Origin of the sequence: Moraxella sp. CTOTU49803 (assembly GCF_032097965.1) — a bacterium.
GTDB lineage: Bacteria > Pseudomonadota > Gammaproteobacteria > Pseudomonadales > Moraxellaceae > Faucicola > Faucicola tetraodonis.
Map to the genome: position 1 here is coordinate 115344 of NZ_DAMCJP010000004.1, position 45162 is coordinate 160505.

Here is a 45162-nt window from a genome sequence, read left to right on the forward strand (position 1 = left end):
GTCACTGACAGATTGGTCAACAGCTTTCCGCATTTGATGGATTATACTTTTACCGCAGGGCTGGAAGAAAACCTAGATGAAGTCGCTGAAGGTCAGCAAAACTGGAAAAAAGTGCTGGATGATTTTTATGGCGATTTTAAAGGCAAGTTAGAGCGTGCCAAAGACGAAGACGGCATGAAGCCCAATGACCCAACCGATGTCCCAGATATTCATTGTGACTTATGTCAGCGCCCAATGCAGATCCGTACAGGCTCTACAGGGGTGTTTTTGAGTTGTACCGGCTATAATTTACCCCCCAAAGAGCGTTGTAAAGGCACCAAAAATTTGATGCCTGTGGAAGCCTTTCATAGCCAAACCAGTAAAGAGAGCCAAAATCTCGGTGAGGACGACGCGGACAACAACGACGAGATACAAGCGCTACTTGAGAAAAAACGCTGCCCGAAATGCCATACCGCGATGGATGGGTATATCGTCGATGGTGGGTTAAAACTCCATGTCTGTGGTAACAATCCTGACTGTGATGGCTATCTATTAGAAAAAGGCGTCTTTGAAACCGCAGGCAATGACGATGTGCCTACCATACCTTGTGATAAATGCGATGGGCAAATGGTGCTTAAAACTGGGCGTTTTGGTGCCTATTTTGCCTGTCAGCAGTGCGATAACACCCGTAAAGTGCTCAAAAATGGCGATGCAGCGCCACCACGCATGACCGCAATCCCTATGCCAGAACTCAAGTCACAAAAATTTGATGACCATTACATTTTGCGTGAAGGGGCAGCAGGGTTATTCTTGGCAGCGTCAAAATTTCCTAAAGTGCGAGAGACGCGCCCACCAAAACTGTCAGAATTACGCGCGATAAAAGATCAGTTGGAAGATAAATTCCAGTATCTATTTACCGCGCCAGATACCGACAATGAGGGCAATCCAACGATTTTGCGTTGGAGTCGTAGAAATGCTGAGCAATATATCGGCTCAGAAAAAGACGGCAAAGCGACTAAGTTTGCCTTAGTTTATCGAAAAGGCAAATGGATTGAAGAATAATGGAAGCCAACAAAAAACCCTAGCCTATGCTAGGGTTTTTATGGATAAATAAAATCTTTATTTTAAATCAGTGCTGTCATTTTCAATTACAAAGCTGACAATCATCATCACGTTATAGCTAGTGATATTACCATCGCTAATGCGTACTTTTTGCTCTTTAATCCAAGCACCTTCCACGTTATTAACCGTTTTGTTGACTTGTGCAATGCCTTTTTTGATGGCATCTTCAAAACTTACCGTTGAGCTGCTGCTAATTTCGATATTTTTTGCCACTGACATAACTATATCCTTATTTTCTATTATATTATTTTCCTAATTAATTTTTAATCTAAAACTTATCAAGTTTAACTTAAGTTATCGCAAACTTGATGCTTATAACTTATCAAATATGCAAAAAAATACCAAAGTTAACTTGTAACTTTGGTATTAGTTTTGGCTATCACATCAACTAGAAGCGTAATCAATATTGCGCAATTTTAAATGATGTAAAGTTAGCTATGCAATCCATTAAATTAAGCAAAAATCATTTCAATATCTTTGTGATCAAAACGGTAAACATGTCCGCAGAAACCACAATCCAACGCCAATTCACCACTATGCTCATTAGCAATTTCTAAGGCAGCTGGTTTGCCCAACTGAAAAATTGCCGATTCACTTTTCTGCTGTGAGCAGGTACAAGCAAAGGTCAACGGCATAGGCTCAGCCGTTACCACGTCTTCTTCATGATACAAGCGATATAAAATCTCATCGGCTGGCAAGGTGGTTAATTCTTCAGCTTTTAACGTCTTGGTTAAGATTTTTAAGCGGGGGAACAAGTCATTGTCCACCGTCTCATGCTCTTCTTCTGTGGTACGTGGTAGCAACTGTAGCACGATACCGCCCCCTTGCTCACCATCACAAGCCAAGTTGATTAGGGTAGGAATCTGTACAGATTGCTGTTGATAGTGTGCCAAACAATCCGCTAAGTTATCTGCCACACGCTCAACAATACCTTGATACCCTTCTGCTTGTGTGCCATATGTGGCATCAGGTTGGATATTAATAAATAACACCCCTTCACCGACTTTACCAAGTTTGGCAAAGGCATCATTTGCCGTTTGTGCGGATTGCCACGCGCCTGTCCACTCTGCAAGACCGCGTATGTGACCTTGGTGGTCGCACTCTGCCATCGCCCAAGTTAAGCTGTCTTGTTCAGGGTCAGTGGCTGCGCCTGAATTTTGTAATTGAATGGATAGACGACCTTCGATTTTTAATGTACCAATCAGCAAGCTTGCCGCAACCAACATTTCCCCAAGTAGTTTTTGCAGGGCAACTGGGTAATCTTTTTGCTGCAATATCGTCTGCAGGCTGTCATTGATGCGTACCACGTCACCGCGTACGGGGCTTTTCTCAAAATAAAAACGTTGGCGCATATCAAAATCGTGAAGTGCTGGAGTCGCTGTTGTCATAAATAACCTATCTTAAGTGAATTTTAATCAATTTATTGAGCTATAAATGGGGATAAAATAGAAAATAGCAAAAAAATGGTAAAAAAATTGTCGATGACGAAAAAAATATTTTTTGTAAATCTATTGTCACAACACAGAAAAGTAAATTACTATAAACACACATTTTAAATCTTTTGAGTATCCTAAACTATTTTTTATCAGTCATTGTGCAAGGTTTTGCCAGATTTCAATGGTTGCGATGACGGATGATGAAGGACAAGGAAGGATAAACACAAAGAGATGGGGGGTCTTTTTACTCGATTTGGCATTGACAGCCACACAGCGAAAAGATTAACTAAGAACGTATCATACGACAAGGATCATAGGATGATTTTAATCTCTAAAAAGCCAATCGCCTTAGCAACCGCTGCTATTATGGCATTAGGTCTTGCAGGTTGTAACAAAGCCAGCGACAACAAAGCTGCAGGGACTGAAGGTAGCCAACCAGCGGCAGCGGCTACTGGTGAAAAAACGCTCGATAAAATTAAAAAATCAGGGGAAATCGTACTGGGTTACCGTGATTCCTCAATTCCATTTTCTTATATCGCAGGTACGCCAAACCAACCTGTAGGTTATGCCCATGACCTACAATTAAAAATTGTTGACGCAGTCAAAAAACAATTGAATATGCCAGACCTTAAAGTGCGTTACAACCTAGTAACCTCACAAACCCGTATCCCATTGGTACAAAATGGTACAGTTGACTTAGAGTGTGGTTCGACCACCAACAATGAAGAGCGCCAAAAACAAGTGGCTTTCTCAAACGGCTTCTTTGAGATTGGTACTCGCTTATTAACCGCTAAAGATTCAGGCATCAAAGATTTTGCGGATTTAAAAGGCAAAACCTTAGTGACTACCGCAGGCACCACCTCTGAGCGTTTTATCAAAAAACTCAACGATGACAAAAAAATGGGCATTAACATCGTTTCTGCCAAAGACCACGGCGAATCTTTCTTGATGTTAGAAAGCGGTCGTGCGGCAGCCTTCATGATGGATGACGTACTGCTTGCGGGTGAAAAAGCCAAAGCCAAAGATCCAAACAAATGGGTCATTGTTGGTACCCCACAATCGTATGAAATTTACGGCTGTATGATGCGTAAAGACGATAGTGAATTCAAAAAAGTAGTCGATGATGCATTGGTTGCGACTTATTCATCAGGTGAAATCAACGACATCTACAAAAAATGGTTCATGTCACCGATTCCACCAAAAAACATCAATATGAACTTCCAAATGTCTGACAACTTAAAAGCCTTGTTAGCAAACCCACATGACGGCGCGCAACCAAAAGACGTCGCTAATGCAGCCGCATCTGCTACCGTCAATGCCGTAGCAACGGGCGCTAGTAATGTGGCAACCGCTGTGGCATCTGCAAGCAATGCAATTGCAAGTGCAACAAAACCTTAGTTGATGGAATAACAACAAACTAGGTTAGGAAGGTTACTATCCAACATAAAACTGACGTCATCACCTATCAATTGTGGTTACGTCAGTTTTAGTTTTTGGGTAAATCAATTTGCTAGACAGGATTTTGGGGGTGGCAATGAATTATAGTTGGAATTGGGGCGTGTTGCTGCAACCAACAGGCGTAGGCAACGAAGTCTACTGGCAGTGGCTATTGACAGGCTTTAAATGGCTGTTGGTCATTGGTGGGAGTGGCTGGCTGATTGCTTTAATTATTGGTACGATTTTAGGTATTATGCGTACTTTACCAAATAAAACTGCTAGAGCGATTGGTACGGCTTATGTGAGTTTTTTTCGTAACATTCCGCTATTAATACAGTTATTCTTCTGGTTTTATGTGGCACCTACTTGGCTGACACCTGCCTTACAAAAATGGTGGTTTCAAGAGTTAGACCCAAATACCTCGGCGGTGATTTCGGCAAGTATAGGTCTTGGGTTATTTACTGCGGCGCGTATTGTAGAGCAAGTGCGTACGGGCATTGAATCATTGCCAAAAGGGCAAACCAATGCTGCCTATGCGCTCGGGTTCACCTTACCCCAGACGTATCGCCATATCGTATTGCCACAGGCATTTCGGGTGATTTTACCACCGATGAGCTCTGAGCTTACCAACTGTTTTAAGAATGCCTCGGTCGCTTCATTGGTCGGGGTTACTGAGCTGATTAGCCAAACCAAAACTATCAGTGAATATACCCAAAACAATATCGAAGTGTATACCTTTACCACGATTATTTATCTATTGTTTAATTTGGTGTTGATTTATTTTATGACTTGGCTTGAGAAAAAATTACGCATCAAAGGTCAAATCGATGGGGGTGGCGCATGAATATGATGGAATTACAAGCCGCAATGCCAGGGTTAATGGGTGGCTTATGGATCACCTTCAAAGTGTTGTTTTTAGCTATCATTGGCGGTTTGGCGCTGGGTACGATTTTAGCCTTGATGCGGTTGTCGGGCATTCGAATTTTAGCCGTGCCTGCCAAGCTGTATGTCAACTTTTTCCGTTCAGTGCCGCTGCTACTGGTATTGCTTTGGTTTTATTTTGCTGTGCCGATGGTGTATAACTTGGTGACGGGCACGTATTTGACGTTGGATACGGCGTTTACTTCGTGCGTGGTGGCATTTATGGTGTTTGAAGCCGCGTATTTTTCTGAGATTGTACGTGCGGGTATCCAATCAATTGGCAAAGGACAGGTCAATGCCGCTAAAGCCTTGGGTATGACTTATGGTCAGACCATGCGCTTTATTATTTTGCCACAAGCGTTTCGCAAGATGTTTCCGCTACTTCTACAACAGTCGATTATTTTGTTCCAAGATACCACCTTGGTGTTTGCGATTGGCTTGGTGGATTTCTTCCGAGCCTCATACGTGCGCGGTGACTTGATGGGGCTACTCACCCCCTATATCTTGCTGGCAGGGGCGTTTTATTTTGTGGTCAGTCTAACCGCATCGACCGCTGTCAACCACCTACGCAAACTCGCATGGCTTAATCAATATTGAATAAAGGAAAATAACATGTCAGTAGTTACTAAAATTGATGAAACCACCTGGCTCAACGAATTTGGTGGCTTGGTATCAAACAGTGGACACGCCAGTCCCGATATCATGATTAATGTCAACAAAATCAGTAAATGGTATGGCGACTTTCAAGTATTGACCGACTGTACCGCGCATGTGCATAAAGGCGATGTGACCGTCATCTGTGGTCCATCAGGTAGTGGTAAATCAACTTTAATCAAAACCGTCAATGGGCTTGAAGCCTTTCAACAAGGTGAAATCTTGATTGATGGCATGTCGGTCGGCGCCAAAGCAACCGACTTGCCAAAACTACGTAGCCGTGTAGGGATGGTATTTCAGCATTTTGAACTGTTTCCGCATTTATCCATCTTAGAAAACTTGACCTTGGCACAAATCAAAGTATTGGGTCGTAGTCAGTCTGAAGCGCAGAAAAAAGGCTTGGGTTATCTCGACCGCGTGGGCTTGTCAGCACATGCCAAAAAATACCCTGCCGAATTGTCAGGCGGTCAGCAGCAACGGGTAGCAATTGCGCGTGCGCTCAGTATGGACCCGATTGCAATGCTGTTTGATGAGCCAACTTCTGCGCTTGACCCTGAGATGATTCAAGAGGTGCTTGAAGTGATGATTGAGCTTGCCAATGAGGGCATGACCATGATGTGTGTGACCCACGAAATGGGCTTTGCGCGCCAAGTCGCCAACCGTATTATTTTTATGGATCAAGGTCATATTGTTGAAAACTGTAGCCGTGAAGAATTCTTTGCCGGTGCGCGTAGCGAGCGTGCGAAAGACTTCTTGTCAAAAATCTTAAATCACTAAAGATAAGATAAAGTTTATTTCATTAAAAAACGGCAGTCACTGCCGTTTTTTATTGTCAAAGTTTGCATTAGCCTAATTGCTCATGAGCGATTCAAATTGCTTGAGTTCCTCTTCCATATAGGTGAGTAATCGTTGGCTATGGGGCAGTATTTGGCTACAGGTGACGATACAAAACTCGATTTTATCCACATAAGTACACAAGGTAATATTCATCGCTTGGTCATTGAGCACAATCGAGGCAGGATACAGCGCCTGCAGTTTTGCCCCTTGCCAATACAATGGCTGATGCGAGCCTGGTACATTTGAGATAATCAAGTTAAAACCGCGATAATCGGGAAACAGACCCGTAAGTACCTGTAACCCTGAACGGCTATAAGCAACCCCACTATAAATAATCGACGAGGCTTGCTTCATCCGTGAAAAGCGTTTTTTACTATTTTTGGTGCTGCCATTAATCGTCTTTAACCGTGCAACAGGGTCGGCAAGGTGAGTAGCAAGATTGGCTAAAATAAAGGTAATTTGATTGCCAACGTGTTGGCTTGCGCTATCGTTGTCATCGCGCAGGGATAAGGGTACAAAAGCAATCAAAGGTTTTTTGGGTAAGCCATTGATATCGAGCAAATAACGACGTAACGCGCCCGAACAAATCGCCAAAATCACATCATTGACGGTCACAGCGTAATGTTTGGCGATGGTTTGAAAACGAATAAGCTCATAAGATTGGGCAGAGATACGCCGTGAGCTTGATACCGGTTGGTTGAGGGGGCTATCTGGCGCTTGGGTGGTGGTAATGTAGTCTTTGTGAAATCGCTCTACCACATTTTTACCTAAGGCTTTGATGGCAGGTGGGATAGCGAGCGCTTGCTCTTTGACGACACGCAGAATGGATTTATCTTCTGGTATCAAAGCATCGAGTTGGTGACGATGACGGGTCATTAGCGACCAAATTGGCAAGCTAATACGCTCGGTTGGCGATTCTGATAGCGATTTTTTCACTAAACGAATCGCCGCTATCCCATCGACCATAGAATGGTGAATCTTAAAATACAACGCAAAACGATTGCCTTCAATTCCCTCGATGATGTGACATTCCCACATCGGTTTGGCACGATTGAGTAATTTGCTGTGCTCTTGGGACACATAAGTCAATAGCTCACGGATGCGTGCTGGTTTGGGCAGGGCGATATGGCGAAAATGATGGTCGACTTCAAAGTTTTCATCGGTTTTCCACCATGCTAGATGATATAACACTTGGTTAAACGGAAAACTCGGCGGCGTCTTTTGCGTGACCATCTGCTGCACCAAATCACTGACAAAGATATCGCTTGCGCCATCGGGAATCTCAAACAAGAACAGCCCCCCAATGTGCATCGGCTGATTGCGATTTTCAAGTAAGATAAATAACTGGTCAATGGCGGTGAGCAGACGCATGCGATGTCCTTAAGTATTAAATAATAAATTAGCGGAAAAAATAGCCAGTCTGTGGCGAGCTAGCTTGTGCCATATAGCGTGCTGGCATACGACCCGCCAAGAAAGCCTCACGTCCAGCTATCACCGCGTGTTTCATGGCAGACGCCATCAACACAGGGTTTTGCGCATGGGCAATCGCGGTGTTCATCAGCACACCATCACAGCCTAATTCCAAGGCAATCGCCGCATCACTGGCGGTACCTACGCCTGCATCCACCAAAACAGGCACTTGGGTCTGCTCAATGATGAGACTTAAAGTATGGCGGTTGAGCAATCCTAGACCTGAGCCAATCAAACTGCCCAAAGGCATAATCGCCACACAGCCCATACTCTCTAGTTCTTTGGCAACAATTGGGTCATCTGAGGTGTACACCATCACATCAAAGCCATCATCAATCAAGGTCTTAGCGGCTTTCACGGTTTCGATGACATTGGGATACAAGTTTTTTTCATCGCCCAATACTTCAAGTTTGACAAGGTTGTGCCCATCCAACAATTCACGCGCTAATTGACAGGTACGAACGGCGCTAGCCGCGTCAAAACAGCCAGCGGTGTTAGGCAGAATGGTGTATTTTTCGGGAGAAATCACATCGAGTAGATTGGGTTCATCTTTCTTCTGCCCGATATTAACGCGCCGAATGGCGACAGTGACGATTTGCGCGCCACTGGTAGCGATGGCTTCGCCTGTTTGTGCCAAATCTGTATATTTGCCAGTACCGACAAGCAAACGAGAGGTAAACGTGCGCGAACCAATGTGTAGGGCGTCGTTTGCGGTTATCAGCGTATTTTGGCTTGAAGAATTTTGGGTTTCAGGATTTTGAGTTGAAGTGGTTTGGGTCATTGTCATCCCTTTTTAGATTTTGATTGTCATGGTTATCAATCAGTAAAAAATGCTTTAGTATAACAAAATATAGCTTGTCTCAGGGTCTTTTTGTGCGCCTTGGTAGGATTTGTCCTGTTGATAAGCTACAATGGAACGCATCTTTTCTTGGCTTATTTTATTTGATAATACCTATGCTAAATCCGATTGCCTTGCCCTATAGTTTTGCCAAACGTCATCAACTGCTGTTGCAATACTCGCAAGATTTGACTGACCCACCAACGTTGTTGATGACGGCTGATACCCCTATGGAAGCCATCAACGAAGCCAACCGTTTTGCCAGTCAAGCAGGAGTGCCGCTGCCATTGAATTTTGCCATGGCGCAAAGTGATGATTTTGAAAAGCAGTTAGCCGCTGTCTATGCAGGCAACACAGGGGAATCTCAGCATATTGCCGCTGGACTTGAAGACCATCCCGATTTGATGAGTCTAGCTGACAGTGTCCCTGAGACGGAAGACTTGATGGACCAAGAAGATGACGCGCCCATCATTCGCCTAATCAACGCGCTGCTGTCTGAAGCCATCCGCCTAAACGCCTCAGATATTCACATTGAAACCTTTGAAAAACGCCTATCGGTGCGCTTTCGGGTGGACGGGGTGCTCAAAGAAATCGTCAGTCCAAAACGGGAACTGTCACCACTACTGGTGTCGCGTATTAAAGTGATGGCAAAACTCGATATCGCTGAAAAACGGGTACCGCAAGATGGACGCATCTCATTACGTCTGGCTGGGCGAGAAGTGGATGTGCGGGTGTCGACCTTGCCATCAAATTTTGGTGAGCGTGTAGTGATGCGGCTTTTGGATAAACAAGCGGGTCGGTTAAATATGACCTATTTGGGTTTGTCAGACAATGATTATAGCGAGCTTAAACGCTTAATCCATCGCCCCCATGGCATTATTCTTGTCACAGGTCCGACAGGTTCGGGCAAAACCACGACGCTGTACGCGGCTTTAACGGATTTGAACGATAACACCCGTAATATTTTGACCGCTGAAGACCCGATTGAATTTCAGCTAGATGGTATCGGGCAAACCCAAGTCAATAATAAAGTGGACATGACCTTTGCCCGTAGTTTGCGAGCCATGCTACGCCAAGACCCTGATGTGGTGATGGTGGGGGAGATTCGCGATTTAGAGACTGCGGAAATTGCGGTGCAAGCGTCACTCACAGGTCACTTGGTACTCTCGACCCTGCATACCAACACCGCGATTGGTGCGGTGACGCGGCTACAAGATATGGGGGTTGAACCGTTTTTGTTGTCATCAAGCCTCATTGGCGTGGTGGCACAGCGACTAGTGCGTACCTTGTGTCCGCATTGCCACACGTGGACAGCCGCCGATGAATTTCAAAGTCAAATTTTTACTGAAATAGGCGAAGTCGGAGAGATTAAACTGCCAAAACCTGTGGGCTGCGAGAAGTGCAATCAATCAGGGTTTCGGGGACGTACTGCGATTTATGAAGTGGTGCCTGTCGATGACAAACTGCGACAACTGATTCATAGCCAAACAGCCGAGTTTGAGTTAGAAGCCTATGCGCGCAGCAAAACACCGTCAATTCGTGCCGATGGACTCAAAAAAGTATTGGCAGGGAAAACCACGCTGGAAGAAGTGTTAAGGGTGACGAAAGAAAAAGAGATGTGATATATTTTTCTAGTGTTAATGAAAAAATGAATATAGGTCGCTAAATTGATACAAATAACTTTTGACCAAAATAAAGCTGAGAGTAATAAAATCAAACATGGTGTAAGTTTTGATGAAGCAAAAATTGCATTACTTGACCCGAATGCGCTAGTACGTGAAGATTTTGACCAAGATGAACCAAGATTTGTATTATTAGGAATGGCAAATCGCTTATTAGTTGTTGTCTATTGCTATGTGGATAATGATGATATGATTCGGTTAATATCTGCACGAAAAGCAACCAAAAACGAGGAAAAACAATATGCAAACTGAATACGATTTCTCAAATGCTCAAAGAGCGACACAAATTTCTCATCTTAATCGGTTGCGAGAACAACAGCATTTGCTGGATAAAGATGTGAGTGATTGGCTTGCAACCCAAGATGATGATACTAAAAAACATATCAGTGAAATGATTCGCCAAGTAATGGCGATGAAAATTCACACACAATCTACTGTTTAAATTATGTGTTTTAGTCACTGATGCAATGAATAACTTGCATTTTTTCAATTGACAAACGGATAAAGTTTTCGATTTTCTGACAGTGAGTGATATATTGCTTACGGTTATTTTTCGCAAAATAGTCTGCCAAATTATTTAATTCAACGACCAGTGATTTAGCAACATTCGGATAAATCACTGGGTCATTATAAAAGTTATCCAATAGCCAAGTAAGCGTTGAAAGTTAGTGTTACCTTCGGCTAAACGTAAAATACGTTCGTTCTCATGCGAAATTTGACAATTGATTTTCTCATTGTCACAATCAAACCACATGTCAAATGCCATTATATTAACCTAACACTTCAACCAACTCACCTTCCACCAAATGCGGACTCATGGCTCGCGTGACTTTTACCATCACCAGTTTACCAATCAACGCGTCATCGCCTTTAAACAATACCGTTCGCGTATTATCCGCCGTTCCCATCAAAAATTCAGGATTGCGGTCGCCATGTTGCTCCACCAACACACGCACGGTTTGACCCACCATGCCTTGGGTTTTTGCCCAAGTCGAATCAATAATCACTTGCTGAAACGCCGCCAAACGGGCTTTTTTGGTTGCCATATCGATATTGTCGGGCAAGTCTGACGCAGGGGTGCCTGGGCGCTTGGAGTAAATAAAGCTATACGAATGGTCAAAATCTAAGTCTTTGGCAAGATTGAGCGTATCTTGAAAATCTTGGTCGGTTTCATTGGGAAACCCGATAATAAAATCGCTTGATAGGTACATATCAGGGCGCACCGCGCGTAGCTTGCGGATTTGCTCAATGTAAATATCAATGGTGTGGTTACGTTTCATGGCGGCTAGGATAGCGTTGGAACCACTTTGCACAGGTAGGTGCAGGTGGGATACCAGTTTTGGTATTTTGGCATACGCTTCGATGATATCATCGCTAAATTCCAGTGGGTGGCTGGTGGTATAGCGAATGCGCTCAATGCCGTCAACGTGCGCCACATAATGCAATAACTCACTAAAACGGCAAATTGTGCCATCGTGTTTTTCGCCGCGATAACCATTGACGTTTTGCCCCAATAGCGTTACTTCACGTACCCCTTGGCTGGCAAGGCTGTCAATCTCGGCAAGTACGTCATCGAGGGGGCGCGAGATTTCTTCCCCGCGGGTGTAAGGTACCACGCAAAATGAGCAGTATTTTGAGCAGCCTTCCATGATGGATACAAATGCCTTAAACCCTTCCACTTTGGGCTCGGGTAAAAAGTCAAATTTTTCGATACTTGGGAAAGACACATCGACGACGCCGATACGGTTTTTGGGTTTGACATCCAGCTGTTTGGTGGATTGGTCATACAGTTCTGGCAGGCGATGTAGAGTTTGCGGTCCAAACACCATATCGACATGCGGGGCACGGCTTTGGATTTTATCGCCTTCTTGTGATGCCACGCAGCCGCCCACACCGATGACCAAATTCGGGTTTTTCTCTTTAAGTTTTTTCCAGCGTCCGAGTTCAGAAAATACTTTTTCTTGCGCTTTTTCACGAATCGAGCAGGTATTCATGAGCAGGACATCGGCTTCTTCAGGATTGTCCGTCAGCACCATGCCATGGGAGTCGCCTAGCACATCTGCCATTTTTTCAGAGTCATACACATTCATCTGACAGCCTTGTGTCTCGATAAACACGCGTTTGACACGAGTATCCGCTGGTGGCATGGTGGGTTCAACACTCGCCGCTAGCGTTGGCGTTACCAAATTTTGGGTTTTGGAAATCTGTGCTTTTGGGTCAAAAGTAGCAACTGTCATGACTACACCTAAATGTTTCGCCTAAAATAAACCCTTAATTATAACAGATTTTTTTGGCAAGATGCGGTAGTGATTATTTTGACAGCACTAAATAAATGACATCGGTGCTAAAATTGCCAGCCTCATCTATAGCAAAATATTGTCTAACAGACGCGTCACAATTTTTTTGTAAGGCTCGAATCACTTGTATGCTGGTATCAGCTGTATGCATACGGGCGACCCAACTGTCAAAATTTAACGCCAGTTTTTGCATCTCGACAGTCGTCACGCTAAAGCCGGTGATCTCTGCAAAATACAACCACTCGGCAAGACTATAATCTTTGACATGACTGGGATCGCGGATGGTTTCAATGGTCTGTAAAAAATTATTGAGCACGGGGTTGCTATTGCCCAACACATCGACAATCACCACTTTGCCATCGTCAGCTAGGGCGCGATGCATTTCAAACAGCGCTTGTGGTACATTTTGCCAATGGTGCGCAGAATAGCGCGTGATAATGGCATCAAATTGGTGGTCGGCAAAGGGTAATTTTTCTGCCGTACCGATTTGCGTGGTAATATTGGTTAAGCCGCGTGCTTTGGCTTGGCTGGCGACAACTTCGGTCATCGTAGGGGTAATGTCGTAGGCAATCACTGATTTGGCAACAGGCGCTACCTGATAACTGACGTGCCCACCGCCACAGCCCAAATCCAATATATGCCTAAGCTTGTGCGCCTCTATCAACTGCTTTATTTTGTCGAACTCAGCGCCTTGTGCATGAACAGGGCTATTGAGGTAGTTATGGGATTTGTCTTGGTATTGTTGAATATTTAGGGCGTGTTGGGTATGGGTCATGGCTTATCGCATCTAGTTTGCTAATAATAGACTTATCATAATCCAAATAATTGATAATTTATAGTTAATTAAATTTAAAAATAAATAACTATTAGTTATATAAAATACGCTGCAACATTTTTATACAATTAGTTGATATTTGGGTAAATTTTTTTTAGTCGACAATCGTTATAATCGCTTCAGCAAGGTTAACCATTTATACATTACTTTTGTCATTTTTTGCCTATTTATCCTATTTATTTATCCTAGTTAAAGGTCTTACCAATTATTATGAAAAATCTTAAGCTTTCGATGATTTCATGCGGTGTGATTGCTGTTGTTGCAGAATCTGCTTGCGCAAGTAGCTATTCTGTAGGGACGCCTAGCACCGCAGATAGTTATTTTAACCAAGCCGAACGTGAAGCTAGCCGCGGCAACTTATCGCAAATGGGCAACTATCAGCAAATGATGGCAGGTGGTAGTCTAGCCATGTATCCAGAATATTGGCAGCTTAATAAAGACTTAGACGCGCAGCCTGCATCAGCGATTGTAAGTTTTGCTAATCGTTATCCACAAACTGCGATGGCAGAAAAATTGGCGGCGGATTATGCGGAAACCAAAGCGCGGATGGGTGATTATGATGCAGTTAGACAAGTGGCGAGCTATGTAACCAATCCTGATGCCAGTGAAGCTTGTGCCATTGCGTTAGGCTTCAATCACGGTGGCGATAGCATGCGTGCTTATACCGAAAAAGGTAATGTTTGGCTCAGCACGGATAAAAAACTGCCGCAGCTTTGCCAACAGTTGGCGACAGAGCTCAATGGCAATCACATGGTTAGCAATGATGACCGTGAGCAGCGACTGTACCGTATGCTACGCACGGGCAACAATGGTGATATCGTGCAGCTTGCCAGCCGATTGGGCGTGCAGCTGAGCTACAATCAGCTCATGAGCATCAGTAGCAGTCCCAATGCGTTTTTTTCACAACTCGGAAGTATGCCAGCAACCGCCAGCAATCGGTATTTATATTTATATGGCTTAGGGCAACTTGCCAAAAAATCTGTCAGTGAAGCGGCGATGCAGCTCAACTATGATGTGGGGCGAAACCCGCAGTTTTTTGATGCCAAAACCCGTCAATATGCTTACCGTACCTTGGGTGTGGCAAGGATGGGCGTCAATACCGATCAAGGGTTTAGTAGTGACGCGGTTGATTGGATGCAAAAAAGTCTGGGCGTACCATTTAACAATGAAGAAGCCGAAAACTATGCCCAAGCAGCGATACGCTATAGCCGATGGTCAGATTTGGCACAAGCCATTGGCGCAATGGACTATAAAAATCAGCAGCAACCGATATGGCAATATTGGCTTGCCAAAGCCTACAAATTGGGCGGCACTAGCCAGCAGCGTCAACAAGCCAATCAGCTATTTAATCAATTGGCGCAAACCAATGACTATTATGGACTACTCGCCAAAGACCAACTGGGGCAGCGTTTTGACCGATTGCCGACTAATCCACCGGTGAGCAATAGTGATTACTCACGCCTCGCAAGCGATAGTTTCTTTAATCGCGCATTTACCCTCTATAAACTTGCCGCCAATCCTGCCTATACCAACCGTGAATGGAACTGGGCGGTAAAAAAAGCACGTGACCGTGGTGATGAGACAATGATTTTGGCAGCGGCGCAAACCGCATCGGACATGGGATGGTACGACCGTGCTATCTATGCGTTGGAGTCTACCAAAACGATTCCAAATTCGGCACTGGCATTCCCGATGCCCCATCAGTCTAGTGTCGTGCAATACAGCCGCCAAGCAGGAATCGATCCTGCGTGGGCGTATGGCATCATGCGTCAAGAAAGCCGTTTTAATATCGGCGCGCGTTCGGGTGTTGGGGCAGGGGGGTTGATGCAAATCATGCCAGACACCGCGCGCTATATCGCACGTAAATTGGGCGAACCGTATGAGCCATCTCGCGTCGCAGGGGGCGATACTAATATTCGCTACGGTACGTATTATATGGGCGATATTTTAAATAAATTGGGCGGTCAACCTGTATTAGCCACCGCGGGCTACAATGCAGGGCCAGGTAAGGCCAAAACTTGGCAACCTGAGAACGGTAGCCTAGCGGCAGATCAGTATGTTGAGACCATTCCTTATTCAGAAACGCGCAATTATGTCAAAGCCGTGATGGAAAATGCGACCAATTATGATGTGCTCCTTGGCGGTAGCAACCAACCGATTAGTCAGCGTATGGGTACTATTGCTGCTAAATATTAAATTAATTTGAATTAAATAAACCTGCTAAATCCGCTAAAACAACAGCTAATTGATTGATAATAGTCAATAAATTACTGTTGTTTTTTAGTATATACAGGGTTTACAAAATCTGACCCAGTTAGTATGATTTCAAAAAATTGGTAGGACTGATAAACATTAGTTTCGTTTGATAAAAATTTAGTTATTTTAAGCAAAAAATTGATAAGTCAACGACCATTTTTATTACTTTTATTTTAAAAGCTCACTGTAAACGTTAAAACAACCTGCTTGTTTTTAATCACCAACTATTTGGTTTAATTGTTATGCTGTCATCTTGTCTAAAAACGTTACTCGATTTTACCAACTTGCACGCGGCATCACACGCCGTGAAATGGGCATCGTTACAGTTTCCATTACAGTTTAAAGATGATAAGGCGGCGGCAAATTTAGCTAGTTTAGTTATCAACTCAAGTCATCAAAAAAGGGCAAAGTTTAGCGGCTATTTGTCACTTGGCTACTTACTACTTGGCTGCTTGGCGGTGATGGGTACTATAGCAACCCCAGCTGCCCATGCCGACAGTGTTTTAGGGGTGGAATTATCCCCTGCTGTCTGCAAGCTCAACCCATACATGGGTAATCTTCGCCAATGTATCGAAGGCAACCCGATGACGGTGAATTTTTATCGGGTGGCGAACCAGTCTTGTAGTAATAGCCGTTACAGCATGTCGCCACTGCAAGAAAAGATCACCTCAAAAGTCATTCCAGATGGTAATATTCGCAAAAATATCTGGCAGCAGTATGGCCGCTGTAGTGGCCTAAGTACCCCTAATTATTTTCGTACCATTAACTCGCTTGCCAGTCAATTAAAACTCCCAAAAGAACTCAGTAGCGGTCGCAGTTATCGATTCGCGTCCAGTGGTTTTAGCCGCCAATTGTTATCTTTAAACCCCGGCATGAAGCCAAACTCGTTTAATTTTTTCTGTCAAAAAAATAGTGCAGGTCAATCCGTACTGACCTATCTTAACGTGTGCTACGACAACAACGGACGTTTTGCCCAATGTGCCACACGCTCTTATACCTGTCCCAGTCAATTTTTGATTGATGGTAATTATTGAGGGATGGCGGTATCAATTTTTGCTTAGGTTTAAGCATTTTGTATCTTGGTGTTTGATGGTCTTGAACCCATAATTGTCAAGCTCACCCGACAATTGACCCCATAAATTTATGGTCTTTGATGGTGACAAGTGATAAACTAGGCAGGCTTTTTTAGACAATTTTTTCTGCTTTTTTCACTGCCTTGCTTTTGCAAAGGATCTTGTACTTATCATAATAGGAGCTTTCAATGAAACAGCCTGTTCGTGTTGCGGTGACTGGTGCTGCTGGTCAAATCAGTTATTCATTATTATTTCGTATCGCATCGGGTGATATGTTAGGTAAAGACCAACCTGTCATTTTACAATTATTAGAAATCACGCCGGCCTTAGAAGCTTTAAAAGGTGTGGTAATGGAACTTGAAGATTGTGCATTCCCATTGCTAGCGGGCGTCGTACAAACTGACGACGCTAATGTTGCGTTCAAAGATGCGGACTATGCACTACTTGTGGGTGCCCGTCCTCGTGGTCCTGGCATGGAGCGTAAAGATTTGCTCGAAGCTAACGCCGCCATCTTCTCTGCACAAGGTAAAGCGTTAAATGACAACGCTAGCCGTAATGTCAAAGTATTGGTTGTGGGCAATCCAGCTAACACCAATGCCTTAATCGCACAGCGCAATGCCCCAGACCTAGACCCACGTAACTTTACAGCGATGACACGTCTTGACCACAACCGTGGTATGGCGCAACTGGCTGAAGAAACTGAAACCACCGTGAATGACATCAAAAAAATGATCATTTGGGGTAACCACTCTTCAACCCAGTACCCAGATTTGACTTTCACTACGGTAAAAGGTCAACCTGCCCTAGAGCAAGTACAACGTGATTGGTACGAAGGTACTTATATCCCTAACGTACAACAGCGTGGTGCTGCCATCATTAAAGCACGTGGTGCCTCATCAGCGGCATCTGCTGCAAATGCTGCGATTGCGCACATTCGTTCATGGGCACTAGGCACTGACGAGAATGATTGGGTATCTATGGGTGTTTACTCAAATGGTGAATACGGTATCCAAAAAGGTCTTATCTATTCATTCCCATGTACTTGCCAAAATGGCGATTGGAAAATTGTTGAAGGGCTAGATGTTTCATCGGCTTTCTCACAAGAAAAAATGAAAGCCACCGAAACTGAATTGGCTGAAGAGCGTGATGCAGTAAGCCACTTACTTCCTAACTAATTAGGTTACAATCTTTTAACTTGATAAAAAAACCAGTCTCATTAGGCTGGTTTTTTTACATGAAATAACCACACTATACAATCAAATCACATTTTTTTTACCCAATTTTGGCTACACTGAAGTGACTATTTAGATAGTATTAGACTAATATATTATTAGAATGGTCTGACGATATAAATAACCTGTGGCACTTTTTGATAATTTTTCAATAAAATGAGTGCTACAAAATAATGACATTAAAATAAATATTGATACTTTTAAACGTTGATACTAAACGTTGATACTTTTAACAGTACTAGGAGAACCACAATGATGACAGATGGCGAAAGAAACATTAATATGTTGTTTGAACAAATGGGTATGGATGGCGATGATGCTGCGGTTGAACAATTTATTCAAGAAAATCAACTGGCGCAATCAGTCCAGCTGAGCGATGCACCTTTTTGGAGCGACAACCAACGTAAATTTTTAAAAGACGAATACCGTGCAGATGCAGGTTGGATTGAAATCATCGATGAGCTCAACACCCGTCTACACAAAGATGCCATGGATGCACAAAAACTGGCTAAATAAGTCATTTTAATACTGTCAAAGGTATTTTCTAAATGTATTACAAACTAACTAAAAAACCCAATCACTGATTGGGTTTTTTACCTTGTTAAAACAAGTGGTCAAAATAATTAGGGAGCCAATTTTTGTAAATGGGCAATACGGTCATCAAGGGAGGGGTGGCTGGCAAATAACTGGGCAAAACTAAATCCCCCTTTACCTTCATTAATCGCAAAGGCTTTCATGCCTTGTGGCATATAGTCAGGATGCTGGCTGGCAGGCTTTAACGCTTCTAAGGCAGCAATCATGTTGTATTTACCCGCCAAACGTGCGCCTGCTTCATCCGCACGGTATTCACGGTAACGAGAGAACCACATGACAACCGCTTGTGCAGCAATACCAAACACAATATCTAACACCATACTGGTAATGTAATAACCCATGCCAGGTGAATTGCTGTCATTTTTAAATACTGCCTGATCTACAAATAGCCCCACAATGCGCGCAAAGAACATCACAAAGCTGTTAACCACCCCTTGAACAAGCGCTAAGGTCACCATATCACCATTGGCAACGTGACCAATTTCATGGGCAAGTACTGCTTCGACTTCTTCTTGGTTCATCGATTGTAGTAGCCCAGTCGATACCGCAACCAAAGCTTTGTTTTTATTCCAACCTGTGGCAAAGGCATTGGGTGATGGATTATCAAAGATACCCACTTCTGGCATATCAATATTGACGTTTTGCGCCAAACGGCGAACCGTTTCGACCAGCCAAACTTCCAACTGGGTAGCAGGCTGTTCAATAACTTGCGTACCTGTAGAGCGTTTGGCGAGCCATTTTGACATCAACAGCGATACAAAAGACCCTATCATACCGTAGATGAAACACATCACCAGCAGGCTAGTGGTGCCTGTGCCACCCAAATTGAACCCTAGCATTGGCGCGATGACGTTCATGACGATACCAAACACCACCATCACCGCTAGGTTAGTTAAAAGAAATAAGCCAATTCGTAACATGACGGTTTCCTAAAGACAATCAAACGATTAAATATACTTATCAACAATAAGTTGACGATGATATTTAGTATAATAGCGTTTAATGCAACAAATTAAAGGGAAAAGTGGCATAAATTTGTAACATAAAAAAGCCAGTATCACACTAGCTTTGGGGATCTGGTTTTCAGCTTATAGACATGGTTGTTAGCGGACAATCGTATAAGAGTTTGATGAATTATAGCTAACATTTTGAAAGCCATTGCTGCTAGTACTAGAGCGCAGATTGGGGTCATTACGATATAGATTGTTGTAACGGCTTAACACACGTTGTACATAGTCACGAGTTTCACGAAAGGGGGGAATACCGCCATACTTTATGACGTTGCCTTCACCCGCATTGTAGCTCGCTATCACATGCTGGATATTACCAAAACGGCTTTGTAAAAATTTCAAATATTTGGCTGCGCCCTCGATGTTCTCCGCAGGGTTCCAAGCATTATACACACCAAACCGCCTAGCCGTCGCGGGCATTAATTGCATTAACCCCTGTGCCCCAACAGGTGAGCGCGCATTGGGATTAAAACCTGATTCAGTATGCATCATGGCTTTCATCAATGCAGGGTCGACCCCATGACGCAGCGCCGAAGCCAAAATCATGCTATCGTAGCTATTTTTGTTGCCACGCGCACTGGCAGGTACTGCAGCTTCATTGGCGCCCCAATTGCTATAACTATGCACATTGGTATCCGCGTAATAAGTCACTTTGACTTTTTTGGTAAAATTTTGGAAGTTATTCCCTGCAGGGCGGTTGTTGCTGACTACATTGGTCAACAGCACCTGACCATTGCTGTCTTTAAACACATACATATTGCCAGCGTTCGCTGCATGCATATTTGCCAAACTGCCCAATGACAATAGAGAAGCCGCTAGCCAATAAGGTAGGCGAGGTTTCTTTACAAACAATACCATAAATATACCTATGTTAGATTTTTTGACAATATTTCAAACTTAGAGGTCAGCGTAACGTTTCACAACGACATAAAAAGATAAAAGTCGTTATGTTTCAATGACATTTGATAACATTATTATAAAAGAATTGGCAGGAAATATACCATAAATCTATCAAAAACTGGTTAAAGTTTACAAAAAATCAGATAAGGGGGAAAAAGAGGAAAAATGGCCAAAAAACTTGTCAACCTGTTGGGTTTCATGCCATGGACTCAACAATATATGAGTTGGAATTTTTAGCCAAATTAACTGTCAAATTTGCAAGGCCAAAATCTAAAAAAAAAGTAAAATTTTTTGCTTGCACTTTGCAAAAAACCATAAATATTTGATTTATATGAAGAAAATAATTGGTTAAAAAATAACCAATTTAGAGATAGCCTATAGTGATATGCGGTTTATTGTTGTCAAGTCATAAGTTATCCACATGGTTATCCACATAAATTGGGGAAAATGACCTAAATAATTGATATTTATAACAAATAAAACAAAATAAACACCAATAAAACCGAAAAAAATCTCACAGCCCATTTGCTACATGACAAAAAAATGACAAAGTGTTGAATATATTTTTAAGATTTAATTAACGCATAGCCCATCAGCTTATTTTATCGAGTCGTAAGGTCGTTTATTAAACCAAAAAAACCTGCACCGACTTAAGATTGATGCAGGTCTACTATTGTTATATTGTTAAATAGCTACCAAGTTATGTCTCGTCGGCGGTATCCAATGGCTGCTGTAGCAATTGTTCAAATGGCTCAAGCACTGGCGTAAGCAGTTTGGCTTGTGCTTGCGACAATACTTCCTCAGGTGCGATACCAAATTCACCCAACAACTGCTTAAGCTTGTCCACCGACATCGTGGCAGTCAGTTTGGTTTGACCCGTTTCATCATAGCTGAGGTCTTCAATCACTTCTAACTTATGCAGTTCGTGTTGCAATTGTCCAAAATTGGCGGGTAAGGTTAATTCAAACCGCTGTAATTGACCCACCAATAGTTGCTGCACGGCAAGGGTGAGTTGCTCGATACCTAACCCCTCATGGGCAGAGACATACACCCGATTGGGCTTGGCTTTATCACTATAACCGATATGCGGCGGCTCACCTGTGAGATCAATTTTATTAAACACATTTAGCACAGGCACTTGATTGTCAATTTCCGCTAACACGGATTGTACCGCCGCGATTTGCTCATGCATGTCTTCACGGTGACTATCAATGACATGCAGCAACAAATCTGCCTCTAAGGTTTCTTCTAGCGTGGCATGGAAGGCTTCCACTAGCTCATGCGGCAAATGACGAACAAAACCGACCGTGTCGACAAGTACCACCTTACCCACACCCGACCACGACACACTCCGTAGCGTTGGGTCAAGCGTCGCAAATAGCTGATTGGCGGCATAGATGTTTTCATTGGTGAGGGTATTAAACAAGGTGGATTTACCCGCATTGGTATAACCAACCAATGAAATTGTCGGCACCGAGGATTTTTGGCGTTTGGCACGACCCTGTGCGCGGGTTTGTTTGACCTTATCAAGCTTGGTTTTGAGCTGCCCGACACGCACCTGTAACAAGCGTCTATCGGTTTCAAGCTGGGTTTCACCTGGGCCGCGCAGACCAATACCGCCTTTTTGGCGCTCCAAGTGCGTCCAGCCGCGTACCAAGCGAGTCGCTAAGTGATTGAGCTGAGCAAGCTCAACTTGCAGTTTACCTTCGTAGGTTCGAGCACGCTGGGCAAAAATATCCAAGATAAGACCCGTTCTATCAAGCACACGGCACTGCACCAAGCGCTCAATATTACGTTCCTGCGATGGGGTCAAACTATGGTTAAAAATAACAATATCTGCCTCGTATTGTTTAACAAGTTCCCTGATTTCTTCAGCTTTACCCGTACCCACAAAGTATTTGGCGTCAGGCTTAGACCGCGTACCTGTGACCAAGGCTTGTTTTTGCGCCCCTGCCGAATCCACCAGCAATTCAAATTCTTCCAAGTCGTCTGGGTCATTGAGATGGGTAATGTTTAAATGGACTAAGATGGCTTTTTCACCACCTTCATAACGCTCAAAATACTCCAATGATTTATCCTTTCGTTGTGAGTGTAAAAATGTGTCTATTTATAAGTGTACTATTTAAGTCTATTAAGTTAAACATTCGCTTAAATAATCGACAGCCGCGTTAGAAAAGCGCTAAACACGATAGAGGGATTATGTCTATCAATATAAGGTTTTTTTGCAGAACTTTTAGTCAAATTTACAATTAGTAACTTAAAACGGGGGTAAAGGCGAAGGTTTGGTCATGGTTTTGCCATGAAAACGTCATTGAAACGACACGGGTGTCACGCATACTGAATTCATCCAGACTGACTAACCATCCAATTAGATGATGGGGGCTTTGTAGCTTTGACAATGAGTCAATGACAAGCTAAGGCATTTTTCGCTCAGCAGCTGGCCAATGCCATAGCAAAAACCACCCTAGGTAACCGTAAGATGACTGATTTTGTAGAACAAGCTAATTTTCTAGAAAAAAATAACGGCGCCAAATTATACGAAGATATCGCCACTTATCCTGTTGATAGTCTTTTTAATACCCAGTTTGTTGCGCAGTTACTGGCACATAATTTTGCTGATATAGCAGTGGTAGAGACGCTAGCCCCGCTGGTCAAGCCAACGATTAGCCGCCCAAGCGCGCGTCATCGCCCGTTATTTAAGTCAGTGATTATTAACGTGAGCGAGGATAAGTTTTCGCTACAAACCGAGCAGCATTTGCTCAATGCCCAGCGCCTACGCACTTTGACCTTTACCCAAGCGTTTTCAGTAAGTTTTGCGGGATTTCATCCAAGCTCAGAGCAGCCGCTAGATCGGGATGATTTTGATAATTATTGCACCCATGTGGTGGTGTATGACGAAACCAAGCAAGATAGCTTTGGGCAGCCACTCGCGGTGGCAACCACCCGATTATTGGATAAAAACGGCGCGATAAAAGCTGGGCAGTTTTATAGCGAGCATGAGTTTAGACTGGGTCGCTTGCTCGATGATTACCCGTATAATGTGCTAGAAATCGGTCGCACTTGTGTGCACCCAGATTACCGAGGTATTACCACAATTAATCATTTGTGGGAATCCATCGCGGCAGTCGCCAAAGCTTACAATGTCAATGCGTTTATGGGCTGTGCCTCAGTTCCGATGGAAGAGGGCAATGTGCAAAACTGGTTAGATCATCAGCTTGATAGTACCAAGTTAGATGTCAAAGTGACCCGTAAATTGCCAGAAGACAAATTATCCGCTATCGACTTGGCGCAAGTGGCTGATGTGGACTTGGCGAATCCGCAAAATTTCGCTTTGCCAGCGCTGTTAAAAATGTATGTCAAAATGGGCTGTAGTCTTGGCGCAGCGGCTTGTTATGATCCTGAGTTTGATTGTGCCGATGTGTTTGTTTGGTTGCCGTTTGAACAAGTCAAACCGCGCTATCAGCACTATTTGCACTAACTTGTTTATTGATAAAGGCAAAGGTGATAATCTTAACCAAGATAAACCGGGTTTGGTTACTGTTATTGAGTGATTGATACTTAATAATTGTTACTTAGGGATTGCTATTGGGTTATTGCTAAAACTCAAACAGACCTAGTAAGCCGTGTGCCTAATAATTTGCTATACTACATCCACAATTTTTCACTCACATACTTACCTTATGCAAAAATCTGACTCTAACCTCGCCCCATCTGTGCTGACGATTAACAACCTACTAAGCGAAACGGCAAAACAACTGCGACAACCTGCTACCTATAGTAAAAAGAATTTGGCGACCCAGTGGCAACGCAGCAAGCGCGTTGTGAGCTTAATGGCTGCGATTCAAACAGGTATCGGCTATGCTTGGCAAATTAGCCGCACACCAAATCCCGATAATCAGCAAATCATCCAATTGATTCAAAAATTCTGTAAAAAATCGCTCAAATCGTTAGGCATTGAGGTGACTGCACTTGAGCCAATACCGACACATCACGCGCTATGGGCAAGCAACCATATCTCTTGGCTCGATATCCCTGTGGTGGGTAGTATTGTACCGACTTTCTTTTTGTCTAAAGCTGAAATCGCGCATTGGCCGGTGATTGGATGGATGGCGTCCACCGCCAATACCTTATTTATCAAGCGCGGTTCGGGCGATACCAGCAAAATCAGTGAGCAAATGAGTGAGTTTTTATCACAAGGCTCACCTGTGGTTTTCTTCCCAGAAGCGACGACCACAGACGGCACAGCGATTAAACGTATTTATGGCAACTTGTTGCAGTCTGCGATGGACAGCCAAGTGCTCATCCAACCGATTGTGATTTGCTATGTCAACCAAGATGGCGAACTTGACCAAAACATTCCGTATTATGGCGATATTGGCTTGATAGATAGCGTCAAACGTGTCCTTGATAACCGCCCTGCCAAAGCGTATGTGTTGCCGTTACCAGCCATTGACCCTGCGGGTAAAACCCGAAATGAAATTACCGCTATCTTGCAGCAGCGCATGGTTGATGGACTGGCGCGTTTGCACCAACAAGTGCTTCACGCTAAAAAGCCTTAATCGTTACGGTCATTGTTAACTGTAAAAGCCAAGCTGTCATCGCCTTGGCTTTTTTTTATTATATGAATATCACATACGCTCACTAAAATTTTTCAGTCTCTTTGTATTGTAATAAAATGTAAAAATTTTATTAAATTATGTTATCATACTACCCAACAAAACGTTATTTGATACTCAATAGTTTGGATACAGGGGTTGAACCGTTAACCTCCATAAACCACCGATGAGCGCCGCTTAATCAGCCCCTCACTTAACAACATTTCCCTCTTATTTTTGCCCTATTATTTTTGCACGATGCCAGCCATAATTAAGAATGATTTTAATACGGATTGCATAGGTGCAAGTTTATTTTTATTTTGCCCACTAAATTTGCCCACTAACCCCTAATTTTGTTTACTAAAAAGGTTCTTGATATGCGTACCGATATGTTTCAACAAATCTTAAACGACCTAAACAGCTCTTCAGCTGATGTAGAAGCCTCGGCGTTGATTTCGACCGATGGTTTGATGATTGCGTCAGCATTGCCAGCGGGCATTGATGAAGACCGTGTCGGTGCGATGTCAGCGGCGCTACTATCACTCGGTGACCGTGCAGGTCGAGAACTCGCGCGTGGCAGTATCGAGCGCGTCATGGTACAAGGCGAAAAAGGCTATGTGATTATGTCGGCATCGGGTACAGAAGCAGTATTGACCATTTTGACCAAACCAAATGCCAAATTGGGTCTAGTGTTCTTGGATATGAAGCGTGCGGCTGAAGCCTTATCAAAACTTATCTAAAACTTACAAATAGTTTAACTTTGTCAGCCTTTCACTAATATTCGCAACCGTGACTCAATCAAAAATTTATCCATCAAAAATTTATAAGGAGAGGTAATGAAATCTGTACAATTACCCGATATGGACAAACCTGCTGGCGATGCCACAGCGCATTGTCTGACTTACTCAGATGGCTTAAGTCGTGTCGTTTATACCACCGAAAACGAGCTACCTTACCCCGATGGCAAACTTATCGTTTCACGCGTGGATTTAGATGGCATTATTACCCACGCCAATGATGCCTTTGTGGATATCAGTGGCTATAGCCGTGATGAATTAATTGGCGCGCCGCATCATATTTTGCGACACCCACAAATGCCAAAAGCTGCCTTTAAAGACTTGTGGCAAACAGTCGAGGCAGGCAAAAAATGGCATGGCTATGTCAAAAACTTGTGCAAAGATGGTAGTTACTACTGGGTGTATGCGACAGCTGTGCCCAATATCCGCCATGGTGAAACGGTTGGCTATACCTCGGTACGACGCAAACCATCACGCAGCAAAATCGCGCAAGCTGAAGCACTGTATCGCAAAATGCTAGAGGAGCAAGCCTAATGACAATTAATCTACTCATTGCGCCTGACTTCGCGCCTGAGCGTTTTGCCGGGTGGCATATGCTCAATACACTGCTACAAAAAGAATCCGGCATTCACATTCACTTACTGACACCCGCGTCTGCGCATGAACAAAACGACTTAATCCAAGCGCAAAACGTGGATATTATCTATGCCAATCCCTTCGATGCAGCGGCAATGATTCGGGAGCAGGGTTATCGCGCCGTGGCTCGTCCACTGGGCAAATCTGATGAAATGGTGATTGCTGCAAAAGCCGATAGCAGCATTGTAGCACTTGATGATTTAAAAGCAGGCTGCACCATTGCCATGGCAGACAACCGTGATGTCAAATTGATTGGGCTTCGTCTGCTAGAAGCCGTGGATTTGTTAGAAGCTGACATTACTTGGAAAGTTACCGAGACTTACCAAGCCGCTGCGCGTAATTTGATTAAAGGCGAAGCCGATGCGGCATTCTTTTTATCAGAAGTTTATCATAGCTTGTCACGCTTGACTTTATCGCAGATGCAGGTATTGGTTGAAAGTGATTTGAGCGATATCAGCCATGTGGTACTGGTTAAAGAGAGTTTTGCCGACAGTGAGCCATTTATCGATGCCTTATTAAGCTTAAAAGACACAGCCGAAGGCAAACAAGTCTTACAAGAACTGGGGATGAGCGACGGTTTTGAGCCGATGACCCAAGAAGACGGCGAGTTTATGATTGATTTAATGGATACCTTATTGGATTAATCGGTCAAGCTTGTCATCTTGCCCAATAGCGCAATTCATGTTTAGATGAAGTTGCGCTTTTTTTATGCTGAAGCGTTTTGATTGCAATCGGGTTTAATAGTATAGTAGGGGAGAAATGCGTGGATTTTTCACAGCGTCAGTCACTAATACCTCACCCTTGTCACATAACTTTTTATATAATTAGGCTAATTTTTTGAGGAATCAGCATGTATTCATTGTCGAATCGTAATCGTAGAAAATTTCAAAAACATTGGCTTAATTTTCGTCTCTATAGTCGCCAAGTGATTGACCAACCGATGAACATGGATATCCATACCAGCCGCATCATGGCAGCGATGGAGCTTGATGAAAAAGAGCCGTTGCAAGGTGCGTTAGCTGATATGTTTTATGGTTGTTGGTTTGACGTGCCCTATTTTGGTGACCGTATCCTCAACCAAGTCAGAGAAAAACTAACGCCAACACTACTACAAGGGTTTGACCAATGCATCAATCATGGTGAGTATGTGTTTAAAGTAAGCCATCTTGCCACACGCTGGAGCGTATTGGTATCGCCTTCAATGAACACTTATCAACACCAACTACGTGTGTCCACTGATGACTCAAAAGTAGTGGCACAAATGACGATTGCTTCGCTATTAGATATCATGGAAGAAGAAGACGATCCAGAAGACCAAGCCGAGCAAATTGCCGAAATCGAGGAAGAGTTCTTTAACCATTGTGTTGTTTGTCATGACCGATTGGCATTTAGTATGGTTTGGTGGGAAATGTCAAAAAACAAATGGGATTTTAATGACAAATGGCTTGAAACCAAAGAATATTTTGCTAAGCAAGCCGCTTAATTATAGCCAAATGAATTAGCTTTTGAATTTACCAAGCCTATCACAGTGATTGACAACATGACCTTTGCCGTCTATCAAAATTTAAGGAAAGCAGCATGCCAGAACAAAACGACACCTATGTAATTTTAACGCCTGCCGGGGTGTTGCATAGTTTTTCAAGTGCCAATCCCTCAGAGCAGCAACTAGCCTTGCAAGCGGTGCTCGCCCCTGAACAAAGTATGACGGCACGGGAATGGGGTGAGCGTTATAGTGACACTTGGCTAGATATGTTTATCGAAGAAGGTTGGATTGAGACCCTTGAAAAGCGGGTGGTCGCTCCGCACGTGCAGCTGGATAATTTCTTAAAATATGTAGCAGCGAGCCTATCGGGTAGTCGCCGTGTCGTAATTGCATCAGATGAAGGCTTTTGTCTAGCAAAAATGGGCTTTACCCAGCAACAAGCAGATACGCTATCGGTAGCCGCCGCTGATTTTTATGGCTTTTTAGAACGCCAACAGCAGCGCGGTTGGGCGGTACATGGATATGGGGTATCATTTTTTACCAGTATTGATATGTTGATGCCCAATACCAGTATTGTGTTTTTATGGATCAACAAAACGGGCTATTTCTTGATTATCGAAGATGAGCCGCTCATCAATAACCGCGCTTTTGTGGAATTGGTGTGGGGTATTAAAGCGACGGGCGAACGGTTTGAGCAGCGTGCAACACTGGCAGAACAATCAGACGCTAAATAAAGTGATGCGGCAGACGATGATACCCAAACGGTTAATTGATAGACAATAAAAAACCGCTGAGAGTTAATCAGCGGTTTTTTTATTGTCAGGGGTTTTTTATTGAAAGCTTCCATTCAGCTTAAGGTCAGTTTAATGCCAGTTAAATATCAGCTTAGTGTGATACCTTTACTGTCTTTTGGCGTCACTCTAAAAATCTGTACTTTAAACAGTATATTTTGACCCGCCAATGGATGGTTAAAATCCACTTTGATGGCATCTTCAGTGACGTCACTGACCACACCCACGAGCGTGGTTTTGCCTTTATCTTCAAATTCCATCATGGTGCCGACTTCAGGCAAATTGCCCGTCACGGCAAACTGCGCATGACTAAAAGTCTGTACGTTATCAGGGTTCCATTGACCAAATGCTTCGTCAGGCGACAGCGATGCGGTGCGCGTATCACCCGCTGTCAAGTTGATAAGTACCTTCTCAAACCCTTCAAGCAGACTGCCATCACCCACCACCAAGCGAACAGGTTCGCCACGCTCAAAGGTTGAGTCGATGACGGTGCCATTTTCTAAGCTGACCTCAAAATGCAAATCAACGGTTGAGTCTTGAGTGATGCGGGTTTGTTCATTTGGCGTAATAATGTCATGATTCATGCGGTTCTTCATCCATCTAAAAATTAAAGGGTGTTACGTTTGAACTCTAATAAAAACGCATCGATTAAAATCAACACAACGCCAATATTAATCGCCACATCAGCTATATTAAAAATCGGGAAATGCCACGCATTGCCATAGTGCACATGCAAGAAGTCAATCACATAGCCCAAGCGTACCCGATCAATCAAATTGCCCAAAGCGCCCGCCAGCACCAATGACAAGCCCAACGCCAATAATTTGGCTTGTTGGGGTATTTTGCGTAGATACGCCATGATACCAAAGGAAACAGCCAGTGCCAAGCCGCTAAATAGCCATTTTTGCCAGCCGCCTTTATCTGCCAAAAAACTAAACGCCGCGCCATGGTTGTGGGCAAGGGTAAAGTTAAAAATCGGCTCAATAATCGCCGTGGTTTGGTGCAGCTGGTAGTTGTGCTCAAAGTACAACTTGGTGAGTTGGTCGACAATTATTGCCAAAACCGCAATACCATACCACATCATGGCTTTATTGCCGTTGATGGGTAGGGTAGTGGATGAATGAGTGGCAGCAGTCGTTGCCTGGGTGTTAGGCATAATGACGCACCTCGCCTTGACCTTCGACATTCTCGACGCAGCGACCACAGATTTCTGGATGGGCAGGATTGATGCCGATGTCCTCGCGAATGTGCCAACAGCGGATACATTTTTCACCCGTGGCAGGCTTGACCACTACCGCAACTTGGCTGTCTTCGTCGCTATAGGTCACATCGCTTGGTTGGTTGGTTAATGCCGCTACATTGGCTTGGCTTGAAATCAACACAAATTTGAGTTCATCGCCTAATCGATTGAGTGACACCATGGTAGTATCTGGTGCATACACGGTGACATTGGCCGATAAATTGGCGTTAATCACTTTATCGGTGCGCGCAATTTCATAGGCTTTGTTGACGGTTTCTTTGACATTCAAAATCGCTTGCCAATCCGACTCGCTCACGTCATCCAATACCACTGGTGGGAATTCATACCACTCTTCGGTAAAGATATAGCCATTACCATTGCTTGTATGGGGACCTTTTAAGATTTCCCACGCTTCTTGTGCGGTGAATGACAAAATCGGTGCAATCCAGCGCAGTAACGCATGGGCAATATGATAAATCGCGGTTTGTGCTGAGCGGCGCGCTTTACCATTGGCTTTGGTGGTGTATTGACGGTCTTTGATGATGTCTAAATAAAAACCGCCCAAATCTTGTGAACAAAAACCCACCACCGCTTGACACACTTGGTGAAAATCCATGTTGGTATAAGATTGGCGAATGTCAGCTTGTACTGCTTCAGCGCGTTTTAAAATGTACTTATCAAGGCTGACCAAATTGCTAGCATCCACCATGTCGGTGGCTGGGTCAAAGTCGTCTGTATTCGCCAGTAAAAAACGAATGGTGTTACGAATACGGCGATACATATCCGTGGTGCGCGCAAAGCCTTCAGTCGATACCGCCATCTCGTAACGGTAATCACTTGAGCCGACCCATAGACGCACGATATCAATACCATATTTATTGGCAAGTTCTTGCGGCTCAAAGCCTTTGGTATTGCCTTTGGATTTTGATAATTTATAGCCTTTGGCATCTACAGTAAACCCGTGCGTCAACACTTGCTTGTACGGTGGACGACCATAAATCGCTTCACTCACCAAAAGCGACGATTGGAACCAACCCCGATGTTGGTCAGAGCCTTCAAGGTATAAATCCGCAGGATTGGCTAAGTCAGGACGATTGGCAAGCACGGCAAAATTGGTCGACCCTGAGTCAAACCACACGTCTAGCGTATCGGTCGATTTTTGGTACTCTTTAGCATCATCTCCAATAAAGTCTTCAGCCGCGGCATCAAACCACGCTTCCACACCACCTTGCTCAATCACTTGCGCGACTTTTTCCATCAGCTCAGCCGTATTTGGGTGCAAATCGCCCGTGTCTTTGTGGATGAAAAAGGCAATCGGCACGCCCCAAGTACGTTGGCGGCTGATACACCAATCTGGGCGACCATGCATCATCGATTCGATACGATTTTGTCCCCAACTGGGTGTCCATACCACTTTTGGAATATCGGTCAACGCCTGTTCACGCAGACCTTGGCTTTCCATGTTGATAAACCATTGTGGCGTTGAACGGAAAATAATCGGCGTTTTGTGTCGCCAGCAATGCGGATAGCTGTGAGTAATCACGTCATGCTTGAGCAAATGCCCACTGGTTTTGAGCGTTTCGATAATTTTTGGTTGGGCTTTATAAATATGCTCGCCGACAAAAACTTTGGCTTCAGGCAAATACACGCCATTACCTGCGACTGGGTTTTCGGTAGGCAAGTGAAATTTTTGTCCGACCATATAGTCATCGACGCCGTGCGCGGGCGCAGTGTGTACCAAACCCGTACCGCTATCTGCCGTCACGTGGTCGCCTGTAATGATTGGCACTTGGCGCTCGGCAATCAGTGGATGCTGGGCTTTAAGTACAGTTAATGCATCGCCTTTCACGGTCGCCAACACACTGTATTCTTTGGCGTTAAACACACTCATTAAATGCGCAACTAAATTATAAGCGACAATCAAATGGCTGATTCTCGGCTGTGGTTTTTCGCCTGCCATTTGATAAAACAAGCGCTCGCCCAAACCGTTGTCAGCGGTTTTTTGATAAGTTGCGCCAATTTTTTCTAACGCTTTAGCCGAACGCTGATTATCGGGGGCAACATGAAACCAAATCGTTTCTCGCTGCGGTTGGGCGTGACTTAGCATCGCCGATTTAATTTCAGCATTTGCCCCTGATCCCCAATACTCACGGGTCAAAAAGGTATAGCCAATTGCAATCGAATTTTCTTCAATATTATCATCGTAAAAACGGGTTGTGCCAATAATGTTATTGGTTTTTTTATCGACAATCGCAAAGGCTTTTTGCTCAAGGGCTTTTTTGAAATACGGCTCAAATACGGTAGGTTCGTGGCGTTTTTCCGGCAACATTTCCCAAATCAAAGGGTCAGATGCACTTGCCTGTAAAGCGGTTTTATCGTCTTTGGTTAAACGGCGAAGTAAATAATTGGGCGTATCAAGGGTAGTAGGAATAGCAAAGGCTTGTTTATTAAACGTGACTTTTACCACGGAGTACTCTAGCTCAGAGCTTGCGGTAATCGCCTGATTGGCAGGCAACGTCCAAGGCGTGGTGGTCCAAATCACCGCCTGCAAAGCGCCATCAACCGCTTTAGTCGCCGCTAATGCCTCACGGTTGACGACATCAAAACCGACATAAATCGCATCGGATTTTTTATCTTCATATTCCACTTCCGCTTCTGCGAGTGCCGAACCACAATCCAAGCACCAATTCACCGGCTTCATACCGCGAGTGATATGACCGTTTTTGTAGATTTCTGCCAATGCACGGACGGTATCAGCTTCTTGCTTGAAGTTCATGGTCAGATAAGGATTTTCCCAGTCACCCAGTACGCCCAAGCGTTTAAAGTCGACCATTTGCAAGTCAATTTGGCTTTTGGCATAGTCACGGCAAGCGCCGCGAAATTCGGTTGACGTCACGATGGCACCGTTTTTGCTTTTGTCTTTATGGGGTTGACCCACTTTACCGATAATGCCTTCCACTTTTTGCTCAATCGGCAATCCATGACAATCCCAACCCGGCACATACGGCGCGTCATAACCGTCAAGCGTCTTGTATTTGACAATCATGTCTTTAAGCACTTTATTCACCACGTGACCCAAGTGAATCTGACCGTTGGCATAGGGTGGGCCATCATGCAATACATACTTTTCACGACCTTGACGAGCGCGACGAATTTGGGCATACACATCGTCGGCAAACCATTGTTCTAGCCATTTAGGTTCGCGTTTGGCAAGGTCGCCACGCATGGGAAATACGGTATCGGCAAGGTTTAGGGTGTCTTTATAGTCGATTGACTGATTGTCAGTGTTGTCGGTCATGTAACTCTCGGTATTCTATAAAAAGTGCAAAAGGTAAAAAATTGATAACAGGGTATTATATGTTAAAATTGGCAGATTGACAAAGCGTGGTTTGGCTTATCTCATGCTTGATTTTGGTAAGTTTGTCATAAAAAAATCTCACTCACCAAGTAGCTATAAACGCTAAAGATAGTTGCTGAAGAATACAATTTTCCGCCAGCCTGCAAGGGTTGCCCTACCTACTGTTAATGGCAAATGGCAGCGCAGGGTATAAGGAAGTGTATGTAAGTTATTTTTAACCCTACCGACTCAGTGAATTTGGCTAGCTCGGGTAAGCCTAATATGTTGCTTGGCGGCAGCATGGTGGAGACTGACACGCCAAAGTCATTAAGGGATTGATTTCGCAAAAGCTTGCTGCTCGCGCCAGTCAAGTAAATCCACCACGTCTTGGGCAATGCCTTGTTTTAATGCGTCAAGCCCAGCATAATTTTTTTCCCCATGTAAAAAATGCAAAAACGTTACCGTCAGTTCTCTGCCGTACAAATCCCCGTCAAACTTTGGAAAATTGACTTCCAGTCGCCATTCTACCCCATACTTATTTTTTAGTGCAGGGCGAGTACCCACATTGCAAGCGCCAAACAAACTGCCTGGGGTGAGTCCTTGCACGCCTGTCTGACTATTTTTCCCCAGTGTTGATAAATCCGTGCCATCGGTAGCGGTCACCGATACCGCAAAAATCCCATGCAGGGCAGGCTTGATGCGGTTTAGGGCAATATTGGCGGTGGGAAAATCAAGTGTGCGACCGATTTTATCGCCATGTTCCACCATGCCAGTAATCGCATAATCTCGCCCTAGCAGATGCTTTGCGGTTGCCAAGTCCCCTTGTTGCAAACAGTCTCGAATGCGGGTTGAGCTGACACGCTCATCTTGATGCGCATGGTCGGTCACGGTATGTAAAATTTGTACAGGCAAGCCAAACGCACGCAAAAACTCACTATCGCCAGTACGGTCATGCCCAAAGCGAAAATCATCGCCCAATACCAAATGCTTTACGTTTAATTCGACCAACATTTTGGCAAAATCGTGTGCCGATAAATTCCGAAAGTCATTATCAAAATTTGCCACAATCAAGCTATCAATACGATGTTCAGCAATCAATTGGGTTTTTTCTGCCAAATTGGTGAGCCTTGCAGGGGCGGTTTGCGGGCTAAAAAACTCACGCGGCTGTGGTTCAAATATCATCACCATGCTGGCAAGTTGCTGACATTTTGCCAAAGATTTGGCTTTATCCAGCATCGCTTGGTGACCCAAATGTACCCCATCAAAATTACCAATCGTCAGTACCGAATCAGGTAATAGGGTTGGATTTTTTAGCCAGTCAGATAAGTCAATCACGTTCATAGGCATCGCAAACTATCAATTTTATGAAATCGCTTATTATAAAGTAAAAATGTTGTTAACATACGCGCTAATAAGATTTTTCGGCAAATTTTAGCCGCATTTTTAGTTCAATTTTGGAGTCGCTATGTCTGCAGCGCATCACAACCTTAGTATTCGCCTAGCTGCGATTGATGATTTACCGCGCATCGTTGAAATTTATAACCAAAGTATCGCAGGTAAGCAAGCCACAGCGGATTTACAGCCTGTGAGCGTGGCAGATAGGCAAGCGTGGTTTGACGCTCATACAGGCAATCGTCCGTTGGTGGTTGCCCAAACTCGCTCCGAAAATAGCTTAGGTGAAATCATCGGTTGGGGCAGTTTATCTGATTTATACGCGCGTCCTGCCTATCATATCAGTACTGAAATCAGTATCTATGTGGCACAGGAAGCCAAGGGGCAAGGCGTGGGCAAGGCGTTGGTCAATTATCTAATCGAAGTTGCGCCAAGTTGTGGGGTACAGCAAATTGTTGCGCTGATTTTTGCCCATAATACACCAAGCCTTGCGATGTTTGGTAAGCTAGGATTTGAGCCATGGGGCAAGTTTAAGCAAGTTTGTGATATGAACGGATTTATTGCTGATGTGGTGATTTTGGGAAAAAGTGTAGCTTAGATAAACAAGGCGCATGTTGAGCCTTGTTTGTGTTACAAAATTATTGTTACTAGCAGACGATTACGTATTATTAGGATATTGCGTTGTCATTGGCTGCGCTATTATCATCAGATTGCAGTGAGAGCTCCAGCTCGCTTTCCTCGGTTTTATTGGCCGATTTACTCTCTAGCTTAATAAGTAGGCGTAAATCGTTGGGTGAATCAGCGTGTTGGATGGCATCGCGGTAAGTGATGTCGCCATTTTCATACAAATCAAACAACGCTTGGTCAAAGGTTTGCATCCCAATTTCACGGGAACGTTTCATGACAGGCTTAATTTCGTGGATTTCCCCTTTACGGATGTAATCACCAATCAGTTGCGAATTGAGCAAAATTTCAATCGCAGGGCGGCGACCTTTGCCATCAGGGGTAGCAATCAGTTGCTGCGCCACAATGGCTCGAAGGTTCAATGATAAATCCATCAAAATCTGCTCGTGATGTTTTGCTTCAAAGAAGTGAATAATACGCTCAAGCGCTTGGTTGGCATTGGTGGCGTGTAGGGTGGCAAACACCAAGTGTCCTGTTTCAGCATATTGAATGGCATAATCCATGGTTTCGCGGGTACGAATCTCGCCAATCAAAATCACATCAGGTGCTTGACGTAGGGCGTTTTTTAATCCTGCTTCAAATGACTTGGTATCAATGCCAACTTCGCGTTGGGTGATGATACAGCCTTTATGTTCATGCAGGTATTCAATCGGGTCTTCGATAGTAATGATATGACCGCGCGAATTTTCGTTGCGATACCCCATCATAGCTGCCAGTGTGGTGGATTTACCTGTACCTGTCGCGCCGACTAGTAGCACGATGCCGCGTTTTTTCATGGCAATTTCATTCAAAATCGGTGGTAGATTGAGGTGCTCTACCGTTGGGATTTTGGTTTCAATTTTACGTAGCACCATGCCCGCACAGTCTTTTTGGACAAAGGCAGAAACACGAAAGCGGGCGGTTTGGTTTTTGTCAACAATGGCAAACTGGCATTCTAGGGTGTCGTCAAACTCTTTGCTTTGAGCAGGCGTCATCACGCTTTTGACCAGCGTCATTGATTGCTCTGGGGTCAGCGCTGACTTGGTAACTGGCGCGATAGTACCATTGACTTTCATTGATATGGGCGCATCGGCGGTGATAAAAAGGTCGGAGCCGTTTTTTTGTATCATTAGCTGCAGTAATTTATCAAGATCCATAACGCGTCTCTCGCATTGGTTTTATAAGATTGTTTTTATCAAACAGTTATCACATAAAATTTTCAGGTTGTTTGGCATATTGGCGCGCCGATTCTTTGCTAATCACGCCCTTATTGACCAACTCGCGAAGGCTTTGATCGAGTGTGGTCATACCATCGCCTGCACTGGTTTGGATAGCAGAGTACATTTGGGCGACTTTGTTTTCACGAATCAAGTTACGAATCGCAGGCGTACCAATCATAATTTCATGCGCGGCGACACGACCACCCGCTTGGCGTTTGAGTAGCGACTGCGAGATAACCGCTTGCAGCGACTCAGATAACATCGCTCGAATCATGTCTTTTTCGGCGGCGGGGAACACGTCGACCACACGGTCAATGGTTTTGGCAGCAGATGAGGTATGCAATGTCCCAAATACCAAGTGTCCTGTTTCAGCAGCCGTCAATGCCAAGCGGATGGTCTCAAGGTCACGCATCTCACCGACAAGAATAACATCGGGGTCTTCACGTAGGGCAGAGCGCAGCGCAGCATCAAAGCTTAAGGTATCACGGTGGACTTCCCGTTGGTTGATGAGGGATTTTTTTGATTGATGCACAAATTCAATCGGGTCTTCGATGGTTAAGATATGTTCTTTACGGGTTTCATTGATATAGTTAATCATCGCCGCAAGGGTTGTTGACTTACCCGAACCTGTTGGACCTGTGACCAGTACCACGCCGCGTTTGTAGTTAGAGATTTTCTCAAAAATCGGTCCCATACCAAGCTGCTCCATCGTCAATACCTCAGATGGAATAGTACGAAATACCGCACCTGCGCCCCGGTTTTGGTTAAAGGCATTGACACGAAAGCGCGCCACATGGGGAATTTCAAAAGAAAAATCGGTTTCAAAAAACTCTTCATAATCGGCACGTTGTTTGTCGTTCATGATGTCATAAATCAAACTATGCACTTTTTGGTGATCAAGCGGCGGCATATTGATTTTGGTAATTTCACCATCTACCCGAATCATCGGCGGTAAGCCTGCTGAAATGTGTAAGTCAGAGGCTTTATTTTTGAATGCAAAACGCAATAAATCGTCAATCGATAATTCCTTTGCCATGATAGCGAATCCTTAGGTGGGTCAAGAAAATAGAAAAAAACCGCGGGAAAAAAAGATAGTTATACTATAATCATCCGTCCACAAAAAAAACAGAAAAAACTGACTAGGGGTCATAGTTTTTTGTTGATTTTAGCTTATGCTAAACTTAAATTTAAAAATCAGCGGCACCAGTGCGAAAAAACCAAAAACATTATCTTAACTCGCAAATAGTCAGCCAACCCCCTATCAACAGGAAAAGTTAACCATGCAAACATTCGATGAACAACAGCCATTGGCGACAAGCGCAACAGATGCTGAAAACCAAGCCTTGATAGCGCGTTGGCAACAGGTGAAAACTGACGTTGCAAGACTCAATCCAACTGTCAAACTGCTTGCGGTATCCAAAACCAAACCCAACTGGATGATTCGCACCTTAGCGCAGCAAGGTCAGCAAGATTTTGGTGAAAACTATGTGCAAGAAGCGGTGACAAAAATCGCCGCACTCAAAGACGTTACTGCCAACGAGCAGCCATTGGTGTGGCATTATATCGGTCATATCCAGCGTAACAAGACCAAAGAGTTGGCAGCGCATTTTGATTGGGTGCATGGGGTCGATCGCTTAATTATTGCCCAGCGTCTCAATGAGCAAAGGGCTGAACACCACCCACCACTCAATATCTGTATCGAAGTCAATATTGACGATGAAGCCAGTAAATCAGGTTGCCAGCCGGACCAGTTACCCGAATTGGTGACAGAGATTAGCCAATTACCCAACTTGCAATTACGCGGACTGATGATTATCCCCGCCAAAAACTCAACCGCTGCCTTTGTCAAAACCCAGCAATTATTTGAGCAAAACAAGCGATATCATGCGCATCCTGAGCAGTGGGATACTTTGTCAATGGGCATGAGCGGCGATATTGAGCAAGCCATTGCCGCGGGCGCCACCATCGTTCGTATTGGCACCGCCATTTTTGGGGCGAGAGATTAGTGCGAATGACGGGGTAAAAAGACAGCAATTTGACAATTTTTATCATTTTTTACTCAACGATGACGCAGGGTCAGTTACATATTGACCCTGCTTTTTTTACATGACACCAAAATAAATACAGAGTAATAGGCGTTGATTTAACCCAATGGTGTGTTAAATCAACGATTTTCTTACACAATTATTGCTGTATACTTTCTATAGGCTTTCTGTAAGCAAATTAGCTTACATTGTAATATTTTTTAACATTTTATGGAAAAAAGATATCTACATTCAAAAAACTTTATTGGTATGATGGCGTTGTTTTACAGAATGTAACCAGTACAATAGTTATGTAATTTTTATCCGTATATCAACTTTTTAGCATTTAGCAATCAATTGTGATATAGCCCATATACGGATAAAAGTTCTGAACGGATTAAAGCCCTATGAACTTTCTTCAAAAAACTTTATTAACCGCTCTACCTTGTGTCTTGTTAAGCGTAGCCCCAACCGCTGCCAATGCCGACAATGGTATCACAGAATATTTTGGTAGCTTTAACTCAAGCGTTTCTGAAAACCCAGAGGGTGGCTCAAAAGTAGATAGTCTCATTGCAAAAGCCAAAAACTTTATCGGCTTGCCATATCGTTTTGGTGGTACCAGCCCAACGAGTGGTTTTGACTGTAGCGGCTTTATGCAATATGTTTATAAACAAACCGCTAACATCAATCTGCCACGTACCTCAAGCAGCATGGCGCAAGTGGGTGAACGTATTAGCCGTAATGAGTTAAAGCCAGGCGATATGGTGTTTTTCTCTCAAGGTGGTGGTCGTATCTCTCATGTGGGCATGTACATCGGTGAAGGTCGTTTTATTCATTCACCATCAACCGGCAAAAGTATTTCTATTACAAGTTTAGATTCTGGCTATTGGGCAAATAAATTCGTGACAGCACGTCGTGTCTTGGACGCTTAAGTTCAATTGACAACGTCACGATGAATGTTAAACAATCAGGTTAAATCAACCAATCAAGTTAAAATGCTGTAAACTGTAGATTAAGGTAAGCTTAGGCTTACCTTTTTTATTTGGTCGAGGAAATTTTGATAAAAATAGATAAGTCAAGCCTCATTAAAAAAAATTAAACATTTACCCATTGGTTATTAATAAAGTATTAGAATGAAGCAACAATACCTTATATAATCTTTAGGGTAAGTTAAATGCAAACGACTAAAACTAATCAATGACTGACATAACCGGCTTGATTTGTTTAATGCGTAACGCCCTTTTTTAATAGATTTATTGATTTTGCAATAATCCTATGACCCAAACCGCCCTGCCAAGCTTTAAAGAACAATTGCAGCAAACGCTAAAATTTTTTAGCTTTAAACCTTCGCTATATATCAATTCGCCAAGAGTCAACAATACCAATAAATTCATGTTGTTTATTATATTGGCGTTGGTTGAGACATTTTTTCATTTGATTTGGTATGCGACAGTTCTTGTCATCACATTGCCTATAGATATCTTTCCTTTTGCGCACAAGTTCAACCAAATCTTTAATCGCAGCTTGATGATCAATGTTAACTATTTGGGACTGGCGATGATGTTGTTTTGCGGGTATTCGCTATGGGTCATCACCCGCATTCCTGAACAGTCAAGACTTTGGCGGGAGTACCAAATATTTTTTGTAATCATCTATTTGATTTATGAAAATCTTTTTATGGTTTGGATTGGTAACAACAGTGCGCTTGAAGGCGTAATGCTGATTAGTGCCACCGGTCTTGGCATGGTGCTATTAAGATGGCGACTCGTCTGGGTGTCGTTTGTCAGTTGTATTGTTGCGTTATTTATTTTTAATATGAGTAATAGCATGAACTGGTGGCAATTGTTGCCTAGGTTGTATCCAAGCTTAGCAGCGCGTAGTCATTGGCTTTGGGGATTATCTTTTAGCTTTTTGGTAACCGCCAAGGCAACGGTCACACTGTATTGTATTTTGCAGGGCATGAAAGTCATGAGTTTTCAGCGCCGCAAAATTTATGATTTGCTAGAAGCCGATGCACTCACTAATATTGCCAATCGGCGTACCATTTATAGTTTTTTGAGTTATTTATGGCAATGTAAAAGCGATTGGAACACGCTTAGTGTGATTTATATTGATTTGGACAAATTTAAACATATCAATGACAAATATGGTCATGATGCGGGTGATGCGACGTTGATTTGTACCGCGAATACCTTAAAAAACTTCTTACCGACAGGGACGATGTTTGGACGCGTGGGTGGGGAAGAATTTTGCATCATCTTGCCAAATATGGGGATTGAGCAAGCCTACGATATGGCAGAGCAGCTGCGCCAGGCTTTTGAAAAGCAAGTGGTGAGATATGGCATCTTTGATACAGAAATTCAATTTACCGCAAGCTTAGGTATTGCCAGCCTTTATCAAAATCATGGGAGAGATAGCGAGCGTGCGATTGATAATCGCGGTTTTATCGAATATATGCGCGAGTATATGCATAGTTTACCAACCATGCCTGCACTGCCGCCTGCCCTTGAGCGCATTATCAAATTCTCCGATTTGGCAATGCAGCAAGCCAAAGCCAATGGTCGCAACTGTGTGGTCAAAGGTCAATGTTATTTACTGATGACGCAAATCCATCAGCCGTCATAACTCAGTGGTGAGTACCGAGCTTGCAACAAGCGTATCAATCATCGTCGTCGCAAAACTGCCTGCCGGTAATTCAAAATCTAACACCAATGTCTCACCGTCTTGCCAAACCCATTGCAAGTTACGGGGCAACATACGCAGGGAGCGGCGCTGCTGCTTTAAACCAAACTCAATCAGACCTTGACTTAGCTGCTGATAAATGGGATTGTCAGTGATGACTGATAGTTCTAATGCGTTAACCTTACCACTGCTTTTTAACTCACCTGCGCCCCACATCGGTGCAGTCAAATGGATATCACCACTTTGTAGCCTTGATAGCATGGTTTCATCTATATGCTGTGCCACAAAAATACTGTTTGAACCCGCCAAATTCATCACATCACCATCAAGCGGTTGGTTCCAAATGCCCAATGCGATACGTTTTGCCAAGATGGCATTGAATAATTCACTACGCGCTGCCGACAGATACAGACTGATTTTATCTTGGTCAAATTTGCGATGAATTTTTTTGCCCCTAATTGTATGATGGGTGAATAGTTCGATAGCGGCATCAGTATTATTGGCATCTTGCCCAAAGCGCTGCTCGCCAAAATAATTGGGAACACCTTGTGTTTTGATAGTCGCAAGTTGTTGCTCGATGGCGGCTTTCTCACCCACCACATTGCGTAAGGTGATGATAAACTGATTGGCCTGATGAGTACCGCGCCCCAGTTTTTTGTGATGCCAATGCTGTGCCAGTATTTCTAGCGTTTCATCGCTAGCTAATTTGGTCTGGACAAATTGCTCAAAGTTTTGTTCAGGGGCAATTTTTTTTGGCAAGCGAAGACTAAACCACTGCGTCGTCAGCGCATGACGATCTTTGAGCCCCGAATATCCTACATCCTTGAGTGGGATGCCTGCCCATTGTGACAGCAACTTTGCCACAAAATTGGTATTCATACGGGTTTTTTGAATATGAAGCCAAAGATGTTCGCCTGTATGGCTGCATTCAATGCCAAGTTTTTCATGGACAATAAAATCAGTGGGTTGTTGTTTATAAATAGCGGACTCAATCGCAGGGGTATAGGGTGAAGGCAGTTTTGGCATGCTAGGGTTACTTGCAAAAGGTTTATTTTAACAAATGGATGATTGATAAACCATCTCGATTACAGATTCGATTACAGCAGCGCTTTATTATAACCATGCTTTATTGTCTTATGCTAATAGGTTAAAAATATGACGGCAACAACAATGACGTCAAATACGGCTTGAATGCCAAAGTAATAGACAATAAAGTAGTGCTTGCTAAGTTAGGTATGTTGGTTAATTTAGGTGCATTGGGTGGCAAAATCGGTCAGCTGACTTGGCAAAATGTTTAACGCACCCTATGTTTAGGGAATGTGAGCATAAAAAGAGAAAAAACATGAAAAACCCTGATAGCAATATCGATAAAAACGCCGTGCAATTACGCGTTGCCACGCAACAAGACGTCGAAAATTTGGTAACTTTGCTCAATCGCTGTTACCGCTCAGATGAAGGCTGGACCAATGAAGCTGCTTTAATTGGTGGGATTCGTACCACGCACAAGGAAATGACAGCCCTGATAGACAATCCCAACATTTATCTGTTCGTGTTTGAAAATCCGCACGATAGCGATGATTTGCTCGGGTGTATTTCTGTGGATTTCTCACCCATTAATCATCAGCCAGCGGCGTATATTGGCACTTTTGCGGTTCATCCTGCTGTGCAAGGTAGAGGCATTGGCGACACGATGTTGTCTGCGGTAGAAACGTTTGCTATCAGACACGCCCACGCCAAAAACTTAACCCATTTACCTTTAACCCATTTATCCATGTCGATTTTAAGTCATCGACCAGAGCTGTTACGTTATTATCAGCGCCGCGGTTATCTACTGACAGGAGAGAAGATGGCATTTCCAAGAGACGGCAACAATGGCGACCCCAAACGCGATGATGTATTTTTAGAGTTTTTGCAAAAACCCATTCAAGCAAATGAAGCGTCCATCAAATCTAGTAATACAATCGAATAACAATAATCGTCATGCTGAGCAATAAAGTTTTAAGGGTATTTTATATAATGGTTGCAATAATTTTTTACACAATAATTTTAAACAAAAGGAAATCATGATGAAAAGATGTGCCAAAATCTACTCACTAGCGCTAAGTTGCTTGATAGCAGGAACGCTGGCAATGACAGGCTGTCAAACCATAGCGGATAATAACTCAAGGGTCGTGAACCCGACCCAAGCGGTCACCTTACCGTTAGCCGATGCCACGTTGCAAAATTATCGCTGGCAATTGGTCTCGGTGACTGATTTGGCAGGTAAACCCACTAAACTTGAATTATTTAACCAAGCCAAACCACTGTTGGTCGACTTTGATAAAGGTCGTGTCAGCTTTGACAACACCTGCAATCGTATGTGGGGCAATTATAGCCTGACCGATGCCAATGTATTGATAAAAAATATCGTTTCCACACGCATGATGTGTATGCCAGAATCGCGCATGGCATTTGATGCCGCTGCACCATCCACACTAAAAGGGCAATTTAAACTGACCCAAGATAGCAAAGGCACACCGATGTTGACGGTAACCGATAATAGCCAAATCAGTCTATTTAAAGCGATTGCCAAATAATGGTTTTTATCCTCCGTTGCCGTAAAACCACCGACCTCAGGCAATGGATATAAGGCAACTTAAGCAACTATGCTTACACGCTATAATACTTGCATAAATTTTGCTAAAATAACCCCATGAAAACACTCAAGCTACGCATACGAGATAAACATACAGCAAAGCTTAATAAGTTAAGCGGTTCAGTCAATTTCGTATGGAACTACGTCAATGACTTGAGTTACAAACATCTACAAAAAACAGGCAAATTCTTTTCAGCTTATGATTTGAACGAATACACCAAAGGTAGCGGTGAATTACTGGGCTTGCACTCTCAAACCATTCAAGCCATCAATGAAACCCATGCTAAAAGCCGTAAGCAATTCAAAAAGGCTAAACTCAACTGGCGAACCAATAACCCCAATGCCAAGCGTAAATCGCTTGGCTGGCTACCGTTTAAACAATCGGCTATTAAGCATATTGCCACTCACCAAACAGGCAAAAAGGGCTTAAAATCAACCCTGCAACTAAGTCTAGCCAAAGGGCAGAAACTCATCATCGACCTATGGGACAGCTACAACCTATCGCTTTACCAAATCAACACCTGCGAGATTGTGCAAGACAGCCGTAACCGTTGGTATGCGTGTATCACCGTTAAAGACTACCCTAAAACCACTTGTGGAACTGGTAGCGTTGGCATAGATTTGGGCTTAAAAGACAGTGCCACTACCTCAAGCGGTGACAAACTCACCATTAAGCAAACGTTAAAATATGCCAAAGATTTAGCCACCGCCCAACGTGCCAAAAACAAACAGCATGTAAAGGCAATCCATGCCAAAATCAAAAACACACGCCAAGACCTGATACATAAATTCACCACCCAATTAGTCAAGGACAATGCCCTAATCGTGGTTGGTGACGTTAAAACCACCCAGTTTAACAGTAAAAAAGGCAAACTAGCCAAGTCGGTTTACGATGCAGGTTGGTTTGAACTCAAAAGGCAACTGACCTATAAATGCGAGAACGCAGGTTGCCGTTTTGAAATCGTGAATGAACGATACACTACCCAAACTTGCTCGTGCTGTGGCGATATGTCCAGTAGCTTGAGCGGTAGAGCAGGTTTGCGAATAAGAGAATGGACTTGTGTAAAGTGTGACACACGGCATGATAGAGATAT

42 protein-coding genes (1 of these 42 cut by a window edge) are annotated in these 45162 nt (G+C 43.7%); 26 read left to right on the forward strand and 16 right to left on the reverse strand.

Annotated elements, in window-relative coordinates:
* Positions 1 to 1041 carry the end of a type I DNA topoisomerase gene (topA, locus tag RT422_RS06860; protein ID WP_313421744.1) on the forward strand. The gene continues 1704 nt to the left of window position 1, outside the view, so 1041 of the gene's 2745 nt are visible here — the last part of the coding sequence; its start codon lies beyond the left edge, outside the window; its stop codon occupies positions 1039 to 1041.
* Between the two features lie 57 nt (positions 1042 to 1098).
* On the opposite strand, the gene RT422_RS06865 is transcribed toward topA, so the two are convergent.
* Both RT422_RS06865 and RT422_RS06870 read right to left on the reverse strand, forming a co-directional pair.
* Entirely contained in the window at positions 1099 to 1320 is a 222-nt protein-coding gene (locus RT422_RS06865) for a dodecin family protein (protein WP_219299066.1), read from the reverse strand.
* A 233-nt stretch (positions 1321 to 1553) separates the two neighbouring features.
* A complete protein-coding gene (locus RT422_RS06870) occupies positions 1554 to 2489 on the reverse strand; it encodes an Hsp33 family molecular chaperone HslO (protein ID WP_313421745.1) in 936 nt (311 codons plus the stop codon).
* A 366-nt stretch (positions 2490 to 2855) separates the two neighbouring features.
* Here RT422_RS06870 and RT422_RS06875 point away from each other — a divergent pair, with 366 nt between their 5' ends.
* The 4 genes from RT422_RS06875 (at position 2856) to RT422_RS06890 (ending at position 6326) form a co-directional block, all read left to right on the forward strand.
* On the forward strand, positions 2856 to 3935 hold the full coding sequence (locus RT422_RS06875) for a glutamate/aspartate ABC transporter substrate-binding protein (RefSeq protein ID WP_313421746.1): 1080 nt from the start codon (positions 2856 to 2858) through the stop codon (positions 3933 to 3935).
* Between the two features lie 136 nt (positions 3936 to 4071).
* Positions 4072 to 4818 (forward strand): amino acid ABC transporter permease, encoded by a 747-nt coding sequence (locus tag RT422_RS06880; RefSeq protein ID WP_040404072.1) that lies wholly within the window; start codon positions 4072 to 4074, stop codon positions 4816 to 4818.
* Positions 4815 to 5492 (forward strand): ABC transporter permease subunit, encoded by a 678-nt coding sequence (locus tag RT422_RS06885; RefSeq protein ID WP_313421747.1) that lies wholly within the window; start codon positions 4815 to 4817, stop codon positions 5490 to 5492. Before RT422_RS06880 ends, RT422_RS06885 begins: the two co-directional genes overlap by 4 nt.
* A 105-nt stretch (positions 5493 to 5597) precedes the next feature.
* Complete coding sequence (locus tag RT422_RS06890; protein WP_143351114.1) at positions 5598 to 6326, forward strand: amino acid ABC transporter ATP-binding protein; 729 nt, start codon at positions 5598 to 5600, stop codon at positions 6324 to 6326.
* Positions 6327 to 6398: 72 nt separating this feature from the next.
* On the opposite strand, the gene RT422_RS06895 is transcribed toward RT422_RS06890, so the two are convergent.
* Together RT422_RS06895 and RT422_RS06900 are read right to left on the reverse strand one after the other, a co-directional pair.
* A complete protein-coding gene (locus RT422_RS06895; RefSeq protein WP_313421748.1) occupies positions 6399 to 7757 on the reverse strand; it encodes a wax ester/triacylglycerol synthase family O-acyltransferase in 1359 nt (452 codons plus the stop codon).
* A 28-nt stretch (positions 7758 to 7785) separates the two neighbouring features.
* Positions 7786 to 8637, reverse strand: coding sequence for a thiazole synthase (locus RT422_RS06900; RefSeq protein WP_313421749.1), 852 nt, complete (start codon positions 8635 to 8637; stop codon positions 7786 to 7788).
* Positions 8638 to 8810: 173 nt separating this feature from the next.
* Here RT422_RS06900 and gspE point away from each other — a divergent pair, with 173 nt between their 5' ends.
* Genes gspE through RT422_RS06915 form a run of 3 tightly spaced genes read left to right on the forward strand, consistent with a single transcriptional unit; the run spans position 8811 to position 10818 of the window.
* Positions 8811 to 10316 carry a type II secretion system ATPase GspE gene (gene gspE, locus RT422_RS06905; protein WP_409520119.1) on the forward strand — a complete coding sequence of 502 codons (1506 nt, stop codon included), beginning with the start codon at positions 8811 to 8813 and terminating at the stop codon, positions 10314 to 10316.
* Positions 10317 to 10361: 45 nt separating this feature from the next.
* Complete coding sequence (locus RT422_RS06910) at positions 10362 to 10628, forward strand: BrnT family toxin (protein WP_050324716.1); 267 nt, start codon at positions 10362 to 10364, stop codon at positions 10626 to 10628.
* Positions 10618 to 10818, forward strand: coding sequence for a hypothetical protein (locus RT422_RS06915; protein WP_065253323.1), 201 nt, complete (start codon positions 10618 to 10620; stop codon positions 10816 to 10818). Before RT422_RS06910 ends, RT422_RS06915 begins: the two co-directional genes overlap by 11 nt.
* Positions 10819 to 11146: 328 nt before the next feature.
* Here the strand turns inward: RT422_RS06915 and miaB are convergent, their stop codons facing one another.
* Positions 11147 to 12613, reverse strand: coding sequence for a tRNA (N6-isopentenyl adenosine(37)-C2)-methylthiotransferase MiaB (gene miaB / locus RT422_RS06920; protein ID WP_313421750.1), 1467 nt, complete (start codon positions 12611 to 12613; stop codon positions 11147 to 11149).
* Positions 12614 to 12686: 73 nt separating this feature from the next.
* Positions 12687 to 13448, reverse strand: a complete 762-nt coding sequence (locus tag RT422_RS06925) for a class I SAM-dependent methyltransferase (RefSeq protein ID WP_313421751.1) — start codon at positions 13446 to 13448, stop codon at positions 12687 to 12689.
* Positions 13449 to 13718: 270 nt separating this feature from the next.
* On the opposite strand from RT422_RS06925, the gene RT422_RS06930 reads away from it, so the two are divergent.
* From RT422_RS06930 to RT422_RS06945, 4 genes are all read left to right on the forward strand, one after another.
* The gene (locus RT422_RS06930) at positions 13719 to 15704 is read left to right on the forward strand and encodes a transglycosylase SLT domain-containing protein (protein WP_313421753.1); all 1986 of its coding nucleotides are present in this window, start codon (positions 13719 to 13721) and stop codon (positions 15702 to 15704) included.
* A 302-nt stretch (positions 15705 to 16006) separates the two neighbouring features.
* Positions 16007 to 16798: a hypothetical protein gene (locus tag RT422_RS06935; protein WP_065253319.1), complete on the forward strand. Its 792-nt coding sequence runs from the start codon at positions 16007 to 16009 to the stop codon at positions 16796 to 16798.
* Positions 16799 to 17025: 227 nt separating this feature from the next.
* Complete coding sequence (locus RT422_RS06940; RefSeq protein WP_007116966.1) at positions 17026 to 18012, forward strand: malate dehydrogenase; 987 nt, start codon at positions 17026 to 17028, stop codon at positions 18010 to 18012.
* 309 nt (positions 18013 to 18321) lie between these two features.
* Positions 18322 to 18585 carry a DUF2789 family protein gene (locus tag RT422_RS06945; RefSeq protein ID WP_050324722.1) on the forward strand — a complete coding sequence of 88 codons (264 nt, stop codon included), beginning with the start codon at positions 18322 to 18324 and terminating at the stop codon, positions 18583 to 18585.
* 107 nt (positions 18586 to 18692) lie between these two features.
* On the opposite strand, the gene htpX is transcribed toward RT422_RS06945, so the two are convergent.
* The 3 genes from htpX to hflX all read right to left on the reverse strand — a co-directional run bounded on the left by htpX (position 18693) and on the right by hflX (position 22641).
* Positions 18693 to 19583, reverse strand: a complete 891-nt coding sequence (gene htpX / locus RT422_RS06950; RefSeq protein WP_312536405.1) for a protease HtpX — start codon at positions 19581 to 19583, stop codon at positions 18693 to 18695.
* Positions 19584 to 19766: 183 nt separating this feature from the next.
* Positions 19767 to 20531: a lytic transglycosylase domain-containing protein gene (locus RT422_RS06955; protein WP_409520120.1), complete on the reverse strand. Its 765-nt coding sequence runs from the start codon at positions 20529 to 20531 to the stop codon at positions 19767 to 19769.
* A gap of 742 nt (positions 20532 to 21273) precedes the next feature.
* Positions 21274 to 22641 (reverse strand): ribosome rescue GTPase HflX, encoded by a 1368-nt coding sequence (gene hflX, locus RT422_RS06960; protein WP_313421754.1) that lies wholly within the window; start codon positions 22639 to 22641, stop codon positions 21274 to 21276.
* Between the two features lie 411 nt (positions 22642 to 23052).
* Here hflX and RT422_RS06965 point away from each other — a divergent pair, with 411 nt between their 5' ends.
* The 7 genes from RT422_RS06965 (at position 23053) to RT422_RS06995 (ending at position 28818) form a co-directional block, all read left to right on the forward strand.
* The gene (locus tag RT422_RS06965; protein WP_313421756.1) at positions 23053 to 24051 is read left to right on the forward strand and encodes a GNAT family N-acyltransferase; all 999 of its coding nucleotides are present in this window, start codon (positions 23053 to 23055) and stop codon (positions 24049 to 24051) included.
* Positions 24052 to 24253: 202 nt separating this feature from the next.
* A complete protein-coding gene (locus RT422_RS06970) occupies positions 24254 to 25132 on the forward strand; it encodes a lysophospholipid acyltransferase family protein (protein ID WP_313421757.1) in 879 nt (292 codons plus the stop codon).
* A 413-nt stretch (positions 25133 to 25545) separates the two neighbouring features.
* Positions 25546 to 25908 carry a roadblock/LC7 domain-containing protein gene (locus RT422_RS06975; protein WP_007117205.1) on the forward strand — a complete coding sequence of 121 codons (363 nt, stop codon included), beginning with the start codon at positions 25546 to 25548 and terminating at the stop codon, positions 25906 to 25908.
* A 96-nt stretch (positions 25909 to 26004) separates the two neighbouring features.
* Complete coding sequence (locus RT422_RS06980; protein ID WP_282841334.1) at positions 26005 to 26499, forward strand: PAS domain-containing protein; 495 nt, start codon at positions 26005 to 26007, stop codon at positions 26497 to 26499.
* Positions 26499 to 27245 carry a phosphate/phosphite/phosphonate ABC transporter substrate-binding protein gene (locus tag RT422_RS06985; RefSeq protein ID WP_282841333.1) on the forward strand — a complete coding sequence of 249 codons (747 nt, stop codon included), beginning with the start codon at positions 26499 to 26501 and terminating at the stop codon, positions 27243 to 27245. The genes RT422_RS06980 and RT422_RS06985 overlap by 1 nt, the downstream gene beginning before the upstream one ends.
* Positions 27246 to 27451: 206 nt before the next feature.
* Complete coding sequence (locus RT422_RS06990) at positions 27452 to 28084, forward strand: hypothetical protein (protein ID WP_007117202.1); 633 nt, start codon at positions 27452 to 27454, stop codon at positions 28082 to 28084.
* Positions 28085 to 28179: 95 nt separating this feature from the next.
* The gene (locus RT422_RS06995) at positions 28180 to 28818 is read left to right on the forward strand and encodes a hypothetical protein (RefSeq protein WP_313421758.1); all 639 of its coding nucleotides are present in this window, start codon (positions 28180 to 28182) and stop codon (positions 28816 to 28818) included.
* A gap of 146 nt (positions 28819 to 28964) precedes the next feature.
* Here the strand turns inward: RT422_RS06995 and fkpB are convergent, their stop codons facing one another.
* The 4 genes from fkpB to ribF form a co-directional block, all read right to left on the reverse strand.
* Positions 28965 to 29459 (reverse strand): FKBP-type peptidyl-prolyl cis-trans isomerase, encoded by a 495-nt coding sequence (gene fkpB, locus RT422_RS07000; RefSeq protein WP_007117200.1) that lies wholly within the window; start codon positions 29457 to 29459, stop codon positions 28965 to 28967.
* 23 nt (positions 29460 to 29482) lie between these two features.
* Positions 29483 to 30031: a signal peptidase II gene (lspA, locus tag RT422_RS07005; protein ID WP_313421760.1), complete on the reverse strand. Its 549-nt coding sequence runs from the start codon at positions 30029 to 30031 to the stop codon at positions 29483 to 29485.
* Complete coding sequence (gene ileS, locus RT422_RS07010) at positions 30024 to 33413, reverse strand: isoleucine--tRNA ligase, N-acetyltransferase domain-containing (protein ID WP_313421761.1); 3390 nt, start codon at positions 33411 to 33413, stop codon at positions 30024 to 30026. Before ileS ends, lspA begins: the two co-directional genes overlap by 8 nt.
* A gap of 366 nt (positions 33414 to 33779) precedes the next feature.
* Complete coding sequence (gene ribF, locus RT422_RS07015) at positions 33780 to 34793, reverse strand: riboflavin biosynthesis protein RibF (protein ID WP_313421762.1); 1014 nt, start codon at positions 34791 to 34793, stop codon at positions 33780 to 33782.
* Positions 34794 to 34917: 124 nt separating this feature from the next.
* Between ribF and RT422_RS07020 the strand changes: the two genes are divergently transcribed.
* Positions 34918 to 35442, forward strand: a complete 525-nt coding sequence (locus RT422_RS07020; protein ID WP_076776328.1) for a GNAT family N-acetyltransferase — start codon at positions 34918 to 34920, stop codon at positions 35440 to 35442.
* A gap of 70 nt (positions 35443 to 35512) precedes the next feature.
* On the opposite strand, the gene RT422_RS07025 is transcribed toward RT422_RS07020, so the two are convergent.
* Entirely contained in the window at positions 35513 to 36664 is a 1152-nt protein-coding gene (locus RT422_RS07025; RefSeq protein ID WP_099808389.1) for a PilT/PilU family type 4a pilus ATPase, read from the reverse strand.
* 49 nt (positions 36665 to 36713) lie between these two features.
* On the reverse strand, positions 36714 to 37763 hold the full coding sequence (locus RT422_RS07030; RefSeq protein ID WP_050324737.1) for a type IV pilus twitching motility protein PilT: 1050 nt from the start codon (positions 37761 to 37763) through the stop codon (positions 36714 to 36716).
* A gap of 244 nt (positions 37764 to 38007) precedes the next feature.
* Here RT422_RS07030 and RT422_RS07035 point away from each other — a divergent pair, with 244 nt between their 5' ends.
* From RT422_RS07035 to RT422_RS07045, 3 genes are all read left to right on the forward strand, one after another.
* Positions 38008 to 38733, forward strand: a complete 726-nt coding sequence (locus tag RT422_RS07035; protein ID WP_050324738.1) for a YggS family pyridoxal phosphate-dependent enzyme — start codon at positions 38008 to 38010, stop codon at positions 38731 to 38733.
* Positions 38734 to 39158: 425 nt separating this feature from the next.
* Entirely contained in the window at positions 39159 to 39683 is a 525-nt protein-coding gene (locus RT422_RS07040) for a C40 family peptidase (protein WP_007117192.1), read from the forward strand.
* Between the two features lie 343 nt (positions 39684 to 40026).
* Positions 40027 to 41376 carry a diguanylate cyclase domain-containing protein gene (locus tag RT422_RS07045; RefSeq protein WP_313421763.1) on the forward strand — a complete coding sequence of 450 codons (1350 nt, stop codon included), beginning with the start codon at positions 40027 to 40029 and terminating at the stop codon, positions 41374 to 41376.
* On the opposite strand, the gene truD is transcribed toward RT422_RS07045, so the two are convergent.
* Positions 41371 to 42459, reverse strand: a complete 1089-nt coding sequence (truD, locus tag RT422_RS07050) for a tRNA pseudouridine(13) synthase TruD (protein ID WP_312536444.1) — start codon at positions 42457 to 42459, stop codon at positions 41371 to 41373. The genes RT422_RS07045 and truD overlap by 6 nt on opposite strands.
* 316 nt (positions 42460 to 42775) lie before the next feature.
* Here truD and RT422_RS07055 point away from each other — a divergent pair, with 316 nt between their 5' ends.
* The 3 genes from RT422_RS07055 to RT422_RS07065 form a co-directional block, all read left to right on the forward strand.
* Positions 42776 to 43402 carry a GNAT family N-acetyltransferase gene (locus RT422_RS07055; RefSeq protein WP_313421764.1) on the forward strand — a complete coding sequence of 209 codons (627 nt, stop codon included), beginning with the start codon at positions 42776 to 42778 and terminating at the stop codon, positions 43400 to 43402.
* A gap of 94 nt (positions 43403 to 43496) precedes the next feature.
* On the forward strand, positions 43497 to 44009 hold the full coding sequence (locus RT422_RS07060; RefSeq protein WP_313421765.1) for an META domain-containing protein: 513 nt from the start codon (positions 43497 to 43499) through the stop codon (positions 44007 to 44009).
* A 116-nt stretch (positions 44010 to 44125) separates the two neighbouring features.
* Positions 44126 to 45162, forward strand: a 1037-nt coding sequence (locus RT422_RS07065; protein ID WP_313421767.1) for a transposase, incomplete at its 3' end; no start/stop codon positions are given.

What these genes read in the sequence shown, in the direction of transcription:
- RT422_RS06865 (WP_219299066.1), bottom strand. Translation starts at nt 1,320, where the DNA reads ATGTCAGTGGCAAAAAATATCGAAATTAGCAGCAGCTCAACGGTAAGT.
- RT422_RS06870 (WP_313421745.1), bottom strand. Translation starts at nt 2,489, where the DNA reads ATGACAACAGCGACTCCAGCACTTCACGATTTTGATATGCGCCAACGT.
- RT422_RS06875 (WP_313421746.1), top strand. Translation starts at nt 2,856, where the DNA reads ATGATTTTAATCTCTAAAAAGCCAATCGCCTTAGCAACCGCTGCTATT.
- RT422_RS06880 (WP_040404072.1), top strand. Translation starts at nt 4,072, where the DNA reads ATGAATTATAGTTGGAATTGGGGCGTGTTGCTGCAACCAACAGGCGTA.
- RT422_RS06885 (WP_313421747.1), top strand. Translation starts at nt 4,815, where the DNA reads ATGAATATGATGGAATTACAAGCCGCAATGCCAGGGTTAATGGGTGGC.
- RT422_RS06890 (WP_143351114.1), top strand. Translation starts at nt 5,598, where the DNA reads ATGATTAATGTCAACAAAATCAGTAAATGGTATGGCGACTTTCAAGTA.
- RT422_RS06895 (WP_313421748.1), bottom strand. Translation starts at nt 7,757, where the DNA reads ATGCGTCTGCTCACCGCCATTGACCAGTTATTTATCTTACTTGAAAAT.
- RT422_RS06900 (WP_313421749.1), bottom strand. Translation starts at nt 8,637, where the DNA reads ATGACCCAAACCACTTCAACTCAAAATCCTGAAACCCAAAATTCTTCA.
- gspE (WP_409520119.1), top strand. Translation starts at nt 8,811, where the DNA reads ATGCTAAATCCGATTGCCTTGCCCTATAGTTTTGCCAAACGTCATCAA.
- RT422_RS06915 (WP_065253323.1), top strand. Translation starts at nt 10,618, where the DNA reads ATGCAAACTGAATACGATTTCTCAAATGCTCAAAGAGCGACACAAATT.
- miaB (WP_313421750.1), bottom strand. Translation starts at nt 12,613, where the DNA reads ATGACAGTTGCTACTTTTGACCCAAAAGCACAGATTTCCAAAACCCAA.
- RT422_RS06925 (WP_313421751.1), bottom strand. Translation starts at nt 13,448, where the DNA reads ATGACCCATACCCAACACGCCCTAAATATTCAACAATACCAAGACAAA.
- RT422_RS06930 (WP_313421753.1), top strand. Translation starts at nt 13,719, where the DNA reads ATGAAAAATCTTAAGCTTTCGATGATTTCATGCGGTGTGATTGCTGTT.
- RT422_RS06935 (WP_065253319.1), top strand. Translation starts at nt 16,007, where the DNA reads ATGCTGTCATCTTGTCTAAAAACGTTACTCGATTTTACCAACTTGCAC.
- RT422_RS06940 (WP_007116966.1), top strand. Translation starts at nt 17,026, where the DNA reads ATGAAACAGCCTGTTCGTGTTGCGGTGACTGGTGCTGCTGGTCAAATC.
- RT422_RS06945 (WP_050324722.1), top strand. Translation starts at nt 18,322, where the DNA reads ATGATGACAGATGGCGAAAGAAACATTAATATGTTGTTTGAACAAATG.
- htpX (WP_312536405.1), bottom strand. Translation starts at nt 19,583, where the DNA reads ATGTTACGAATTGGCTTATTTCTTTTAACTAACCTAGCGGTGATGGTG.
- RT422_RS06955 (WP_409520120.1), bottom strand. Translation starts at nt 20,531, where the DNA reads ATGGTATTGTTTGTAAAGAAACCTCGCCTACCTTATTGGCTAGCGGCT.
- RT422_RS06965 (WP_313421756.1), top strand. Translation starts at nt 23,053, where the DNA reads ATGACTGATTTTGTAGAACAAGCTAATTTTCTAGAAAAAAATAACGGC.
- RT422_RS06970 (WP_313421757.1), top strand. Translation starts at nt 24,254, where the DNA reads ATGCAAAAATCTGACTCTAACCTCGCCCCATCTGTGCTGACGATTAAC.
- RT422_RS06975 (WP_007117205.1), top strand. Translation starts at nt 25,546, where the DNA reads ATGCGTACCGATATGTTTCAACAAATCTTAAACGACCTAAACAGCTCT.
- RT422_RS06980 (WP_282841334.1), top strand. Translation starts at nt 26,005, where the DNA reads ATGAAATCTGTACAATTACCCGATATGGACAAACCTGCTGGCGATGCC.
- RT422_RS06985 (WP_282841333.1), top strand. Translation starts at nt 26,499, where the DNA reads ATGACAATTAATCTACTCATTGCGCCTGACTTCGCGCCTGAGCGTTTT.
- RT422_RS06990 (WP_007117202.1), top strand. Translation starts at nt 27,452, where the DNA reads ATGTATTCATTGTCGAATCGTAATCGTAGAAAATTTCAAAAACATTGG.
- RT422_RS06995 (WP_313421758.1), top strand. Translation starts at nt 28,180, where the DNA reads ATGCCAGAACAAAACGACACCTATGTAATTTTAACGCCTGCCGGGGTG.
- fkpB (WP_007117200.1), bottom strand. Translation starts at nt 29,459, where the DNA reads ATGAATCATGACATTATTACGCCAAATGAACAAACCCGCATCACTCAA.
- lspA (WP_313421760.1), bottom strand. Translation starts at nt 30,031, where the DNA reads ATGCCTAACACCCAGGCAACGACTGCTGCCACTCATTCATCCACTACC.
- ileS (WP_313421761.1), bottom strand. Translation starts at nt 33,413, where the DNA reads ATGACCGACAACACTGACAATCAGTCAATCGACTATAAAGACACCCTA.
- ribF (WP_313421762.1), bottom strand. Translation starts at nt 34,793, where the DNA reads ATGAACGTGATTGACTTATCTGACTGGCTAAAAAATCCAACCCTATTA.
- RT422_RS07020 (WP_076776328.1), top strand. Translation starts at nt 34,918, where the DNA reads ATGTCTGCAGCGCATCACAACCTTAGTATTCGCCTAGCTGCGATTGAT.
- RT422_RS07025 (WP_099808389.1), bottom strand. Translation starts at nt 36,664, where the DNA reads ATGGATCTTGATAAATTACTGCAGCTAATGATACAAAAAAACGGCTCC.
- RT422_RS07030 (WP_050324737.1), bottom strand. Translation starts at nt 37,763, where the DNA reads ATGGCAAAGGAATTATCGATTGACGATTTATTGCGTTTTGCATTCAAA.
- RT422_RS07035 (WP_050324738.1), top strand. Translation starts at nt 38,008, where the DNA reads ATGCAAACATTCGATGAACAACAGCCATTGGCGACAAGCGCAACAGAT.
- RT422_RS07040 (WP_007117192.1), top strand. Translation starts at nt 39,159, where the DNA reads ATGAACTTTCTTCAAAAAACTTTATTAACCGCTCTACCTTGTGTCTTG.
- RT422_RS07045 (WP_313421763.1), top strand. Translation starts at nt 40,027, where the DNA reads ATGACCCAAACCGCCCTGCCAAGCTTTAAAGAACAATTGCAGCAAACG.
- truD (WP_312536444.1), bottom strand. Translation starts at nt 42,459, where the DNA reads ATGCCAAAACTGCCTTCACCCTATACCCCTGCGATTGAGTCCGCTATT.
- RT422_RS07055 (WP_313421764.1), top strand. Translation starts at nt 42,776, where the DNA reads ATGAAAAACCCTGATAGCAATATCGATAAAAACGCCGTGCAATTACGC.
- RT422_RS07060 (WP_313421765.1), top strand. Translation starts at nt 43,497, where the DNA reads ATGATGAAAAGATGTGCCAAAATCTACTCACTAGCGCTAAGTTGCTTG.